The following is a 53,577-nucleotide window of genomic DNA, read 5'->3' on the forward strand; positions in this document are numbered from 1 at the left end:
AAGATCGCGCTCCAGGAAGCGGCCGAAAAGATCGGCCTTTCTGAAGACGAGAAGATGGTCGAGGAGCTTCACGCGGCCTTCCCGCCGCAGATGATCGAGAAGCATCGCGAAGCGGTCGACGAACACCGCCTCGAGAACGAGATCCTCGCCACCAAGGTCGCCAACCGCCTCGTCAACCGCCTCGGGCCGTCGACTGCGCTCGACATGACCGAGGAAGAGGGCGCGGCGCTGGGCCAGGTGGCCGCCGCATTCCTCGTCGCCGAACGCATGCTCGACCTGCGCTCGCTGTGGGAAGCGCTCGACACTGCCAAGATCGACGAGCAAGCGAGGATCGCTTTGTTCGCGATCACCGCGCGGACGGTGCGTGTGCACCTGTCGGACATCCTTCGCTCGGCGGGATCGGAAACGCGGGTCGCCAAGCTGGTCGATATGTTCTGCCCCGGCTTCGACAAGATTAGCGAGGAAGCGCCCAAGCTCATCCGCGCCGAAGTGCGTGCCGAGGCCGATGCGCGCCGCGAGGAACTGGCAGCGCTGGGTGCCGACAAGGCGCTGATCGACCGGCTTGTCCAGCTCTACCAGCTCGACGGTATTTTCGGTCTGTCGGCGCTTGCCGCGCGCAAGAGCGCCGACCCGCTCGCGCTCACCGACGCCTATACCAAGATGGGCGAAGTGCTCGGGCTCGACTGGGCGCAGCAGCAGCTGGCGCGCTTCGTGCCGGGCGACCAGTGGGAGCGTTTGCTGGTAGCAGGCCTCGCGCGCGACTTCGAACAGCTTCGCATCGACTTCCTGTCGCGGCTTCGCGGCGATAATCCGGTGGCGAGCGTCGATCGCTGGGTAGACCGTAACGAGGCCCGCATCGAGCAGTTCGGCAAGCTTATCGATCGCGCGCGGATCAGCGGCAGCACCAGCTCCGCCATGCTCGCGCAGATCGCGCAGCAGGCCCGCATCCTGCTCGGCCGGTAAGTCGGATGAAGGTCGCGATCCTGGTTCCTGCCGCGTGGGACGACGACTATTATGTGAAGGAGCTCGAGAAGCAGGTCGCGATGCTCGCCGAGGCGGGGATCGAAGCGGTCGCGGTCGAATGGGACAAGGCGAGCGACGATGTGCTGCGCGGGGTCGATGGCGTCGCGCCGTTGATCGCCTGGGGCTATCATCTCGAACCCGGTCGCTGGTTCGACCTGCTCGACCGCATCGATTTTCGGAAGGTGCCGTGCGCCAACCCGGTCCCGGTGCTGCGATGGAATAGCGACAAGGCCTATCTCGAAGAGCTGGGCGACAAGGGCGTGCCGACCGTCCCCTCGCTGACCGGGCATAGCGACGACGACGACGACCTGATGGACCGCGCGCGCCGCCATTTCGCCGATGCGCAAGAATTCGTGGTCAAGCCGCTTGTCTCGGCCAGCGCGGCGGGCACGCACCGTATCGCGCGCGACGCGGCGCTTCCCGACGATGCCGCGGGCAAGCGCATGCTGGTCCAGCCCTTCCAGCCCGAAATCCTCAAGTCGGGCGAAATGAGCCTGATCTATTTCGGCGGTGACTATAGCCACGCCGCGATCAAAACCCCCAAGGATGGCGATTATCGCGTGCAGCCCGAATTCGGTGGCGGCGAGGTGCAGGTCGATGCGCCGGACAGCGCACGCAAGGTCGCAGAGGCCGCGCTGGCGGCAGCACCGGGCGACACCGCCTATGCGCGCGTCGATCTCGTGAGCGATGGCAACGATGGCTGGTTGTTGATGGAGCTCGAGCTGGTCGAGCCCGACCTGTTCCTGCGCTACGCGCCCGATGGCGGCGCGTTCGCGTCGGCGCTCAAGGACATGCTTTCGGCATAAAGCCATTGCCTGATGGCGCTGGCGAGATTGGTGAGCGGCGTATCGCCGCCGCCGAAACGCCACAGGTCGATTTCCGCGATCAGCGCATTGAGCGGCAGCCCGCGCCTGCTGGCCGCGTATTCGAGCGCAGTCCAGAAAACGGGTTCGAGCGTGATCGAACTTTCATGCCCGGCAATCGTGACCGAGCGTTTGGTCGGGGAAGCGGGGGCTTCCATCAGTACATGTGTTGACCGCCGTTGATCGACAGGGTCGAGCCGGTGATAAACCCCGCATTCTCGCTCGTCAGGAAGTCGACGCCGCGCGCGATTTCCTCGGCCTTGCCGAGGCGCCCGACCGGAATCTTGGCGACGATCTTTTCGAGCACGTTCTCGGGCACGGCGGCGACCATGTCGGTGTCGATATAGCCCGGCGCGATCGCGTTGACGGTGACGCCGTTGCGTGCGCCTTCCTGTGCCAGCGCCTTGGTGAATCCGTGAATGCCCGACTTGGCGGCGGCATAGTTGACCTGGCCGTATTGGCCGGCCTGGCCATTGATCGAACCGATATTGACGATCCGACCGTAGCCGCGCTCGGCCATCCCTGGGAACACCGCCTTGGCCATGTTGAAGCAACCGCCGAGATTGGTGTCGATGACCTGCTGCCACTGGTCGTGGCTTTGCCGCTTCATGGTCGCGTCGCGGGTGATGCCGGCATTGTTGACCAGCACGTCGATCGGGCCGAGATCGTTCGAGATTTGCTCGCATGCCTCCTGGCAAGCGTCAAAGTCGGCGACGTCGAACTTGTAGGCGGGGATGCCCGTGCGTTCGGTGAACTGGGCGGCGGCCTCTTCATTGCCGGCATAGGTCGCCGCGACCTTCATGCCGCGATCCTTGAGCCGGAGCGAGATCGCCTCGCCGATGCCACGCGTGCCGCCTGTGACTACCGCTACCCGTTCTGCCATCATTCAGTCCCCTTGTTGGTCCAACCGTGCAATTCATTACGCACCAGGGCCTCCAGCATCTTCATGCCTTCGTCGCCGTCGTTCAGGCAATCGAGCCTGGCGAAATCGGTCCCGCCAGCCTCCTCGAAGTCTTCTCGCCCGCGAATGCCGAGTTCTTCGATCGTCTCGAGGCAATCGGCGGAAAAGCCCGGCGCGGCGATCGCGACCTTGGTGACGCCCTTGGTAGGATAATGTTTCAGCACCGTGTCGGTTGCGGGTTCGAGCCATTTGGCGCGGCCGAAGCGAGACTGGAAGGCAATGTCGGTCTCGACATCGAGCCGCTCGCCGACCAGCCGCGCGGTCTTCACGCAGTGGCAATGATAGGGGTCGCCGAGATGCAACGTGCGCTCCGGCATGCCGTGGAAGGAGAGGAGCAGCCGCTGCGGTTCGAAGTCGAGCGCGGAAAGCTGGCGCTTCAGGTCTGCGACGAGCGCTTCGATATAGAGCGGATTGTCGTGATAGGGGGGCAGCGTGCGGATGGCGGGCTGCCACCGACGCTCACCGAGCCAGTCGGACAGCGCGTCCATGCTGCTCGCGGTCGTGGCGGCGCAATATTGCGGATAGAGCGGCGCGAAAACGATGCGGCGCGCGCCACGTTTCCACAGTCGGTCGAGCGTACTCGGGATGGAGGGATTGCCGTAGCGCATCGCCCAGTCGACGAGCACGCCATCGCCCAGACGCTGCTGGAGCTTCTCGGCCTGGTGCTTGGTGATGGCGGCGAGGGGAGAGCCCTCGTCGGTCCACACCTCGCGATAGGCGGCCGCGCTTTTCTTCGGGCGGGTGTTGAGGATGATCCCGCGCAGGATCGGCTGCCAGGCGATGGGCGGGATCTCGACCACGCGCCGGTCGGACAGAAATTGCTTGAGGTAGCGCTTTACCGCCCCCGGTTCGGGCGCGTCGGGCGTACCCAGATTGGTCAACAATACCCCGACCTTTTGGGCCGGAAACTCCGGATGGTCCGCGGGTTTTGCGAACGGATCAGCCGCCATGCTTCGCCTTGAGACTGACCCGGTCGATCTTGCCGGTGCCCAGCTTGGGCAGCGGGTCGTCCGAGAAGATGAAGCGGTCGGGCACCTTGAACGCGGCGAGCTTCTTGCACAGCGTATCGCGCAGCGAGGCTTCGTCGAGATTGTCGCCATGGACGATGGCGAGCGGGACCTCGCCCAGCCGCTCGTCCTTGGCCGCGATCACCGCGCATTCCTCGACCCCGTCGATGGCATAAAGCGCGCCCTCGACCTCTGCCGCCGCGATATTCTCGCCGCCGCGGATGATGATGTCCTTCTTCCGGTCGACGATGAAGAGATAGCCCTCCTCGTCAAGATATCCGATGTCGCCCGACAGAAAATAACCATCGTCGGTATAGGCGGCAGCCGTCGCCTCGGGGTTGCGATAATATTCCTTGATCGTCGCGATCGAGCGCAGCCCGACCTCGCCCTTTTCGCCCTGGTCCAATGACTTGCCGTCATCGTCGAAGATGCCGACTTCCACGAACGGCACTTGCGCGCGTCCGGTCGAGGTCGGCTTTTCGAGATAATTCTCGAAGAAGATGCCGCAGCCGACCGCGTTGGTCTCGGTCAGGCCATAGCCCTGGATCGACTGCATCTTGGGCATTTCCTCGGCCTGCTTCTGCACATGCGCGGCCGGGCGCGGCGCGCCGCCCGAATTGATGTAGCCGAGCGAGGACAGATCATACTCGTCGCGCTTGGGGTGGGTGAGCATCTCGGCCGCCATGGTCGGCACGCCGGTGAAGTGGGTGATCCCTTCTTCCTGCGTCAGCCGCAGCGCTTCCTCCGCATCCCATTTGTGCATCAGCACCAGCGCCCGCCCGATGACGTAGCTGGTGAGCATGGTCGGCACTTCGCCGGTGACGTGGAACAGCGGCACCGCGACCAGCTGACGCAGCTCGCGCTCCTCGTAGCGGTTCTGCGCGGTCAGCACGCCTTTCAAAACCATCAGCGAGACGGTGTAGATATAGGCCGCCTGCGCGACCTGCATGTGCGTCGACAGCGCGCCCTTGGCATCTCCGGTCGAGCCCGAGGTGAACAGGATCGTCGCATCGTCGTCGGGCGTCACGGTCGGTAGCGCGATCGCGTCATGCCCCCCGATCATCAGCGACCCGAACGCCTTCTCGCCATATTCGGCGATGTCGACGTCGACCACATCGAGGTCGAGCCCTAGGCTCTGCACCATCTGCGTGTGCGGCGCAGCGGCGATGACCATCGCGGGCTCGGTCAGCTTCAAGGCATGCGTCAGCTCTCCCTCGCGCCACCAGCCGTTGATCAGCGTCGCGACCCCGCCCGCCTTGAGGATCGCCTGGTAGGCGACGATCCACGCGGTGCAGTTGCGCATGGCGATCGCGATCCGGTCGCCTTTCTTCGTCCCCCGCGCGACCAGCGCCTTGGCCAGCCGGGTCGAAAGCGCGTTCAATTCGGCAAAAGTCAGCCGCTCGTCGCCAGAGATAACCGCCAGCTTGTCGGCGTTCATCATCGCGAAGGCGTCGAACATGCCGGGCAGCGTCGGCGGGAAGTTGGAGACATATTTGCGCCCGTCCTCGGTCTCGGCGATCTGCAGCATGCCGCCTTCGCCCGTAAGCATGCCGAGCACGGCTTCATATTGCTGGTCCAACGCTGAGGGCATGTACTTCACTCCTTTTGTCCCGCTTTTCCGCGAGGCTTTGCCTTTTTCGATGCGCACCCTATGAGGCGAAGTTCAAAGAGGGAAGCCATGACGACAAGTAGCAGTTCCGACGCCATCGACTTTACCAGCCTGGGTCTCAGCCCCGTCGCCCTCGATTTCGGCGTCTACGAGCTGCGCTGGTACAGCCTCGCCTACCTGGCAGGCATCTTCATCGGCTACTGGTGGGTGCTCCGCCTGCTGAAAGAGCCGGGCGCGCCGATGGCCAGGCGCCATGCAGACGACTTCGTCCTCTGGTCCGCGCTCGGCGTGATCCTCGGCGGTCGGCTCGGCTACGTCCTCTTCTACAATCTCGACTATTATTTGACGCAGGGCACGACGATGTTCGGCGTCGACCTGCCCGCGCCCTTCGGCATCCTCAATCTTCGCGACGGGGGCATGAGCTTCCATGGCGGCGCTTTTGGCATGCTGTTCGCGGTCTGGCTCTATGCCCGAAAGGCGGGGATCCAGTGGCTGCGCATGCTCGACTATGTCGCCTGCGCCATCCCCATCGGCCTGTTCTTCGGCCGCCTGTCCAACTTCGTGAATGCCGAGCTGTGGGGCTCGGTCACCGACGTGCCGTGGGCGGTGCGCTTTCCCGAACTGGTCGGCGGCGCATGGATCCTCGGCCCCCCGCGGCACCCGACACAGATTTACGAGGCACTGACCGAGGGCCTCGTGCTGTTCATCGTCCTCGCTTGGCTCTTCTACAAGACCAAGGCGCGCTATTGGCCCGGCTTTCTCGCGGGGACTTTCACCTTCGGTTACGGCCTGTTCCGCTTCCTGATCGAGTTCGTGCGCCTGCCCGACCGCCACCTCACCGAATTCGCCGAGGCGAGCGGCCTGTCGATGGGTCAGTGGCTGTCGCTGCCGATGATCATCGGCGGGCTTGCCGTCATGCTTACCGCGAAAAAGCGCCGCCAACGGATCGAACCGACGCTCGGGAGTGACAGCGTCGCGTGAGTCTCACCAATGAACTGAGAGCGCGGATCGAGGCCGAGGGCGGGATCGGTGTCGACGACTATATGGCGACCTGCAACGCGCATTATTACGCGACGCGCGACCCGCTGGGCGAATGCGGCGATTTCACCACCGCGCCCGAAATCTCGCAGATGTTCGGGGAGATGGTGGGCGCCGCGCTCGCCGATGTGTGGATGCGCGCGGGCAAGCCCGAACGCGCCGTCTATGCCGAGCTGGGGCCGGGAAGGGGAACGTTGGCGGCCGATGCGCTGCGCGTGCTGGGCGCGGTCGGCTTCGAAGGGACGACTCATCTCGTCGAAAACAGCCCTACGCTGCGCGCCGCGCAAAGCGTCAACCTGCCCGACGCCAAGCATCACGATCGGCTCGAAGAGCTTCCGCCGCGTCCGCTGCTGCTGGCCGCCAACGAATTCTTCGACGCGCTCCCGACCCGCCAGTTCGGGCTCGATGGCGAGCGGCAGATCAAATGGGACGGCGAAGGCTTCTTCTTCACCACCGAAGAGGTGCAGCGCGAGGAAAGCCCCAGCCGCCTGCAGGCGATGCGGCGGCTGGCGGGGCACCTCAAGCGCCGCGGAGGCTGCGCCTTCGTCATCGACTATGGCTATTGGGAAGGCAGCGGCGACACGCTGCAGGCGTTGCGCGCGCACGAAAAGGTCCACCCGCTGACCGAACCGGGCGAATGCGACCTCACGACCCATGTCGACTTCGGCGCGCTGGCCGAAGCGGCACGCGAAGAAGGCGCGGCAGTCACCAGCATGATCTCGCAGGGCAGCTGGCTCGAGACGCTCGGCATCGGCGCGCGGGCGAGCGCGCTGGCGGCTGCCAATCCCGAACGTACCGAATCGATCGCCCATGACCGCCGCCGCCTGTGCGACGAGGCGGAGATGGGGACGCTGTTCAAGGTCATGGCGGTGCATTCGCCCGACTGGCCCGCGCCCGCCGGCTTCCCGGAATGACGCTCGACATTACTCACGCCCCGACATTGTCGGTCCCGCACGGTTTCTTCGGCCGGGCAGGGGGGCAATCCGAAGGCGCGGTGGCGGGGCTCAATTGCGGGTTCGGGGCAGAAGACGACCCCAACGCCGTCCGCGCCAATCGCCGGATGGCCGCCGATGCGCTGATCGAGGGCGCGCCGCTCGCCTCGGTCCACCAAATCCACAGCGCCGAAGCCGTAATCGCGACCGAGCCTTGGCCGATCGAGGAGCGGCCCCACGCCGACGCGGTCGCCACCGCGACGCCGGGACTGCTGCTCGGCATCGTCACCGCCGATTGCGCACCGATCCTGTTCGCCGACGAAGAGGCCGGCGTGGTCGCTGCGACGCATGCCGGCTGGCGCGGTGCACTGGCGGGGGTGACCGATGCCGCCATCGGCGCGATGCTGTCTTTGGGCGCCAAGGTCGAGCGCATTCACGCGGCGGTCGGGCCGTGCCTCGCGCAGCGCAATTTCGAGGTCGGCTTCGATTTTCCCGAACCGCTGCTCGCAGAAGACCCCGACAATGAGCGTTTCTTCGTCGAAGGGCCCTCGGGACAGCCCCATTTCGACCTCGAGGCCTATGTCGCAGCACGACTAGCCGCGGCAGGGATCGGGCGCGTGTGGACCGCCGGCCTCGACACTTACGCGCATCCCGATCGTTTCTATTCCTATCGCCGCGCTACGCACGAGGGCGCGTCTACGTACGGGCGGCAGATCAGCATGATTGGCTTGGCCCGCGCGAACGGCTAGACCGCGCGCAACATTTCAGGAGAGTTATGGTGAGCAACGATACCAAGATCGGCAATCACACGATCGACCCCGCCACGCTGATGATGGGCTACGGCTTCGACCCGCATCTCTCGGAAGGCTCGTTGAAGCCGCCCATCTTCCACACCTCGACCTTCGTGTTCGAAAAGGCGGCTGACGGGAAACATTTCTTCGAAGGGATCACGGGCAAGCGTCCGGGCGGCGCGGGCGGTCTCGTCTATTCGCGCTTCAACAATCCCAACCAGGAAATCCTCGAAGATCGCCTCGCGCTGTGGGAAAACGCGGAAGACGCGTTGGTTTTCTCCAGCGGCATGACCGCCATCTCGGTGCTGTTGCTGTCGATGGCGCGCCCGGGCGACGTGATCCTGATGAGCGGCCCGCTCTACGCGGCGACCGAGAGCATCATCATGAAGATCCTGCCCCAGTTCGGCATCCACTATGTCGATTTCCCCGCGTCCGCGACGCGCGAGGAGATCGAGGCTAAGATGGACGACGCCAAGGCGCTTGCCGACGACAAGGGGGGCAAGGTCGCGCTCATCTATCTCGAAAGCCCGGGCAACCCGACCAATGCGCTGGTCGATGTCGAGGCGGTCGATGCCGCGCGCAAGGCGAAGCTGCCCGACGCGCCGATCGCGATCGACAACACCTTCCTCGGTCCTGTCTTCGCCAAGCCGCAGGACCAGGGCGCGGACCTCTCCATCTACAGCCTCACCAAATATGCCGGCGGGCATAGCGACCTCATCGCGGGCGGAATCACGGGCAAGAAGGCGCTGATCGACAAGATCATCCCGATGCGCAACACGCTGGGGGGCATCTGCGACGCCAACACCGCCTGGATGCTCCTGCGGAGCCTCGAGACGCTCGAACTGCGCATGACCCGCGCCGCCGACAATGCGCGCGCCGTGTGCGACTTCCTCAAGGATCATCCCAAAGTCGAACGACTCGGCTATCTCGGCCACCTGCCCGAGGGCAGCCGCCAGAAGGACATTTACGACCGCCACTGCAGCGGCGCGGGCTCAACCTTCTCGCTCTACGTGAAGGGCGGCGAAGCCGAAGCCTTCCGCTTCCTCGACGCGCTCAAGCTGGCGAAGCTGGCGGTGAGTCTTGGCGGCACCGAAACGCTGGCGTCTGCGCCGGCGGCAATGACGCACCTCTCGGTCCCCGAAGAGCGCCGCCAGCAGCTCGACATCCAAGACAATCTGGTGCGCGTATCGATCGGGATCGAGAAGCCGGACGACCTCATCGCCGACTTCGCGAATGCGTTAGATGCGGTCTAAGTCCCCGAGCGTAGCGAGGCCGGCGCGTTAGCGCCGCCCGAGCAGCGCGAAGAGAGGACGTGACCCCGGACGGCGGGTCGGCAAGGCCGAGCCCGTCCGACGGCGGCAGGCCGCCCTGCCGCCCTTGCTCAGCCCCAGTCCTCGATTCTCCAACCCTGCTCCTTCGCCAATTCTTCTAGTTTCCCGTGCGGGTTCACCGCGATCGGTTCGTCGGACCATTCGAAGACGGGTCGGTCGGTGACGTGGTCGGAGTAGAAGCGAACGTGGCCGCGGACGATCTCGGCCTTGGTCTCCCAGTCGAGGATCATTTCCATTTTCGCAGGGCCGTAGCAATTCTTGCCGTCGATCTTGGCGTGCACTTCCTCGTCGATGCCGAGGATCGTGTTGGTGCCGATGACATGGTCGAAGCCCATGCGCTTGCCGATTTCCTGCGCGTAGAAGCGGTAGCTTGCGGTCGCCATGACGACCATTCGTCCCTCCGCCTTGTCGCGCGCGATCGCGGCCTTGGCACCGGGTCGAATATTGTTGGCGATGGTCTTCTCGGCAAAGCTTTCGACCAGCGGTTTCAGCTCGGCCTGGCTGCGGCGGTGGCCGAGTAGTAGGCGGTGGTTGATTTCCTTGAGCGTCCCGCGGTCGATCAGCTTGAGGACGTAGGACAGCATCGAGAGGATCACGAGCGGCAGGAAGACCAGCCGCAGCGGATTGCGGCGCATCGCGCAGTGGATCAGGAACGGCGTGTAGGTAGGACGCCGCGTGACCGTCTTGTCCATGTCGTAAATCGCAAGATCGGTCATTGTTCTCCCTTCAGGATGGCGGTGACGAGGATGTGGTCGTCCTCTTTGTCCACGTCGACTGCGGCGAGCGGATTGTCCATCGCCACCGCGCGAATGTTGAGGCCCAGCTTCTTGCCGACCTTGTCGAGTGTCCCTTGCAACGAGCGCAGCCGGAGGATCGATCCCACGAGAAGCGTCGGCCCCAGCGCCGCGATCATCTTGATGCCCTTCTTGCGATCCTGTTCGACCGAGCGCCACAACTCGACCGCCTTGGCCGCTTCGGGGCTCCCCAGTGCAAACAGGTTGGCGCCCGACCAGGCGCCCCCGCGAAACTTGAGCCAGGTGCGTTTGGATTGCGGCAGGCGCTCGAGCAAATTCTTGCGCTCGACCAATCCGACCGCGACATCCGCACCCTCGGCCTTGGCCAGGAAATCGGCGACCATCGCGGGGTCGAGCAGCGCATGGTCTGCGGTCGTGACTAGCAGCGGGAATTGCGTCTCCGGGTCGGCGAGGATGCGCTGCATGGTCTCGGCGATGGTGCCGTCGGAGGCGCCCAGCTTGATGCGCGGGTCCTCGGGCAGCACTTCGGCGATGCGCGCGGGAAACTGGGTCAGCACGCGCACTTCGCCTATCCCGCTGCTCGCGAGCAGGCTGGTCGCGACCCGCGCCACCATTGGGATGCCAAGCACCGGGATGAGCGGCTTTAGATCCGTGCCGTGTTGCTGCGCGAACGGGTCGACGCCGGGGCGTGCGCCCGCCAGCAGGATCGCGGTCCATTCTTCGCTCAAATCCAGGGCTCCAATTTCTGTCCGCGCAGCGAGGCCCCCTCGGCCTGCGCTAGCCGCACGACAACGACGATGAGCGAGACAAGGGTCCACAACGCCACCGCGTCGAGCCCCGTGACAGGTATCCGGAAGAGTGTCCCCAGACCCAGCAACAGCAAACCGACGTTGCGTCCGGCCGCGATCAGCCGGAACTTCGTATCGAACGGCCGCCACATCCGCATCGCAAAGCCGTGACTGCGGCGGAAACTGACCCGCGCCACCCCGTCGGCGACATGCCCTGCCGCTGCGACGGTCGCGAGAATGCCGATATAGACCGGGTCGGCACCGTTCAGGACGAGCCCGTGTCCGAAGCCGACATACCAGAGCGGGGGGACGAAGGTGCCGGCGATGGTGCCGTGGATCGGTCGCCACGGCGCATCGGTCCCGATCGCGCGCACCAACCCACGGCCTGCAGTCGCCGCAATGAGCGACACGGCGCCGGCGATCAGGCCGGGCCACATGAGGCCGTACCAGAAGAAGGCGAACGCCAGCATCGACAGCGCGACGCCGAGCAGTGTCATCGCCGCAGCGCCAATGCCGATCCGCGCTGCCCAGCGCGCCAGATGGAAGGCGGGCACGGCGCGGATGGCGACGGTGATGGCGTCGGTCACCGGTTCGCAGCCGGCAATGAAGGCGGCGCGCGCGGCGATCGGCTGGGTCTCGGGCGTCAGCGGGAGGATGAAGCGGTGCGGCCGCTCGCTCGACGCGAATTCCTTCATGTCGGGAAGCGCATGGGTGGCGTCGTTCGCCATCGCCGTCATGACCGCCTCGCGCTGGGCAGGGCCGACGCAATGCGCGATGATCGCGTGTCCGTCATGCGTGAGAACGGTGCCCGGACGCTGCACCATCGCGGGAAGCCAGGCGGGGTCCCAGACATAGTCGAGATCGGCGATCAGCACCGAGCGCCCACCTTCCTCGCCGAGGCGGTCGGCGCTGCCCGGTTCGAGCCCGGCCGAGCCCGCCAGTCGATAAGCGCGGGTTGCGGCGGCCTGACCGAACAGGCGCGTGAAATTCTCGCCCACCGGCACGAACAGCGCCGGCCGCGGGTCCGCTTCCTTGGGTTCACGCGCCGTCGGGGGCTCGGGAGGGGTTGGCGTCGCCATGCGCCAACACCCTTGTCGCGCCTTGTCATTTCGCGCAAGGGTTGGCGCATATGGGGGACGAACCCAACAGTCAGGCCACGAGTGACGCGTCAGGCCATCGGATCGAGCTCTCGGGCCCGCTGACGATCGCGCGCGTCGGCACGACGGAACGCAGTTTCGAAGAGACCCCCGACCCCCTCATCATCGATGCCAGCGGGATCGAGCGTATCGACACGGTCGGCGCATGGCTGCTCTATCGCACGCGCAAGGAACGCGGCGCCGAGATCGTGGGTGCGAACGAGACGGTTCGCGAGCTGATCGCTGAGGTCGAAAGCCAGGATCAGGGCGTCCATGTCCGGCCCGAAAAGAAGCCCGGCCCCTATCAGACGCTGGAAGAGCTCGGCCATTGGACGACCGAGACGGGCAAGACGTTCGTCGGGCTGATCGGCTTTTTCGGATCGGTGCTGATCGCGATCGCCTCGATCCTGCGCCATCCCAAGCGTTTCCGTTTCAACGCGGTCGTCCAGCGGTTCGATCTCGTCGGGGTGCGCGCGCTGGGCATTATTGGCCTGATGAGCTTCCTGATCGGGATCGTTGTCGGGCAGCAGGGCGCGGTGCAGCTGCAGCAGTTCGGCGCAGAGGTCTTCACCATCAATCTTATCGGGCGGATCAACGTGCGCGAACTAGGCACGCTGATGACCGCGATCATGGTCGCTGGCCGCTCGGGCAGCGCGTTCGCCGCCCAGCTCGGCACGATGAAGATCACCGAGGAAATCGATGCGATGCGCACGATCGGCGTGTCGCCCGTCGAGGCGCTCGTGCTCCCGCGCCTTCTGGCGGCTGTCGTCATGATGCCGCTACTCGCTTTCTGGGCCATGCTGATGAGCCTGGTCGGTGGCGGGCTGTTCGTCTGGGTCGGGCTGGATATCCCGCCGCTGACTTACATCCAGCGATTGCAGGAAGTGACGCCGCTTACCGACGTGTGGGTCGGCCTCATCAAGGCGCCAATCTTCGGCTTCTTCATCGCACTGACCGGCTGCTACCAAGGCATGCAGGTCAAGGGGAATAGCGAGGAGGTCGGGCTGCGCACGACCACCGCCGTGGTGCAGTCGATCTTCATCGTGATTGTTCTGGATGCCGTGTTCGCGGTCTTTTTCAGCCAGATCGGGTGGAATTGATGGCGACGCTCCACGATCAGAAGGACGAGCCGATCATCGAAATCCGCGGGCTGCGCAACAGCTTCGGCGAGCAGGTCGTGCACGAGAATCTCGACCTGACCGTCTGCCGCGGGGAAATCCTTGGCGTGGTGGGCGGCTCGGGGGCGGGAAAGTCGGTGCTGCTGCGCTCGATCATCGGCTTGCAGCATCCGGACAGGGGCGAAGTCGAGGTCCTTGGCGAAAACATGATCGATCGCGAGGAAGACGAGGCGCATAACGTGCGTCGTCGCTGGGGCGTCCTATTCCAGAACGGCGCGCTGTTTTCGACCCTGACCGTGGCGGAAAACGTGCAAGTCCCGATCCGCGAATATTTCCCGCATATCAAGCCGCCGCTGCTCGACGAGATTGCGTCCTACAAGATCGCGATGTCGGGGCTCGATCCCGAAGTCGGCGCCAAATATCCGAGCGAATTGTCCGGCGGGATGCGTAAGCGCGCGAGCCTCGCCAGGGCCCTCGCGCTCGACCCCGAGCTGCTCTTCCTCGACGAGCCGACGGCGGGGCTCGACCCGATCGGCGCCGCCGCGTTCGACGAGCAGATCAAGGAGCTGCGCGACAAGCTCGGCTTTACCGTGTTTCTCATCACCCACGATCTCGATACGCTGCATGCGATTTGCGATCGGGTCGCGGTGATCGCGGACAAAAAGGTCATCGCGGTCGGAACGATTGAGGAATTGCTCGAATTGGACCATCCTTGGATCCAGGAATATTTCAACGGACCGCGCGGGCGTTCCGTCAAGAAGGGACATGATATGGCAGTCACAACGGGCGGGGGGCGCTAGATGGAGACGCGTTCAAATCATGTCCTGGTCGGCGCGGTGACGCTGGCGCTGCTCATCGGCGCGCTTTTGTTCACCGTGTGGATCGCCGGGCTCTCGGGCTCGGTGAAGGCCTGTTACGACATCTATTTCCGCGGCGGCGTCGCGGGGCTCAACCGTGGCTCCAACGTCAGCTTCGCAGGCGTTCCGGTCGGCGAGGTCGAGCGGATTTCGCTGCTGCCCGAGCGACCCGAATTCGTCTGGGTACGCATTGCCGTGGAAGAAGGGACACCCGTGCTGCAGGGCACGCAGGCGACCATCAACGGCGTCGGCTTTACCGGCGTGTCGGAAATCGTGCTCGATGGCGCGGTCAAGGGTGCAGGCCCGCTAACCGACGTCGGCCCGCAGGGCTGTCCGGTCATTCCGGCCGGCACCGGCGGCCTCAGCGCGGTGCTCGACAGCGCGCCTGAACTGATCGACCGCATCCAGCGGTTGACCGAACGGCTGACCGAATTGCTGTCGGACGAAAACCAGAACAGCATTTCGGACATCCTCGAGAATATCGAGACGACAACCGATGTGCTCGCTGCGCGAGCGCCAGACCTTGCCGATGCGATCAGCGATGCGCGGATCGCGGCGCGACAGGCGGGCGTCGCGGCAGAGAGGGTCGGCATGCTCGCCGACAGCACGCGCGGCGTGATGGACAATGACGTGGCGCCCGCAATGCAGGACCTGCGCAAGGCCGTGGCCTCGGTCGAGAGTGCGGCGACCAATCTCGATGCGGCTGTCACGGCGGCGCGTCCGGGGCTGGAAAATTTCTCGCAATCGACGCTGCCCGAAGCGGACCGCCTCGTCCGCGACCTGCGCCAGCTCTCGGACAGCATGAACGACTTCACCACCCGTCTCGACCAGGAAGGCATTGGCGGCGCCATGAAGGCGCGCGATCTTCCCGACTACAAGCCCGGAGGCAATTGATGCGGATACCGATTTCCCTTCTCGCCGCACTGTCGCTGTCGGCCTGCCTTGGCGGCGGTCGCGACCTGCCGCCGACGCTGGCCACGCTCAGTTCGACGGCGCCCGAACCGACGAGCGACGCGCGCATGGCCGTTCGCGAATCCACGGTGACGATCGCGCTTCCTACCCTGCCGCAGGCCTATGACTATGACCGCATCGCGGTGCGCGTGAGCGACACGTCGATCGCCTATGTCGAGGACCTGGTGATGGTCGACAAGCCCGACGCGCTGTTCCAGCAGCTGTTGAGCGAGACCACGCACCGGCTCACCGGGCGCGTGGTGGTCGATCCGGGCCAGGCGCTGCTGGTGCCCGGCACGCGGGTGACGGGCACGCTGTCGCGCTTCGATTACGACGCGCAGAGCGGCGAGGTCGTGGTCCGCTATGACGCGGCGATCGCGCGGGGCGACGGGAGCTCGGTCGAAAGCCGGCGTTTCGAGGCACGCACGCCCGCCAACGGCACGGCCGGGTCGGTCAGCCAGTCATTGAATGTGGCCGCTAACCAGGTCGCTAACGACGTCGCGACCTGGATAGGCAACTAGGCTTAGCCCAGCGACTTCGAGACCTGCTCGAACACGTCCTTCGATAGGCCGTCGGCGGCGGCGATACGCTCGAGGGCGCCCTTCATCAGCTCGCGGCGCTTGGGCTCGAACCGGCGCCAGCGACCTAGCGGCGGCACCATGCGCGCGGCGACTTGCGGATTGAGCTTGTCGGCGGCGATGATCATGTCGGCGAGCAGCTTGTATCCGCGCCCCGAGGCGTGGTGGAACACAAACTGGTTGCTCGCAAAACCCAGCATCAGCGCGCGCAGGCGATTGGGGTTCTTGAGATTGAAATCGGGGTGGCAGGACAGTGCCTCGACCGCTTCCAATGCGCCCTCGCGCTGCGACATAGCCTGGAGCGAAAACCACTTGTCGAGCACCAGCGTGTCGTTGCGATAGCGATCGTAGAAATGGTCGAACGCTGCTTCGCGCTCTGGCGCGTCGAGATGCGACAGCACGCCGAGCGCCGCGACGCGATCGGTCATGTTGTCGGCCTTGTCGTAATGCGACTTCGCCTTGGCTGCGCCCGTTTTCGGATCATGGGTTGCGGTCATCGCCAACGCGACGTTGCGCAGCTTGCGGCGCCCCTTCGCATCGGGGGAGAGGTCGTCTCCGGATGCCTCCAGATCGAGCAGGTCGGTGAAGAGTTCGGGCATGGCGTCGGCAATGGATTTCCGCATCGCTATGCGCGCTTCATGGACCTTGTCCGGGTCGATCTCTTCTAGCTGTTCGCCGATCATCGATTCCGACGGGACGACGATCGCCTCGGCCTTGAACGCGGGGTCGAGCGCCTCGTTTTCGAGTGTTTTGCGCACCGCTTCGACGACCGCCTCGGTGCGTAGCGGGTCACCGCCCACCGCCGCGGTAAGCGCGCGCATCATCAATTCCTGCGAGGCCTCGTAGCGTGCGAAGGGATCGTCATCGCTCGCGGCCAACAGTTGCAGCTCGCGATCTTCGCGATCGGTCTGCAGGCGGACGGGAGCGGAAAATCCGCGATTGATCGACAGCAACACGGGCTCGTCGACGCCATCGAAGGTTTCGGTCTGTTCGGCCTCGGTCAGCATGACCAGCCGCTCTTCGCCGATCCGATTGCCCGATTGTTCGGAGAGTAGAGCGACCTTCAAAGGAATCGCCATCGGCTGCTTGTCACTCTGGCCAGGCGTGTCGGGGATCGACTGGCTCAACTTGAGCGTCGCGATGCCATCGGCCTGCGCCAGGTTGGCCTTCACGATCGGGGTGCCCGCCTGCTCGTACCAGCGACGGAACTGGGAGAGATCGGTGCCGCTCGCATCTTCCATCGCTTTGACGAAGTCTTCGCAAGTCGCGGCTTCGCCGTCATGGCGCTCGAAATAGAGATCGGAGCCGGCGCGGAATTTCTCCTCTCTGAGAATGGTGCGCATCATGCGGATGAGTTCGGCGCCCTTATTGTAGACTGTTGCAGTGTAAAAGTTGGAGATCTCGATGTAGGATTCGGGCCGCACGGGATGGGCGAGGGGGCCGTTGTCCTCGGGGAACTGAACCGCGCGCAGCAGGCGGACATCCTCGATCCGCTTGACGCTTTCGCTGCCCATATCCTGGCTGAAGCACTGATCGCGGAAGACGGTGAAGCCTTCCTTCAGCGAGAGCTGGAACCAGTCTCGGCAAGTGACGCGGTTGCCCGACCAGTTGTGAAAATATTCGTGCGCGACGACGCCCGCGATATTGTCGAAATCGTTGTCGGTTGCGGTCTCCTGGTCGGCCAGGATGTAGCGCGAATTGAAGATGTTGAGACCTTTGTTCTCCATCGCGCCGAAGTTGAAATCGTCTACCGCGACGATGTTGAACAGGTCGAGATCATATTCGCGGCCGTAGACCTCCTCGTCCCACTTCATGCTATCCTTCAGAGCCTTCATGGCGTGAGCGGTGCGCGGAAGGTCTTTTTCGCGGACCCAGATGGCGAGATCGACCTTGCGCCCGCTCATGGTGGTGAAGTGATCGCGATTGGGCTTCAGGTCACCCGCTACCAAAGCGAACAGGTAGCTCGGCTTGGGGAAGGGGTCTTCCCATACGGCGTAGTGACGCCCGTCGTCTTCATCGCCGGTCTCGACCTCGTTGCCGTTGGCGAGCAGCACCGGATAGCGCGCCTTGTCGGCGTGCATCGTCACCTTGTAACGCGACAGGACGTCCGGGCGGTCGGGGTGGAAGGTGATGCGGCGAAAGCCTTCGCTCTCGCACTGGGTGCAGAGCAGGCCGCCCGACGCGTAGAGGCCCATCAACTGGCTGTTGGCGTCGGGAGCGATTTCGACTTCAGTCTCGACAATGGCGCGGTCGCCCTCGATCGGAATGACCAGGTCGTCCCCATCGAGCGTCCAACGCGCATCCTCGCCATCCACCTTCACGCTGAGCGGGCGCAGCTCGTCGCCTGCCAGCCGAAGCGGTTCGTCGTGATCGCCATTGCGAGTCACGGTCAGCGCCGATTTGACGCGTGTCTTGGCGGCGCGCAGGTCGAAATCGAGTTCGACTTCGGGGATCAGGAAGCGCGGCGGCTCGTAATCCTTGCGAAAGACCGGCGCGTGCTCGGGCGTCGGCGGCGCTTCGGGGTTCATTCGGGTGTCGGCCATACGATTACAGTCCTTTTCAGGCGGCGTCGGGGTTGGGGACCTTTGCGCGTCCTGCGCGTGCCTGCATTGCAAGCAACGTCCCGAGGAGCGCGAACAGCGCACCCCCGATCGACAATGGTGTCCATACGAAACCCTCGAACAGGGTCGAGAGTGCCATCGCGATGATCGGCACGATGGCGGAAGAATAGGCGGCCTTGCCCGGGCCGATGCGCCGGACGACCGGATAATAGAGCGAGAAGCACAGCACCGAGGCGAACAGCGCGAGATACACCATGCCGATCCAGTAGCCCGGCCGGGTCTCGATCACGGGAGCTCCAGTCATCGCGTAAGCAATGATCGCGTCGACCAGCGCGCCGAAGCCCATTGCCCAGGTCAGGATCGCGAAAAGTGAGTGCTTCTTCGCCTCCTCGCGCGCCTGGAACACGTTGCTGATCGCCGCGCCCAGCAGGCCCACCACGGTCCAGCCGATGCCGAGCCAGAGGATCGACATGTCGACCGTGGGGTTCTGGCGAAGCTCGTGGAGAAATAGGAGGGCAATACCGCCAATGGCGACGAGGCTGGCGGCGAGGAAGCGGCCGGTGGGCTTATGCCCCAACCAGGCCCAGGCAAGGAGCGCGTTGGGCACCATCAGGAGCGCAAAGACGGTCGCGACCAGTCCCGACGTGATGTAGCGCTCCGCAAGGTAGACGCCGTTGAAGTTGATGACGAACTGGCTGATCCCCACCACCGCCGCGACGGGAAGGAAGCCCGGGCCGGGTCTGAGGCTGTGGCCGTGCCATCTGGTGACCAGCGCCATGCCGACCGTCGCGATCATGAAGCGGTAGGCGACCGACCATTGGGCGGGAACTTCGTGCAACTGGTCGCGGATGACGATCCAGGTCGAACCCCAGATGGCGGTGAAGATGATGAAGGGAATGACGACCTTGGTCAGCGTCTCGCGGTCGAGCGTCATAGGCTGCGGATCGCCTCGGCAAGCTTGTCGACCGCGTCCATGTCTTGATCCCAGCTGGTCACGAGCCGGACCTCGCCGGGCGCCCAGTCGTAAAAGTCGAAGCCCGTGGCGCGGATCGCGGCTGCTTCGTCGGCCGTCATTTTGACGAACAGCTCGTTGGCCTCGACGGGATAGACGAGACGCTCTTTCCCGCAGGCCTCGGCCAGTGTCGTCGCGGCAGCGTTCGCCGCCCGTGCGTTGTCGAGCCAGACGTCATTTTCGAGCATGGCGAGGATCTGCGCGGCGGCGAAGCGACCCTTGGATGAGAGGTGCCCCGCCCGCTTCTTCATCCGCCGGATATTGTCGGCATGGATCTTGTCGAACAGGATCAGCGCTTCGGCATTCATCCCGCCATTCTTGATGAAGCCGAAGCTAAGTGCGTCGACGCCGGCTTTCCAGGTCAGTTCGGCGGGGCTGGCACCGGTCGAGACGACCGCATTGGCAAATCGCGCGCCGTCGACGTGGAAGCCGAGATCGTGCGCTTTCGCGCGCTCACCCAGCGCGGCCATTTCGGCGGGTGTATAGGCCAGTCCATATTCGGTAGCATTGGTGACCGAAAGCGCGGCGGGCTGGACCTGGTGCACGTCCTTGCGGACCAGGCCGACCGCTGCATCGATGGCGTCGGGGGCGATCTTGGCGCCGTCGCCGTCGAGCAGCATGATCTTGGCGCCGTGCGTGTAGAAGCCCGGCGCGCCTGCCTCGTCCATCTCGATATGCGAATAGCGGTGCGCGAGTATGCCGCCGGTCGGCGGGCAGAGCGCCGCGAGTGCGAGGCAATTGGCAGCCGTCCCCGTCCCGACCCAGATCGCGGTGACCTGCGTTTCGAACAGGTCCGAAAAGGCTGCGTCCATGCGCTGCGACCAGGCATCGCCGTCATAAGCCGTATCGAGCCGGTTGGCCGCGACCAGCGCGTCCATCACGGCAGGGCAGGCGGGCGCCGCATTATCGGAGAAAAATCGCATCGCGGGAGGGCATGCCGCGTCGCACGCACCCCGTCAACGCCCACAAAAAAACGGGCCGGGCTTGTGAAAAAGCACCGGCCCGAGGAATGATCGGGAACATCATGAAGAAAGCATCATGCTTTCAACCCGCTTATTATCGGAAGATGGTAAACGAACGATGAAACGCAGCCTTCGAAATCTCGTTCTGGTGGCCATTCTCCTCGCCCTCGCCTGGGTGTCGTTGCCCTCGCTGGTCCCAATCGATGTCGAGCGCGAGCGGGTGGACGAACGGTTCGGGCGATGCGGACAGGGGCGAAGCCATGCCTGCGTCGTGGACGGGGACTCGATCAGGATTGGGCAGCGACGCATTCGCATTCTCGGCATCGATGCGCCGGAACTACGCGACGCCAAGTGTCCGTCCGAGCTGGCATTGGCGGAGCAGGCGACAGCCGAGCTGCAACGAACGCTTAACGAGGGGCCGTTCGACCTGGTCCGCGACGTCCGGGAAAATAAGGATGATTATGGCCGGGACTTGCGACGGCTTGTGCGCACGTTGCCCAGCGGAGAAGAAGTGTCGATCGGCGACGAACTCGTGCGGCAGGGACTCGCTGCGCCCTACCTCGGCCGCAAGGGCGACTGGTGCTAGGCGACCTGTCGTGCCGCATGGACGATGGCGGGGTCTTCGCTTCGCATTTCTTCGCAACGCGCGGCCCAGCTGCCCATGCCGCGGCTAAGGGTCCGCAGCACGGGACAGCTGGAAAGGCGCCAGAGGAGGGCAGCGCCGCCGCTTGCGAAGACCAGGCTCGCGATCAGGAGGGTCATGTCGTCGGTCTCCTTCATCTTGGCTTCGCTTTAGCAATGCCGCATGACTGACCGACGGAACGGGGATGACAGGGCGGTGACAGATGAAGCGTAGCCAATATGAGGAATTGCTGGAGCCGATGCAGCTCGAGCTTGTGTCGATGGCGCGGTGGGCCAAGACCACGGGCGCGCGCATCTGCGTGTTGTTCGAGGGGCGCGATACGGCGGGCAAGGGCGGCACGATCAAGGCGATCCGCGACAAGCTGAACCCGCGCCAGTGCCGGGTGGTGGCGCTGGGCAAGCCGAGCGAGGCCGAACAGAGCCAATGGTATTTCCAGCGCTACGTCCCGCATTTGCCGAGCGCGGGCGAAATCGTGCTGTTCGATCGCAGCTGGTATAATCGGGCAGGCGTCGAAAGGGTCATGGGCTTCGCGGACGAAGAACAGGTGCAGCGCTTCCTCGAGCAGGCGCCGCAGTTCGAGAAGATGCTGACCGATGCGGGCATCCACCTGATCAAATATTGGCTGACCTGCGACCAGGCACATCAAGAGGAGCGGTTCGCCGAACGGCTGGCCGATCCCTTGAAGCGCTGGAAATTGTCGCCGATCGACATGGCAGCGCGGTCGAAGTTCGATGAATATACCAAGGCGCGCGAGGCTATGTTTGCCGCGACGCATGCCGAATGGGCGCCGTGGACGGTGGTCGACTATAACGACCAGAAGCGCGGTCGGCTGACGCTGATCCGCGACCTGCTCGACCGGTTGCCCGATACGCATGTCGAACCCGAACCGGTCGACTGGCCCGCGCTGGGCCACGCGCCCTATGACGAGGATTTTAAACTGTTGAAGCCGATTCCCGATTTTCCTGTGGAGACTGACTGATGCTGAGCACGCTTATCACCCTCGCGATCGGTTTCGCGGCGGGCTATTTCTACGCCAGCGCGCGCGGCAATGCGGCCTCGGTCGAGCCTCTCGACGAAGCGCGCGTCTCGGCGGATGCGATGAGCCGGATCGACGCGGCGATCGAGCGGGGCGAGAAAATCGAAGCCATCAAGATCGCGCGCAAGGATACGGGCGCGGGGTTGGCCGAGGCAAAGAAGTTCGTCGATGCCCGCAGCGCGAAGCTGCGCCCCGGCGATCCGATCGAGCGCTAGTCGGCAGCGGGCGGGTAGGGCGCGGCCGCACCATGGTCGACGCTGATGCTCTCGCTCAATACGAATTCCTCGCCGGTCCATTGCCACACGTGGATGTAGCGCGCGCCGCCGGTGAGCTCCCACGTCCCGTCGGCGCGGCGTTCGTGGAACGTGTGGTGGCCTTCCTCCAGCGCGCCCCAGTCGCCCAGCCTCTGCACGCGGCGCGAGCCCGGAACGAACAGGCGGCGATTGGCATAACCCTCCTGCGCCCCGCCCGGCAGGCGCGCGGCGCAACGTTCGCGCGTCCCTTCGATCATCGCGGCCTTGTCGGGTACGGCAAGTCCCGCGAGGTCGTGCACCATGCGAAAGTCGTCGGCGATGTAGCCCGAAAGCGCGTCGGCGTCGCAGCCTTCGAAAGCGGCGTAGAACAGGGCCGCATCGCGCCGCGCGATGGCGGCGTCCAGTGCGGCGCCGTCAGGCATGGGCGCGGCGGCGAGGGTGAGAATGGCGACGAGGGACATGGATAACTCCTAACTGTATGATCTATGCAATACAGCTAGGCAGCAAAATTTCAAGGGTTCGGAAAGGGATGCCCCCGACCGGGGGAGCCGGCCGGGGGCGGGAGAAGATCGATCGTTCAGCGCGGGTCGAAACGCGAGAAGATCCGGTCGATGAGCGGCGAGATGCGGTCTCGCCACGTCATCGCCACCAGCAGTAGCGGGACGGCGATGCACAGCAGGTAGATATACGTGTCCAACATATTGCCCTCCTTTCCTGTCCGGTGGGTGAGATCACATTAATCCGAATCAGTTTAACAATGAGTAAACAGGGTTCGGAACGGCGCGGCTTTGCCGATCATTGGTAGCTCTCTCACCAAGGAAGGACGAACCATGAGGATCATCACTGTCGTTGCCGCCGCTGCTGGCGCGCTGTCGCTGGCCGCGTGCGCCGAGGATAGCGCCGAAGAGGTGCTCGAAGACGAAATCGAAGCGACCGAGGACCATGCCGACCTGGCCGAGGAGCGCGCCGAAGCCGCGACCGACCCGGCAGAGGAAGCACGGCTGGAAGATCATGCCGACGAACTCGAGGACCGCGCCGACGCGCTCGAAGCCGAAGCGGATCGGGTCGAGGGTCAGTAGCGGCTAGGCGCGCTTCGCGTCTGCGTCCTCGCCGATGGCTTCGAATGGTGGCCCGAGCAATCGCGCATGCCATTCGGTGACTTTGGCGGGATCGGCCTCGTTCGTGGGGCGGTCGTAGTGGATCTGGGCGAGGTTGCCATTGGTCAGGCACACGATCGCACGGCCGCGCGAGGGGGCGTGGAGCGAGAGCGCCTCGACGCTGGCGAAGCGGCGGGTGCGGTCATCGGAAAAGATCGCCATGTGCGCGGGGAAGACGGGCGAGCCGCCGTCGAGGACATGAAGAATGACCTCATGCCCCTCGTCCTGCCGATCGACCGCGTCGATGGCGTTGAGGCGCAGCCGCAGCTTGGCGGCCATGTCGGGCGGCAGGATTTCCGCCAGCGCAGCGACGACGGCACGGTCATAGTCGGTGGGTGAACTGACCCCCTGAGAACGCAACCAGGAAAATAGTCCCATGGTGTCCTCCGGGCGCGGAGTTTAACAAAAGTTAAATGAGTCGCCAAGGTCCCCAAGCCGCCGAGCGCAGCGCCGCCGACGCGAAGCGTCGCCGATGCAGCGCAAAGAGACGGCGCCCCGACGGCCGGCGGGGCGCCTACTGGCGATCCCGTCCGACGGCGCGAGGCCGCCCTCGCGCCTTTACTTATCACCCAAATTGATGAAGCTTAGTAACGCTCGGTAACTTTGGGGGTCGGTATGAAGAGACCGAAGTGTGTCAAACGCGGCGAGAAAGCGCGGCTCTTTCCAATTCTGTCTGAAACTTCAAAAGAGGGGCGTACCTGCTCGATCTTTCTTGCGACCATGATGGCAGTCCGAGAGCTGAGCGCTAGGTTACTTGGCTCGGTAGGCCAAAGAATTGGAACGACTGCGAAAGTTCACGCTTACACAGAAATCGAGTTTGAGTGTGCGCCTAGAGAGAAGGATTTGGGTCGACCCGATGGCCTAATAGTTGTCGACGTGGGTAAGCGTCGATGGACTGCTCTGATTGAAGCAAAGGTTGGCCGCTCGGAAATTCAGGCAGAGCAATTGAATCGGTATTTGCAACAAGCCAAGCAAAATAAGATCGATGCTGTCATCACAATTTCAAATCAATTCTCGTCCTTTCCTCAGCATCATCCCCTGGCAAAGGACATTCGCGGCACCAAAGGTGTAGAGCTCTATCATTGGTCCTGGATGAAAATCCTAACTGAGGCTGAGCTGCTCTATCGGAACGACGAGATTATTGACAACGATCAAGCGCTCATTCTCAACGAATTCCGGCGCTTCATTTCTCACGAAAGTTCGGGCGTACAAGGCTTCGATCGAATGCCAGCAAGCTGGACCGAACTAGTGAAATCTGTGCAGTCCGGAGCGTCACTTTCCCGGAAGGGGCCTGTTGAAGAAGTGGCTGAAGCTTGGCAGCAGGAATGCCGTGATCTGTGCCTGATACTTTCCCGGCAACTTCAGTGTGAAGTTTCTCAAAGATTGAGCCGGGCCGCCTCTTCCGATCCGGCAAAGAGGTTTGAGGAAGATATCGCCAACCTTATAAATCACCAGCGATTAGCCGTTTCTCTTGTGATCCCAGGCGCTGCTTCCGATCTAGACGTCGTTGCGGACCTAAAAACGAGGAATATCTTCATCTCAATGGGACTTACTGCCCCGGGAGATAAGAAGGGTAATCAAGCCCGCCTCAGATGGCTTCTGCGTCAACTTCCCTCAGATGTCGATGACGATGTGCACATTCGATGCCGCTGGCCCGCTACATCGCCTGACACACAAGAATCTGCGCCAACTTGGCGCAATGACGTTGCGTTGATCGATGTAGGGAAAGGCAAGATGAAGTGCCATTCCTTTGAGGTTGTAAAGATCGTTGATTTGGGAGCTCGTTTTGGCACGCAAAAGCCGTTTATCGATCTTCTAGAGTCTGAGGTGCCGGAGTTTTACGAGGAAATCGGGCAAAACCTTCGAACTTGGACTCCGCCAGCTCCGCGAATCACAGAGGGTCGGGACAGGGCCGAAAACGTCTCGCCCTCAGCTATCTCGGAAGATGCTGAGGGCGATGAGTTGATCTTAAGAAACGAAGTTTAGAGCTACTTCGCCCCCTCAAACATATCCGCTTCGTCCTCGCCCGCGTCGGCGTCCACCAGTTCCTTCTTCGCGGTCATGCGGTTGTCGAAATTGTCCCACACGGTGTTCCAGTCGCCGCGGGTCGCGGCCTTCGAATATTCGGTCGCGCGGGTTTCGAAGAAGTTGGCATGTTCGACGCCATTCAGCAAAGGCGTCAGCCACGGCAGCGGGTGCTCGTCGACCATATAGATCGGCTTGAAGCCCAGCTGTCCCAGGCGCCAGTCGGCGATGTAGCGGATATATTTCTTGATCGACTTGGGCGTCATGCCCTCGACCGGGCCCATTTCGAAGGCGAGGTCGATGAAGTTGTCCTCGAGCCGCACGACCTTCTGGCAGCAGTCGATAATGTCGTCCTTCACGCTCTGCGTCAGGCAGTCGCGCTCTTTCACGAAGGCGTGGAAGAGGCGGGTGATGCCCTCGCAGTGGAGGCTTTCGTCGCGCACCGACCAGGAGACGATCTGCCCCATGCCCTTCATCTTGTTGAAGCGCGGGAAGTTCATCAGCATGGCGAAGGAGGCAAACAGCTGCAGCCCCTCGGTGAAGCCGCCAAACATGGCGAGCGTCTTGGCGATGTCCTCGTCATTGTCGACACCGAACTCGTTCATGTAATCGTGCTTGTCGGCCATTTCCTTATATTGGAGGAAGGCCGAATATTCGCTCTCGGGCATGCCGATCGTGTCGAGCAGGTGCGAGTAGGCGGCGATGTGGATCGTCTCCATGTTGGAGAAGGCGGCCAGCATCATCTTGACCTCGGTCGGCTTGAACACGCGGCCATATTTGTCGTGGTAGCAATCCTGCACCTCGACGTCGGCCTGGGTGAAGAAGCGGAAGATCTGCGTGAGCAGGTTGCGCTCATGCTCGGTGAGCTTCTGCGCCCAGTCGCGGCAATCCTCGCCCAGCGGCACTTCCTCGGGCATCCAGTGAACCTGCTGCTGGCGTTTCCAGAAGTCGTAGGCCCAGGGATATTCGAACGGCTTATAGGCTTTGCGGGCTTCGGTCAGGGACATGTCGGACTTCTCTTCTTCAGGTCAGGCAGATTGGACAAAGGGCCGCGCGTTACATCAACGCGGCGACGAGGATGACGATTCCGGCGAGCGCCTGGAGCGCGGCCAGCGCCTTGCGCGGAACATCGCCGAGGCTATCGCGATTGAACAGGCCCCACGAGGCGACGAGCATGATGATACCGGCGACGATCATCAGGATTTGCGGCAGTTCCATAAGACTAACTCCTGGCTTCGTGGGTGTCGCTTACTGCGACTGGTTTCCCGCTGGCGTCGGCGGTGGTGAGAAGCCGCGGCGCCAGCGGGAATAGCGGAAACTGGGTGGCGGGGCGCGTCATGCTACGCCTCCGCCGTGAGGATGAGCCACTGCAGCAGCGCGACGAGCACGCCGAGCACGAACAGCAGCCAACCGTAGAATCTGACGACCCGAATGAAGCGCGGACGGCGCATCATGCGCAGTTGCCAGACGATCATTCGCCGCTGCAGGTTCATGAGTCCGCGCGGCGCGAGGATCAGGGCGAGGCCCAACACAACCGCGACCGCGGCGAGCGCGAAGGCAGCAGAAGGTGCTATGGTCGGCACGGCTCATCCTTCCATCCCCAGCGCGATCCAGACGAGCAAGCCCGACACGAGCGGGGCGGACAGGAGGAGGGCATTGCCCATCTTCACCTTGTCGCCGCCCTGGCCGCGCGCCCACAGCCCGATCGCGACGTCGGTCACGAAGAGAAAGGCGGCGAGCGCGAGGAGGATCGTGCTTGTGTCCATCGGTCTACTGGCAGGCGAGGCACTCGTCATAGTCGGTCGAGGGCAGCTCGTACTTGGCGGCTTCGGACGTGTTGTCCTTCTCAACCCCGCCAGCGAAGCCGGCGCGCTGCACCGACTTGGAGCGGAGGTAATAGAGCGATTTGATGCCCAGCTCCCACGCGCGGTAGTGGAGCATCAGGAGGTCCCACTTGTCGACGTCGGCCGGGATGAAGAGGTTGAGGCTCTGCGCCTGGTCGATCATCGGGGCGCGGTCGCCGGCAAGCTCGAGCAGCCAGCGCTGGTCGATCTCGAAGCTGGTCTTGTAGGTCGCCTTCTCTTCTTCCGAGAGGAAGTCGAGGTGGGCGACGCTGCCGTCATTCTCGAGGATCGAGTTCCACACCTGGTCGCTATCCTTCGACTTCTCCTGGAGCAGCGCCTGGAGGTGCGGGTTCTTCACGATGAAGCTGCCCGATAGCGTCTTGTGGGTGTAGATGTTCGCAGGAATGGGCTCGATGCAGGCGGAGGTGCCGCCGCAGATGATCGAGATGGACGCGGTCGGCGCGATCGCCATCTTGCAGCTGAAGCGCTCCATCGCGCCCATGTCGGCGGCGTCGGGGCAGGGCCCGCGCTCCTTGGCGAGCATCATCGAGGCTTCGTCGGCCTGCGCGCGGATATGTTTGAAGATCTTGAGGTTCCACGACTTGGCCATCGCGCCCTCGAAGGGGAGGCCGCGGGCCTGAAGGAAGCTGTGGAAGCCCATGACGCCGAGTCCGACCGAACGCTCGCGCTCGGCGCTGTATTTGGCGCGGGCCATCTCGTCGGGTGCGCGGGCGATATAGTCGCTGAGCACGTTGTCGAGGAAGCGCATAACGTCCTCGATGAACAGCTTGTTGCCGCTCCACTCGTCCCACGTTTCGAGGTTGAGCGAGGAGAGGCAGCAGACCGCGGTGCGATCGGCGCCGAGATGATCGGTGCCGGTCGGCAGCGTGATCTCCGAGCACAGGTTCGACGTCGAGACCTTGAGGCCCAGATCGCGGTGATGCTTGGGCATCGAATTGTTCACCGTGTCGGCGAAAACGATATAGGGCTCGCCGGTGGCGAGGCGGGTCTCGACCAGCTTCTGGAACAGCGCGCGGGCGTTGACCGAGCCGCGCACTTCGCCGGTCTTGGGCGACTTGAGTTCGAACTCGCTGCCGTCGCGGACCGCTTCCATGAACTCGTCGGTGATCAGCACGCCGTGGTGCAGGTTCAGCGCCTTGCGGTTGAAGTCGCCCGATGGCTTCCGGATTTCGAGGAATTCCTCAATCTCCGGATGGTGGATGTCGATATAGCAGGCGGCCGAACCGCGGCGCAGCGAGCCCTGAGAAATGGCGAGCGTGAGGCTGTCCATCACGCGCACGAAGGGGATGATGCCGCTGGTCTTGCCGTTGAGGCCGACGGGTTCGCCGATGCCGCGCACGCTGCCCCAATAGGTGCCGATGCCGCCGCCCTTGGAAGCGAGCCAGACATTCTCGTTCCAGGTGCCGACGATGCCGTCGAGGCTGTCGGATACCGAGTTCAAGTAGCAACTGATCGGGAGGCCGCGTCCGGTGCCGCCGTTCGAAAGAACGGGGGTGGCAGGCATGAACCACAGGTTCGAAATATAGTCGTAGATGCGCTGCGCATGCTTCTGGTCGTCCGAATAGGCCGACGCGACGCGCGCGAAGAGATCCTGGTAGCTCTCGTCGGGGAGCAGGTAGCGGTCCTTCAAGGTTTCCTTGCCGAACTCGGTCAGCTTCGCGTCACGCTTGGAATCGGTGACGATCTTGAACCGGCGTTCGTGGACTTTCTTGGAATCCGATACGGCTTCGGTGACGTCATCGGCCGTGACGTTTTCACCCGTCGAAAGGTCCATTTGGTTACTCCCCATGATTCGGCTGACCTGGCAGCCAATGTTCTACACTTGTTCCCCCGTGATAGCGAGTCATTCGACGCTCTATCCACAAGCTCCAGGGGACACTGCTTGAGGGACCATCCCCATGATCCCCGTTACACACAGCTTCCCCCTTCCCGGAAATGGTGATCCCGGGCCCTCAACACAAGTGGTTGGGCTGTGTCCCCTGTCGCTACACAACCTATAGTGTCGAAACGGGGATTCGAGCGCAAGAGTCATTTTTGCAACTCAACGCAATTTTAACGGTTGCCAACCGCTAAATCCGCAGCCTTCCACGCTTTTTTCCGGTGAAAATTTTTCACCGGTTTCGGGCGCGGGAATCATGTTGCGGTGCAACCCCCTTAGGAGTTCCGGGATGTGCTCTTTTGGCGTGGCTCAAACGACACGCGTCGCGCTTGCGATGCGGAGCTCGCGGGTCGACCGTAACGCGACTCCAACGAACTTGACCGCCGACAACAAAAAAGGCGGCCACCCCTCGGCAGCCGCCCCAATTGTGATGGCTAAGATCAGCCTTCGATCTCGGTGCCTTCCATTTCGGCTTCGACCTCGGCGGCAGTGCAGTCGCCAAGGCGCTTGCCCGTCATCGATCGGGTCATGTTGTAGTCGCCCGGACCTGCGAAGAAGGTACCGGTCTGCACTTCGCCTTCAAGGCCTTCGGCGGTAAATTCGCCATCGACCTGGAGGTTGACCTGTCCGGTCTTCCCGTCGCGCGAACAGGTCAGCTGCTGACGGACCTTGCCGCGGCGGAAATAGGCACCGGCATCGATCGTGCAATTGTCATTCTCTTCGCCGAAGGCTTCGGGCGGCAGGAGGCCGTCTTCGCCGACGCACACCTTGCTCGTGCGGACGTCATCCGCCTTGAGCGCGGTCCCAGCAGTGCTGCCTTCGGTGACTTCGAGCGCAGTGACGGTCGAGGTGATTTCATATTCGCCCGGCAGCAGCGTATCGACCACCTCCGCAGTCATGTCTCCACCGTCGGCGGACGGTGCATCGGTCGCTTCCCCGCCGCATGCGACAAGCGCAAAGGCCAGCGCCGTCGTCCCGGCAATCCTAGTCGTCAGTTTCATTGTCATTCTCCCCTGAAGGTTCATCGGGTCGTGCCGACCCCAATTTCGTGCAATCGCCGACCCGCCTGGCGGAAATGTCCATGACCATCGTCGCGCCCTCCGGCCCGACGCCCTTGCTGGTCAGCGTAAAGTCGTATCGGTCGGATGCATAGGTACCGGTCAATTCATTGTCCTGGACGATGTCGCCGGTGACGCAGCGCATCGATGCCTCGATCTCGCCGTCCGCCATCCGGAAGCCGGCATAGGCGCAGTCGCTTTGCGCGCCCGAGAAGAAGTCTGCGTCGGGTTCGGTCACTTCTTCCTGGGTCAGGCAAGTCGAAAATTTCTGTGCCCCGATCCGCGCTTTCAACTCGGCGGCTTCGCTCTCGCTGATGTTGGAGATGTTGAGAATTCGGCTGGTCGACTCCCACTGGCCGGCGCGAAAGAACTCGCCCTCGTTGGCGAGCCGACGCATCGTTTCGGCGACCTCGTCATGGCTGACGATGGCAGGCTCCTCCGGCTCGGCCGAACAAGCGGCAAGCGCGGACAGTGCCAGAAATGCAAACCCCGTGCGGATCAAATCCTCTCCCCCGGCGCGCAGCTTAGGCAAAGTCGCGTCGATGACAAGCGTGTTAGCGTTTCGATTTGCCGTGGGTGGGCGCATGGAAGCCGGGCGGCTTGTTGGCGATCCACGCCAGAAAACGTGCAATCGCCGGCTCGCGGCGGAGATCGCCGACGTCGTGGCCGATCGCCTCGAGCGCCTTGTTGTCGAGCGTCTTGTGCAGCGTCCGGTGACAGATGGGGTGGACCGGCACGGTCTCGCGGCCGCCGCGCGCCTTGGGAATGGGATGGTGCCGCTCGACTTTACGGCCGAGCGGCCGTTGGCAGAGCCAGCAAGGCTCCCCGCTTGCGATCAACCCATCTCGCTGCCGTCGCACTCGCCGACATGGCGACCCTCGACATGCATCTTGATCAGCCCGTCACCCTGGGGCGTCTGCATCTGCATTTCGTTGTCGCTCGAATAGCTGGTCGGCGTGTGCGTGCCCGACATGGTCATCCGCATCGTTTCGCCGCCCTGGCCCTTGCAGACCGCTTTGGCATTGACGCTGTCGCCGTCCATTTCGAACGTCTCCCAGCTGCAATCGCCGTTGGTTTCCTTCCAGAGGGCTTCGGGATCCTGCTCCGCTTCCTCGGCGGTCAGGCAATAGTTGATGCCCGCGCCGGCAAACATGGTCTTGGCCAAATCCTTCATTTCGGGCGGCATGCCGGGGATGTTCATTTCGATGACCTCGGTGGTCACCTCCCAGCGACCGGGGACGGGTTTGGCCATATCGGCCGTCGCGGCCATCACCTCGTCGTTGGTGATCGTGCCGTCGCCATCGGCATCGACGCTGCCGCTTTCGCCGCAGGCGACCAGTGCGAGGCAGCCGGTCATCAGGATCATGGTGCGCATCACTCGTCTCCCCTGTTTCGTCCAGACTCGCAACTTTGCACGTCCATCCCCATTAAGGGAAGGATGGCCATCCAGATTCGTACTTCGCTGCAGGAGCCCGAGACGGGCGAGAGCTTCGTCCCGCATCGTCCCCCGCGCCCCGAAAAGGCGGAGGGCGGCAAGCCGTTCGTGCTGCATTCCGATTATGAGCCGGCGGGCGACCAGCCGACCGCGATCAAGGAGATCGTCGAAGGCATCAGGGATGACGGCGAGGTCAGCCAGGTCCTTCTCGGCGTCACCGGTTCGGGCAAGACGTTCACGATGGCCAAGGTGATCGAGACGCTGCAGCGCCCGACGCTGGTGCTCGCGCCCAACAAGATACTCGCGGCCCAGCTCTACGGAGAGTTCAAGCGGCTCTTCCCCGAGAACGCGGTGGAATATTTCGTCAGCTATTACGACTATTACCAGCCCGAGGCCTACGTCCCGCGCTCCGACACCTACATCGAGAAGGAAAGCTCGGTGAACGAGGCGATCGACCGGATGCGCCACTCGGCGACGCGCGCGCTGCTCGAGCGGGACGACGTGATCATCGTCGCATCGGTCAGCTGCCTCTACGGCATCGGCTCGGTCGAAACCTATTCGGCGATGACCTTCAGCCTCAAGAAGGAGCAGGTGGTCGACCAGCGCGAGATTATCCGCAAGCTGGTCGCTCTACAATACAAGCGCAACGACACGAACTTCGCTCGCGGGAGCTTCCGGGTGCGGGGGGACAATCTCGAAATCTACCCGTCGCACTATGAGGACATGGCGTGGCGGATCAGTTTCTTCGGGGATGACATCGAGGAAATTCTCGAGTTCGATCCGCTGACCGGCAAGCCGGGCGCGAAGCTCGACAGCGTCAAGATTTACGCCAACTCGCACTATGTGACGCCGGGGCCGACGCTCAAGCAGGCGAGCGAGGCGATCAAGCACGAGCTCGCCGAACGGCTCAAGGAGCTGGAGGCGGAGGGCAAGCTGCTCGAGGCGCAGCGGCTCGAGCAGCGGACCAATTTCGACCTCGAGATGATCGCCGCGACGGGGAGCTGTGCCGGGATCGAGAACTATTCTCGCTTCTTGACCGGACGCCTGCCGGGCGAGCCGCCGCCGACGCTGTTCGAATATCTTCCCGACAACGCGCTGCTGTTCGTCGACGAGAGCCACCAGACCGTCCCGCAGATCGGCGCGATGGCGCGCGGTGACCACCGGCGCAAGATCACGCTCGCCGAATATGGCTTCCGCTTGCCGAGCTGTATCGACAACCGCCCGCTGCGTTTCAACGAGTGGGACGCGATGCGCCCGCAATCGCTGTTCGTCTCGGCGACGCCGGGGCCGTGGGAGCTGGAGCAGACGGGCGGCGTCTTCTCCGAACAGGTCATTCGCCCGACCGGCCTTATCGATCCGCCGGTCGATATCCGCCCGGTCGAGGACCAGGTCGACGACCTCGTCAACGAAGCGCGGCTGACCGCGAAGGCGGGCTATCGCACGCTGGTCACGACGCTCACCAAGCGGATGGCCGAGGACCTCACCGAATATATGCACGAGCAGGGGCTGAAGGTCCGCTATATGCATTCGGACGTCGAAACGCTCGAGCGTATCGAGCTGATCCGCGACTTGCGTGTGGGCGTCTACGACGTGCTGGTGGGCATCAACCTGCTGCGCGAAGGGCTCGACATTCCCGAATGCGGGCTGGTCGCGATCCTAGATGCGGACAAGGAAGGCTTCCTGCGGTCCGAAACGTCGCTGGTGCAGACGATCGGCCGTGCGGCGCGTAACGTCGACGGGCGGGTGATCCTTTATGCCGACAGCGTGACCGGTTCGATGGAGCGGGCGCTGGCCGAGACGCAGCGCCGCCGCGAGAAGCAAATCGCCTATAACGAAGAGCATGGCATCACGCCCGAGAGCACCAAACGCGAGATTGCGGATTTGCTCAAGGACGTGAAGGACAAGGATGGCGAGGCCTATGCCTCGACGCCCGACACGCCGCCGATGCAAGGCCACAACCTGCGCGCCTATATCGGCGAGCTCGAAGAGAAGATGCGCAAGGCCGCTGCCGATCTCGAATTCGAGGAAGCCGCGCGGTTGCGTGACGAAATCCGCAAGCTCGAGGATGACGAACTCGGCATTCCCGACGGCGAGAAAGCCGCGCCACGCGTCGGCTTTTCCAACGCCGGTAAGCCGGGCACGCGCAAGACGCGCTACGGCAAGACGCGGTACAAGAAGATGGGGGGACGGCCTTAATCCCGTAGGCACTGGCGAGGCGACTGGCGCGTTGGGACGACATGATCAACCTGACGATAGCCACGATGAGCCTTGCAGCCCTGACCGCCGGAGAATGCCGGACGATTGCCGACTTTGGCGCTCCCAACGAGATCGACCGCTGGCAGGTGGTCAACGATGGCGTGATGGGCGGCCTGTCGCGCGGGCAGATTGCACCGGCTGGCGACGCCATGCGATTTTGGGGCGAGATCAACACGGACGGGGGCGGATTTTCCTCGATCCGGCATCGCTTGGACCGCGGTGAATTGGCCGGCGCGACGCATCTTCGCGTGACGATGGACGGCGATAGGCGCGACTATCAGTTATCGCTTCGATCCAACGCCAGGCTCTACGGCCGGTCGATCGCCTATCGCGGGTCGTTGCAGCCGTCGAACGGCGTGGCGACTGTCGCGCTGGACGGTCTCGAGCCGTCCATCTTCGGGCGGCGCGTGCCCGCCCCCGCATTCGACCCTGCTGCCGCGCGCAGCGTTGGCTTCATCCTGGCCGACGGTCGCGACGGACCGTTCGAGATGAAGGTGCGCAAGATCGAGGCTTGCAGCGCCTAGTCGCAACCCGCCTCGACCGCAGCCCAGCCCGCGCAATCGATCGGGGTCAAGTCGAGCACGGGCTGTTCTTCCCATCCGTCTTCGCGAAGCACCGCGCTTTCGTTCCGAAACGTGCCGTCGCTAAGCCGGACCGTCCGCCCGCGCACGACTTGGAATGTGCCGTCGGGGTAGACGTACCGCGCATCGGGAAAAAGTAACGAGCCGTCATCCTGCAGCTCGGTCAGGCCTTCGGTCACGCCGCCAGAAGAGGCGTAATAGGTGAAGGCGATCGCTTCCTTCGTGCCATCGTAGTGGTAGATCGTCTCCCCGCGGTAATCGGTGTCGACCCCGCGCACGACGTGCCGAGTGCGTATGTGGCCGCCCGGCATTTCCTCGGCGCACATCACGTCATAGGCCGGTCCGTCACCGAATTGGCCCCGCCAGCATTTGCCAACGAGAAACCGGAGGGGTGCCAGCCCGTCGGAAGCGACCGGAGGCTTGGGGATTATCACTCCCTCAACCTCGTCGCGACTGGCAATCGCTTTTTCCAGCTCACCGAACGTCCAGCGATTGGCCTGTTTGAAGAAGGCGAGCATCGGCTGCCATTCCGCGTTGTCACGATAGCCGATGCCCCAGCTTGTCACGCGCGTGCGCGCCACACCCAGCGGCTCGAATTCGATGACATTGTAGAGCTGGTCGGCTTCGGCGCGAATGGCGTCGGTGAGCCAGTCGGCTTGCACAGGGGCCAGATCGGCCTGGAGCGTTAGCAGGCGTTCCGGGACATAATTCACGATCCTTGTCTCGATTGTTCCGGGATCGCCGATCGCGGCGTTTTCATCATAATGGGATCGGATCGATCCTCCCGGCCTTAAATCCACCCGCACGAGTGGTGCCATCCACGATGCCGCGCCAGCATCGGTCGTGAAGAGGGCCCAGACACTCGAAAGCGGCGCATCGAGAACGACATCCTGCTTCAGAAAAAGCTGCCCGTCTTCAGCGGTGATGATCGTGTCGTCCTGCTGCTGGCCGGCAAAAGCGGTGGCCGGCTGGAGCGAAACGAGCGCGAGTGCGAGTAGGCGCTTCATCCTAGTTCAGTGCCCCGATGATCGCACCGAACAAGGTGAATGCGACCGTCGCGTAGCCTGCGTTGATGGCCCACAGTCCGAAGGGACGGTCTTCGAACAAGTCGTTGATGCCCATGAACGCGCCGACCCAGAACAGCCCGGCGGCAAAGCCGTACATCGCGCCGTGCTGGAGCGAGACTTCGGGGCCCAGGAACATCGCGAAGACGGCGGCGGCGAACAGGCTGAGGATGAAAGCGAGGCCAAAGACCTTGGCCTTGTTCATCGCAGCAGCTTTCTCCTCGGTCATGCCGGTATGTGCCATCCACGCTTTGCCGAACAGCGGACCGTACCAGAGCCCGCCAAGGACGAATGCGGAGACGGCGGCGAGGCCGACTGCGAGCCAGTTGAGTTCCATTTTTACCCTCCCTGTTGCGGGGCGTCAGGCAGCCTGCCTTTGCCCCATGAGCATGTCGAAATGGGTACGCAGTACGGCGACGCTTCGGTCGAACAGGCCGATGTCGCGATGGGTGCGGGCCTGCATGATCCCGCCCTCCATGATGGTGAGCACGAATTCGGCGAGCGCCTGCTTGTCGGTGTCTTCAGGCAGCCTTTCGGAGGCGCCATCGAGACAGGCTTTCACCGCGCCGACCCAATTCGAGAAATTCCTGGCGATCAGTTCGCGCACGCGGGGGTCGGGCTCGCTGATCTCGAGCGCGAGATTGCCGATCGGGCAGCCGTGCGCATAGTCGCTGGTAAGCAGCATGACGCGATAGCCGTTGAGCAAGGCGAAGATCCGTTCGATCGGATCGTCCACCTCTGCCCAGGCATAGGCGAGCAGATTTTCTTCGATCCCGTCGCGATACCATTCGAGCACGGCGACCAGCAGGTCCTGCTTGCCCGGGAAAAAATGGTAAAGACTGCCGGAGTGGACCTGCGTGCGGCTCAGGATGTCCGCGATGCTGGTCGAGTTAAAGCCCTTTTCCCAGAACAGGTCGCGGGCGGCCTCGACGATCTTGGTGCGTGTGTCGCGGTTGCGGGGCTCGGTCATGAGCCCCGCTTAGCGCAGCTTGAATGATCATTCAACTCAGGTGAGGACGCCGTTAGCGCGCTGCTTTCGCGCGTAGACGAACAGGGCAATGGTGATGCCGACCACGACCAGCGGCATGACGGTAAAAATTCCGCCAGTCAGTTCCTCAGGTTTGTCGGCAAAGATCAGGTCGTATCCGATCCCCACGATCGCCCCTAACGCGGAGATGCCGAACGCCGTGACGGCATGGCGTTGGCGGAGCAAAAGCAGGATGGACCCCAATATCCCACCCCAGACGCCAAGCGCCCAGCCGATGTCGGCAAGAAGCGGCGCGCTTTCCATGTATGCGATCGTTTCTTCGACCGGTAGCGGGAGAGCCGAAAGATAGGCCTCGTTGTGCGTCCGGGTCATGACATAGTCGAAGCCACCATAGCTGTTCCAGAGCAACGAAATGATCCCGACGGCCCAGAGATGGCCCGGTGTCTGCTGGTTAGTAGTCATTGATATGGCTTCCTCTTACTGCAGTACGCCGTTGGCTTTCTGCTTTCGCGCATAGGCGAAGAGCGCGATGGCGATGAATACCACACCGACCATGATCGGGTCGATGCCCGACCCGCCAAGCTCTTCGGGTCGATCGGCCGAGCCGAGCATGCCCATGACCAACCCGCCGACGGCGCCGATCAGTGACAGCGCGAGCGTGGCGACCGCATTGGCGTTGCGCATCAGCAGCAGGATCGCGCCGACGACCCCACCCCAGACGCCGATGGCCCAGAAGAAGTGCGTGATCAGCGGTGCCCGTTCGACCCAGTCGAACACGATCTGCGGGTCGACACCCGGCATCATCGTTTCGATCCATCCGGCAACGCGGAACTGGGTCATCGTGTAATCGAGCGCGCCAAAGCTGTTCCACAAGAGCGCGAGGATGCCGACGATCCACAGATGGGTCGGCGTTTTCTGCATGGTCATCCGACAGCCCTCCTAGCTCAAGACGCCCATGGCGGTCATGCGGCGCGCATAATACCAGAGCAGCGCGAGCTGCACGCCGATGAAGATCGAGAAGATCATGGATCCGGGCGTGGCGAGTTCGGCAGGTGGGGGATTGGTCCCGAAGCTGTGCACAGCTGCGACAAGGTAGGCGATGGTGCTGACCGCGAAGGCCGTGACGGCCGAGGATTTGCGCATCAGGAGGAGGACGCAGCCGATGACCGCAGCCCAGACCGAGACCGGCCAGGCGATCTCCATCCAGATGGGAAAACTGTCGTACCAAGCGAGCATGTCTTCGGTCAGCTGCGCCATGTAGATGTCGACCTTGAAGCGCATCATGAGATAGTCGAGCGCCCCCATCGCGTTGAACAACAATGCGAGAATGCCGATAATCCAGAGATGCGTGGGTGCCTTTGTGGCAGGTGCGGTGGCCATGAACATTTCCCCCTAGCAATGTTTCGGTGCCGACATGAGGCGCGCGTCCGTAGCGACTGTCAAGGTCACTTCGTCGAACGATCCTTTCCGACTTGCCCCGCGCTGCTAGGGTGGCGACTCGAAGGGAGGCGTCCATGAACCACGATCTCGACCCGGAGGGCCGGCGGCTGCCGGTAAGACTGGGCGGCGTTTCCAACGGCGAATTCAACCCGCTCCCCAAGAGGCCCAAGCAACGCGCCATCGACCATGTGGCGCACGAGACCGCGAGCCTGCACGCGCGCAAGCTTGGAATCGGGCGGCGCGCCTTCATGACCTCGACGATGGGCGTGGCGGCGGTTCTGTCGGCGTGCAATGCCGCCAATCCGAAGGCGGGCGGACGCTATGCGCTCGAGAAAGACGCGAGCCTAGATGATGCCGCGGCGAACGCCACGCTGGCCGGGGACGAGTTCATCTTCGACGTGCAGCTTCACTGCGTCGATCCGTCGATGGCGTGGGCCGACGGACCTGATGGCGCGGTGTGGCTCGGCGCCCTTCGCAACGTGTTTTCGCAGCGCGAGAAATGCGCCGAAGACAGTTTCGACTGCTATTCCGCGCAGACGCTGGCGAAAGAAGTCTTCCTCGACAGCGACACCGATGCGGGGGTGATTTCGGCGCTGTGGGGCACGGACGAGACCAGTCCGACCCCGACCGCCTATGCCGCCGAAGCGGCGGAAGTGATCGAGGCGATGGACGGCGACCGTCATCGCTGCCTTATCCACGGCGGCGTATTGGCCAACGAGCCCGGCGAGATCGAGGCAATGGAGGAGAAGGCGAAGACGCACGGCGTCGCGGCGTGGAAACTCTATCCGCAATATAGCGTGACAAAACCGGGCTATTTCCTCGACGAACCCGGCCCCGCCGAGGCGTTCTTCGACAAGGCGCGGTCGCTGGGCGTGAAGACGGTCGCGGTGCACAAGGGAATTAGCCTGTTTCAGCAGGATCCGGCGCTTTCATCGCCAAAGGACATGGGTCCGGCAGCGCGCGCGAACCCTGACTTCACCTTCCTGACCTATCACTCGGGTTATCAGCCCGGGCTGGCCGAGGGACCTTACGACCCCGACAATCCGCGCGGGGTCGATCGGCTGATCAAGTCGTTCCTCGACGCGGGGTTTGAACGCAACCAGGGCAATCTTTATGCCGAGATGGGCGCGGTATGGAAGCTCGTGATGGGCAGCCCCGAGCAGGCCGCACATTATCTTGGAAAGCTGCTCAAATATATGGGTGAGGAGCGGATCATCTGGGGCACCGACAGCCTCTGGTTCGGCAGCCCGCAAGACCAGATCCAGGCGCTGCGCAGCTTCGAGATCAGCGAAGAATATCAGGAGCGATACGGCTATCCCGCGATCACTGCCGATATGAAGCGTCGTATCTTCGGCCTCAACGCGGCAGCGGTGTACGGGCTCGATGTCGAAGCGATGAAGACCGGGCGGTTCGACACGACGCGTGATGCCTATACCGAGGCTCGCAATCCGAGTTTCCGGAGCTATGGGCCGACCGATCGGCGTGGCTTCCTGGCGCTTCATGCCGACAGGCCGGGCGCTCCGGGCTAGGCAACGCGGTCGCTTTCTGCGAGTTGGAGGATCATGACGAACAAGCTTTTCATTTCCGCCGCTGCGCTCGCGCTGGTCGCCTGCGCCCGTACCGAACCCATTCCCGACGATGCGCTCGACAATGTCGAGCCGCCTGCGCCCGTTGCGCTTGATGAGGACGATGCCGCCACGGCGCCGCAGCTCACGCCCGGCATGCGCTGGGAGATCGACGAGGCGGCCAATGCCGCGCTCTACGGCGCCGACCGCGCGTCGCCCGCGCTCTCGATCCGCTGTGACGAGGACGAACGTGCGCTGGTCCTGACGCGCTATTTCCCGACCGTGCCCTCAGGAGCGGGGACGATGACGCTGACCGGTGGGGGGGCTATTGCCAGCGTGCCGGTATCGGCCGAGCAGAATGAGGGGCGCCCCGGTGGCCGCCTGACCGCGACGCTTGACATGGGCGACCTGGCTAACAGCGTAGGTACGGTGTTCCGTTCAGGCGAAGTCATCAACGTCAGCGTGACCGGCGCGGAGCCCGTCGTGCTGATGGGCGGGAGCGAAGTGTCGATGATCCTCGACGCCTGCCTCGGCACGGCTGACAACAGTGTCACCGAAGAGGTTTATGACGCAGAGACCGCTGCCGACGAGGCCTAATTCTCTGTCGCGTCGGGTGCCGCCCAGGCAAGCTCGACCGTGTCGCCAGTTCCTTCACGCCTGACGATTCCGGTCGCTCCGGCATCGCGCAGGGCGTTCGCGACGATCGCGACCGCGTCCGTGTCTCCGGTTAGCGTGATCGGGGCTTCCACCCTTTGCTGGGCCCAGGCGGCGAGTGCGACCGACGAGGCGTCTGGCGTGCCATCTTCATTGACGGCGATGGTCGGCAGCGGACGAGCCGGCGGCACGAGCGCGAGGCTCCAGCCCGGGGTCCGCTGGGCGACACGGCGCTCGAGATCGCGATAGGCCGACAGGGTCGCGCCTTCGATCGGGCGCGCGCGTACTCGCGCCGTGCGGGCCACGCGGTCGATCGTGATCGCTTCCTTGTCGACGCCCGCGATCAACGCCAGCCGGTCGGTCAGGTCATCGATGGCGCGTTGGGTCGCCTCGGCCTGCGCGCGGGAGCGGGCAGCCGCCAGTTCGGCCTCCTCCGCAGCTCCGGCATCGACGGGCACGCGGAATTGGTCCAGCGTCACGACGACTGGCTTGTTCAACTGCGCCGACAATTGCTCCTCGATCCGCGCTTCGGCCTCTTCGCGGAATTCGGGCGTGAAGATGGTGGCGCTGACCTGCACCGGCTCGCTGTCGAAGTCGATGACCGGCGTCTCGACACGCGCGCGGTCGCCGAATTCCTTGTTGAGCGACTGCGTGGCGAGCCGTTGGGTGAAGGCCTCGTCGCGGATCTGGCTGAGGGTCAGGTAGAGCGGGATCGAAAGCAGGAAGAGCGCGAACAGGATGACCACCGACTGGAGCAGCGTGTGCTGCTTCGACAGCTGGGTGCTGAACCCGTAAAGCCTCGCCATCGCGGCCGATGTCGCGGCGATGGTGATCAGGTTGGTGATGAACAGCATCAGCGCTCCGCCGAAGACCGCCCAATTGAGCGTCGCAAGACCGAAGCCGACCACGGCCAGTGGGGGCATCAAGGCGACGGCGATCGCCACGCCGACGATCGTGCCCTGCCGCCCGCGGATCATCGCGAAAGCACCTGCAAGGCCGGAGAAGAAGGCGACGCCGAGATCGAGCAGGTTGGGCCGCGTCCGCGCCGCAATCTCGCTCGTGATGGTCTGGATCGGGCTCATCCACGTGATGACTGCGGCGATGAAAATCGCGGTGACGACGCCGACGAACAGGCATTTCGAACTGTCGCGTAGCCAGCGCACGTCCCAGCTCGCGAGCGCGAATCCTGCGCCGATGATCGGGCCCATGAGCGGTGACAAGAGCATGGCCCCGATGACGACGGCAGGCGACGAGAGGATCAGGCCGAGGCAGGCGATGCCCGCTGACATGGAGATCATGAAGAGATAGCGGCCGTCGAGCCCGCCTTCGTCCTTGACGCGGCGGATCGCTTCGTACTGGTCGACCGTCTTGACGAAATTGCGCCGCCACCATTGGCGGAGGCTGGCGAGGATACGCAGTCGCTCGCGCTGGCGAATGCGTTGTTCTTCGGCCTTGCGGGCCGACTCGGCGTCTTCGTCGAGCGTCACGGTGTCGTTCATGCGCGCATCTTGTCGTTTCGCCGACAAAAGGAAAGGGGCGATGCGTCGCCGCACCGCCCCTCCTGCCCCCGCATGTGGGGTGACGGATTAGAAGCCGACGTTGAGCGAAACGCTCGCGCCGGTTTCGTTGCCGTCATCCTTTTCGAAGGTCATCGACACGGCAGTGTCGAGACGCACGCTCGAGAAGAGCTGTGCCGAGAAGCCACCGGAAAGGCGACCGTAGAGGCCATCATCTTCTTCGCCGAGGTTCCAGCTATTGACGATGCCCGGGCTCGTGGTCTGCGAGAAGCGGTACATGCGCATGCTGTCGCCCATGTTCTTCTCGAACGCGAAGCGCGCGTGCGGACGGACCTGGATGCCCCAATTGTCAAAGTCGCCGCGCATGTCGATGCCAAGCGAGCCGCGGCCCGAGGAGAAATCGATCGGGTCGACGTTAAGGTTGAGTGCCGCATCGCCGCTTTCGGTGTAGCCGTCGAGATCGACCTTGGCATAGTCGTAGGCGATGCTCGGCCCGACCCGGAAGATGCCTGCATTGAGCAGGTAGCCGATCTTGCCGCCGTAGACGAAGTGGTCGCCGTCAAACTCTGCCGAACGCGAGAGTGCGTCGATGTTGCGCACGCCTGCGCGCTCGATCTCGTGATCGTCCCAGCCTGCGCCGACATAACCCTGAAGGTAGATCGGGCCGAGCGCGTAGGCCGCGTAGCCGCCGACTTCGATGCTGGTCGCTTCGCCCTCGGCAGTGCGGTTACCATAGTCGAACTTGGGCATTGCGTAGCGGGCCATCCCGCCGACGACGAAGTTGCCGACGCCGACCTCGACACCGCCATGGATGCCGAAGGCCGAAGTGTCGAACGTATTCTGCCACATGGTGCCCGTGACACCGCGGCTCGAATAGTCGCCACCGGCGTAGATCTTGAAGCCCTCGGCCATGTCACCGTCGCGCGGGGCGGTGCCATCGATGCGGGCGGTCAGCGTGCGACCGAAGTGGCGCGCATTGTCCATCGCCATCATCGCATTGCCGTCGATCGTCAGCGGAGCATTGAGCTGCGCAGCGATATATTCGGCGATGACGCGGTTGGTGGCCGTCGTCGGGTGCAGCGCGTCGCCATAGATGACGTAATTGCTGCTATCGACCACGCAGGCCGTGTCGACCACGAACAAGGGGCAGGCGAACTCGCCGATCCCGAATTCGGGGTTGGCGAGGATGTTTTCCACCACCTGGTTACCGTCGAGATAGTGAACCATCACGCCATTCGCTGCGAAGCCCGCGAGCGTGGTCTGGATGCCTGCGTTATAGGAAGACGCGAAGGCCGAGCGGACCGCAGCAGCGTTGGCCGGATCGGGCTGGAACGCGACTTCGGGCGCGGTCGACGTGTCGATCGCGATGTAGGAGATGTTCTGCGCTCCGGCCTGGATCAGCGTGTTGAGGCCGAACGAAGCCTGCGCAGCCGACGTGGCACCGGCCACGGCCGCACCCGCGACGTCGCCGCCGGTCTGCTGGTAGATGCGCCCGTCATTGCCGCCCAGCGAGAGCAGGACCAGATCGTCGGATTCAAACGTGCCGCTGACGCTCGGGAAGATCCCCGGGATCGGGAAGCCGGCGCCGCCATTGAGGAACAGGCTGTATTGGGTCGCGAAGCCCGGCAGACCCGCATTGGTGTTGCTGTTGTCGGTCAGCGCACCGCCGATCGCAAAATCGTCGAGCGAGGCGTTGAGCTCTTCGGCGAGCGTATCGGCGATCGACAGGCCGCCCGAGAAACGGCCGGTGGGATAGACGGCGGCAGCGCTCGGCGGCAGGCCGACTGTCGCATCGACGATGGCCAGCGCGTTGCCGGTATCGACCGTGCTGTCGCCGAAGGAGACGACGCGGGTGATTTCCTGCGCGCTGGCGGCCTGAGGCGCGATGAGGGCGGCGCCCGCAAGGAGGCTCGCCGAAAGAAGGCGGGTCTTGGTCATGAAATTTCCTCTCCATGCACGAGGGGTACGGCCCCCCAGTGAAACTGTGCACGAACTTCATGGCGCGGGCGACAAAGCAACACAAGTGTCAGTAAGGCAACAGGGGGTCGATTTTCCCGTCAGCGTGGCGTTGCTGCAAGCCTGCTCATCAGGATGGCGGCGCGCTTGGCCTGCCGCCAGACCGACGGGATGTCGACGCGCTCGTCGGGGCTGTGGCTGCCATAAACGACCGGGCCGAGCCCGTTGATGCCGTCGATCAGGTGCGCGACGTAGCTGATGTCGGCGGCGCCGCGGCGCGAGGGGTCAAGCGCTTCCATTTCCGGGAGCCCCATGTCGCGATTGACCACGTTGAGCGCGGAGAGCAGCGCGGCGTTGCCCTCGGTAGGGGGCATTGGCGGATAGGCTTCGTCGAACTCGATGGTCGCGCTGGTGCCCGGCAAATTCTCGGCGACAATGGCGCGCATGGCCGCCTGGGTGCGCGCGATCTGCTGGCGGGTCATGGCACGCAATTCGCCGCGCAGGATCGCCGCGGGGGCGACGATATTGGTCTTGCCGCGCGCGGTCGTGCGGATGAGGTCGTCATCGATGGTCGTCTCTTCGCCGCCCGCAATCAGCCCGATATTGTAGGTCAACCGCTCCTCGCCGTAGCGTAGCTTCTCGCGGAAATCGTCGACGATGCGCGCGGCCTCGTAGATCGCGCCATAACCTAGCCCGTCGGAGAAGACGCCCGAACTGTGCCCGCTCCTGGCCTCGACGCGGATGGTGTAGCTGCCGAAGGAGCGGCGCGCGATCGACCCCATGTCGCGCCCGTCGAGCGTGACGAGACCCTCATAGTCAAGGGCAATGTCGCTCTCTTCGGCAGCGTCGATCAAGTGCGCGCGGGACAGTTCGAGTGGCGAGCCGCTATCTTCTTCGTCGCCGGTGATCACGGCAATAATATCAGCCCCGTCGAGCGTTCCCGCGTCGCGCATGGCTCGCAGCGCCGTGAGCATGACGACGACCCCGCCCTTATTGTCGCCGACCCCGGGGCCGTATGCGTTTTGACCTTCCTGGGTGTAGGTCTGGAAGTCGCTGTCGGGTTCGAACACCGTGTCGACATGGCCGATCAGGAGGATGCGCTTGCCGGTACCGTCGCCGCGATGGCGGGCGATCAGGTGGCCGGCGCGGTCCGTGCCCGGCACCTCGACCCATTCGGTATCGAAGCCCAGCGCATCGAATTTCTTCCCGACCAACGCTCCGACCTCGCGCACCCCGTCATGGTTCATCGTCCCGCTGTTCCGGTTGACGAGATTGGCGAGCAGCGAAAGCGCGTCGGACTGCTGCGCATCGACCGCCTCGACCATCGATCGTTCGGTAGGCGACAATTGCGCGACGGCAGAAGCCGGAAGCGCAAAGGCAATGGCGAGCGTGAGCAGGGGACGGATCATGGCGAGAGCCTAGTCAGGGCAGCAGGCAAGAGCAATTGGATAAACACCCTGTCCTACAATGTGCCAAATAGGTTGGTAAACGTGCGACTCGGGAAGGAGGATGCATGGCAAGACCACAAATTTACGCATCGGGAGAGAGCGCGGACACGCTCGCGACCGGTTTGCTCGAAGCGCTGCTTGAACGCGAAGGGGGATATGTGAACCATCCCGCCGATCGCGGCGGCCCGACCAATTTCGGAATCACGCAGGAGGTGGCGCGGGCGCAGGGCTACCATGGCGACATGCGCGACCTGCCACGCGCCGAGGCGCTCGACATCTACCGCCGACTATACTGGCTGCGTCCCGGATATGACCGGGTGGCGCGGCGCATGCCGATGATTGCTGCCGAGCTGTTCGATACCGGCGTCAACATGGGTCCTGCGGTGGCGACCACCTTCCTGCAGCGCGCGCTCAACGCGCTCAATCGCAACGAGGACGATTATGCCGATTTGGTCCCTGACGGGCGGGTCGGTCCCAAGACGCTCAACGCGCTCGACGAGTATCGCGCGGTGCGGGGCGATCGCGGCGGTGAGCGCGTGCTGCTGCGCGCGCTCGAGGCGCTGCAGGGCGAACGCTACTTGCGGCTCGCCGAACGGCGGCCGGCGAACGAGGCCTTTCTATACGGCTGGCTCGCGAACCGGTTGGGACAGGCGGACTAGGGGAGAATGACGATGGGGTTGATTGAAAGCATTATCGGACCGGTGTCGAAACTGCTCGACAAGATTATTCCGGACAAGCGCGCGCGCGAACAGGCGCAGCGGGAGCTGCTCAGGTTGCAGCGAACGCAGGACCTGCAGACGATCGAAGTGCAGATGAAGGCTATCATCGCCGAGGCGCAGTCGGTCGATCCGTGGACCAGTCGCGCACGGCCGAGCTTCATGTACGTTATGTACACGCTAATCCTCTTCTCGATCCCGATGGGGATGATTAGCGTCGCCGACCCGGCCACGGCTCGCGCGATCGGTGAAGGCATGACGCACTATCTTCGCGCCTTGCCCGAGGAGCTCTACGCGCTCTTCGGTACCGGCTATCTAGGCTACACGGCAGCCCGGACCTGGGGTAAGGTCAAGGGCGTGGAGCGGTAATTGCTCGCATCTGCAGCACGTCGATGTTGCATTGCGAAACGAAACTGGGTTGAATGGCGGCAGGAAAGGACGCGACCATCTCCAGGCTTGCCGCCATCGACCACAAGCTCAAGCGCCGACTCCGGCGTTACAAGAGGCGCGCCATGCTGGCGGGCGAGATGAGCCTATGGGCACTCGGCCGGGTCGGCCTTTCGCCCGTGGCCATGCTCGATGCGGCATCGCGGGTGAAGGGCGACAAGGACGTGCGCTGCCTCGCACGCGGCATTCCCTACGGCGATGATCCGCGCCAGCGGCTCGACCTTTGGGCGCCCAAGAAGCCTGGCCACGACCCGCTCAAGGTCGTCATCTTCTTCTACGGCGGGGGCTGGGTCGTCGGCGAGCGCGGCGAGTTCGGCTATGTCGGACGAGCGCTAGCGCAGCGCGGTTTCCTTTCGGTGATGCCCGACTACCGGCTCGCTCCGCACGCACGTTTTCCAGACTTCATCCATGACGGCGCGCAAGCGCTCAAATGGGTGAGCGAGAATATCACGACCTTTGGCGGCGATCCCGACAAGATCGCGATCGCTGGTCACAGCGCGGGCGGTCACCTCGCCGCGCTGCTCGCGCTCGATCCGCGCTATCTCGAAGGGGAGGGGCTCGACCCGGCGATCATCAAGGCCGCAGCGCTGCTTTCGACCCCGACCAATTTCTATCCCTTCATCGACCCGCGTGCGATCAAGGCATTCGGCGATCACGAGCCGCATACCGACACGCAGCCGATCAATTTCGCCCGCGCCGACGCGCCTCCGATCCTGCTGCAGACCGGCACGGCCGACATCACCGTGCGCGCGCGCAATTCGCAGCAATTGGCGCAAGCGCTCGAGGATGCAGGGGCCGAAGTCGACCTCAAGCTTTATCGCGGCGCGACCCATAGCGACCCGGTCAAGGCGTTCAGCCCGCTCTTCACCCGCTATCCGATCGTCGAAAACCTGGTGGACTGGTTGAACGCCAAGCTGGCATGATCGCCCCATGACGAGGGTGCTATTCTGCTTGATCGCCTGCCTGTTGGCTGTGCCCGCGATGGCGCAGCCGATGGTCACGCTCGAGGCGCATGGCGGGCGTTTCGTCATGCTCGACAAGGATGCGATCGGCTATCTGCCCGATCCCGATCCGAGCGGCGCCCCTGCTCCGGTGATGATCGTGCTTCACGGGCGGGGCGGCAATGCTGCCACCGCACTTGCCGGCGTGGTCGGGGAAGCTTCTCGCCGGGGGATCGCGCTGGTCGCGCCCAAGTCGCGCGGCCAGACCTGGGACGCGCTGCGCGCCTTCTCAAGCCAGTCGACGCGCTCGCCCGGACGATTGCCGGGCGGTGATGCAAAACAGATCGCGAACGCAGTCGAAGCGCTCTCCGCTCACGGTGCGATCGACCGCTCACGGATCGCTCTATTCGGCTTCTCGGACGGTGCGACCATGGCCCTCTCGCTCGGTGCCGCGCGTCCGGCAGACTATCCGCTGGTCATCGCGTTCGCGCCCGGCGGCATCCTGCGCACACGCGGCGATGCCGAGCAGCGCTTCATGATCGCGCACGGGACCGAGGACGCGATCATTCCCTTTTCGCACGGCGCCGGACGGGTATGTCCCGCCGTCGAGCGGCTTGGGCGCGACGTTCGTTTCCTGCCTTATGGTGCAGGGCACGTCGTCGATCCCGCTGCGCTCGGCGAGGCGCTCGACAGTTTTCTCGATCCCGCGCGCCCGTTCGGAAGTCCGGGCTGCCCCTAGGCTTGCATGGGGCGACCCCGCTCCCCACATCTCCCGCAACGAAGAGCGGAGAGCATGTTGGAACAATATCACGGCACCACGATCCTCGGCGTCAAGAAAGACGGCAAGACCGTCATCGCGGGTGATGGGCAGGTGAGCCTTGGCAATACCGTCATCAAGCCCAACGCGACAAAGGTCCGGCGCATCGGCAGCGAAGGCAAGGTCATCGGCGGGTTCGCCGGCGCGACCGCGGACGCCTTCACGCTGTTCGAGCGGCTGGAGAAGAAGCTCGAGGCTTCGAACAACAAGCTGATGCGCGCGGCGGTCGAGCTCGCTAAGGACTGGCGGACCGACAAGTATCTGCGCAACCTCGAGGCGATGATGATCGTCGCCGATGAAGACACGATGCTCGTCATCACCGGCAATGGCGACGTGCTCGAGCCCGAAGGCGGGATCACCGCGATCGGTTCGGGCGGCAACTATGCGCTCGCTGCGGCGCGCGCGCTCGCCGACTATGAAAACGACCCCGAAGTGCTCGCGAAGCGCGCGATGAAGATCGCCGCCGACGTGTGCGTATTCACCAACGGCAATTTGACCATCGAGACTGTTTAAGTGGACCAGAATTTCACCATGAAACCGGCGGGCAGCGATCCGCTGACCCCCAAGGCTATCGTCGCCGCGCTCGACGAGCATATTATCGGCCAACACGACGCGAAGAAGGCTGTGGCCGTGGCGCTGCGCAATCGCTGGCGGCGCCAGCAGCTTTCGGATGAGCTCAAGGCCGAGGTCACGCCCAAAAACATCCTGATGATCGGGCCGACCGGCTGCGGCAAGACCGAGATCTCGCGTCGGCTGGCGAAGCTCGCCGATGCGCCCTTCGTCAAGGTCGAAGCGACCAAGTTTACCGAGGTCGGCTATGTCGGGCGCGACGTTGAACAGATCGTGCGCGATCTTGTCGAGGAAGCGGTACGGCTCGAACGCGACCGCCGCCGCGAACAGGTCAAGGAAGCCGCGCAGGATGCGGCGATCGAGCGTCTCTTGGATGCGCTGGTGGGCAAGGGGTCGAGCGAGGCCACGCGCCAGAGCTTCTTGAAACGCCTCGACGAAGGCAGCCTCGACGAGACCGAGGTCGAGATCGAGGTCGCCGACCAGCCGTCCATGCCGTTCGAAATGCCGGGCGGCGGCGGGCAGGTCGGAATGATCAACCTGTCCGACATGATGGGCAAGGCGTTCGGCCAGGGCGCGCCCAAAAAACGGCGCAAGCTCAAGGTGAAGGCAGCCTACGAGAAGCTGGTGGAGGAAGAAGCCGACAAGCGGCTCGACCTCGACGACGTCAACCGCACCGCGCTCGAGGATGCGGAGGCCAACGGCATCGTCTTCCTCGATGAAATCGACAAGATCGCGGTCAGCGACGTGCGCGGTGGTTCGGTCAGCCGCGAAGGCGTGCAGCGCGACCTTCTCCCGCTAATCGAGGGCACGACCGTGTCGACCAAATACGGGCCGCTCAAGACCGACCATATCCTGTTCATCGCCTCGGGCGCGTTCCATGTGGCCAAGCCCAGCGACATGCTTCCCGAGCTACAGGGGCGTCTTCCGATCCGTGTCGAGTTGAAAGCGCTGACGCAGGAGGACTTCGAAGCCATCCTGAAGGCAACGCGCGCCTCGTTGACCGAGCAATATCAGGAGCTCTTGAAGACCGAGGGCGTCACGGTGAATTTCACTGACGACGGAATTCAGGCGCTCGCGCGGATTGCGGCGGATGTGAACGAGGCGGTCGAGAATATCGGTGCCCGCCGCCTGCAGACGGTGATGGAGAAGTTGCTCGAAGACATCAGCTTCGATGCCGAGGAGCGCTCGGGCCAGACGGTGACCATCGACGCCAAGTTCGTCGAGGAGCAGTTGTCGGGCATCGCCAAGAATGCCGACCTCAGCCGCTACGTGCTCTGATCGTCGGGCAAGGGGTGGCGCCAGGTGAGGCCTGTCGCAAAGGGCGTCCACAGGCTCGCCTTCACCCCGGCAATCCGAAGCTTGGCGTTGACCCACTGGTTGCATGTCCGCACCGCGTTGAAGTTGCCTAGCCCTTCGTAGAAGGCGTCGCTGTCCCAATATCCGGGATGGTCGATGCGCTGCGGCCTGCGTCCCTCGCCGAGATCGAAATCGGCGCGTATGGCGGCGTAGAGGCGTCGATATTCCTCGGGGCGCAGGGTCAGCTTAGCCGTTGCATAATATACGGGGTCCGCGACCCACTGGACATGCATGATGCGCTCGCCAGCAATCATCGAGGTCACCGCCGTGTCGAGTTCGAGATCCGACCAGGTCGGCGTGTCGAGATAGATGCCACGGTCGCCCGCGCCGATCATGACCCACGCAGCGTTAGGCCAGTTGGGGTCGCCGAAATGGCTACCCGGAAAGTCTTCGCGCCAGCTCAGCCCGGCCGCATCGGCGGGCATGACGAAGTCGAGATGGACGCCGTTCGAGCTGATATAGACCGGAATGCCGACTTCTGGCTCTTCCCAATCGCTATTGACCGGAACGAGTGCGCCGAGCAGCGCCGCGGTCAGATAGAGCGCGGGCAGCGCGAAAATGAGCAGCAAGGCTCGTCTGAGCCAGGGCCGCTTGGTTTTGCGTTTGCGTCGACGCTTCGCCATCCGCCGACCTTGTCAGCTAGGTCGCCCGTAGGCGACAATTTTTTCGCGAAGCTGCATCGTGCAGCCCCACACGACATCCGTCGGCGACCATTTTTCCAATCAGCCGCAATCGTGCCCCGCACGATTGCATTTCAGGCTGCTTGGAAAAATGGTCGGGGAGACAGGATTCGAACCTGCGACCCCCACACCCCCAGTGTGATGCGCTACCAGGCTGCGCTACTCCCCGACCCATCGGGACCTTATGGGTGGCCCTGATGCGAGTGCGCCTCTAGCCATTGAACACGTCCCATGCAAGCACCAGATGCTTGTAAGCGTAGGGGGCGGCGTGATAGGCGCTCCCATCTTTTTCTAACGACGGCTGCGCCCCCGGCGCGCGCCGACCCTGAAGACGGGATTTTCATGACCAACCTCATCCTTGCCGCCGCACAGCCGAGCGCAGGCGGATCGTTCCTGATCCAGATCATGCCGCTGCTGCTGATCTTCATCATCTTCTGGTTCCTGCTGATCCGTCCGCAGCAGAAGAGGATGAAGGAGCACCAGGCCGAAATCGCCGCGATCAAGAAAGGCGACAAGGTCGTCACTGGCGGCGGGCTGATCGGCAAGGTGACCAAGGTTTCCGACGACGAGGTCGAGCTCGAGCTGGCGCAGGGCATGCGCGTCAAGGCGGTTAAGGGCATGATCTCGACCGTGATCAAGCCGGGCACCAAGCCCGCGAACGACTAGGAAGCCTAGCGATGCTCGACTTTCCCCGCTGGAAGGTGCTGTCGATCTGGGGGATCATCCTGTTCGGGATCCTGCTGTCGATTCCCAGCCTGATGTCCGAAGAGCGCCAGGCCGAGATCTGGCCCTCCGTCCTGCCGCAGGAGCGGATCTCGCTCGGCCTCGACCTTGCGGGTGGTTCTTACCTGCTGCTCGAAGCCGACGCGGACGATGCCGAAAAGCAGCGTCTCCAGGCGATGGAAGACACGATCCAGACCGAAATGCGCCGCGCCAATCCGCGCATCCGCATCGGGGAAATCTCGACCACTGGCGGCCGCGTGTCATTCATGGTCCGCGACCCCTCGCAGGTCGATGCCGCGGTCGAGACGATGCGCACCGTGACCCAGCCGGTCGGGCTGACCGGTCGCCGCGACTGGGACGTCAGCGTGGTCGATTCGACCCGCGTCGTCGTTTCGCCGACTGCCGAGGGCGCCCAAGGCGCGCTTGCCGACGCGGTGACGGTGGCGCGCGACGTCGTGCGTCGCCGTATCGACCCGTCGGGCACCAAGGAAATCACCGTCCGCACCTCGGGCCAGGACCGGATCGAGGTCATGGTGCCGGGCGTCGAAGACCCGGAAGCTCTGAAGGATTTGATCGGTCAGACCGCGCGTTTGGAGTTCAAGCTGGTCGACACCGCCGCCGACCCCTCGCTGATCGCGCAGGGCATCGCGCCCGCGGGTAGCGAATTGGTGCCCTATCCCGACGGCATCGGCTTTCCCTACACGGGCGTGACCGCGGACGGCACCAACATGATCGCGCTCAAACGCCGCGTCATCGTGTCGGGCGAGCAGCTCAATGATGCACAGCAGAGCTTCAACGAAGACGGGCTCCCCGTCGTCTCGATCAGCTTTAATAGCCAGGGTAGCCGTGCCTTCGGACGCGTGACGCAGGAAAATACCGGTCGCCCCTTCGCGATGGTGCTCGACGGCACCGTGCTCTCGGCGCCCAATATCAACGAACCGATCCTGGGCGGGCAGGCGCAAATCTACGGTAACTTCACGGTCGAAAGCGCCAACAGCCTCGCCATCGCCTTGTCCTCGGGCAAGCTGCCGGTGAAGCTCGACGTGATCCAGGAATATACGATTTCGTCCGACCTCGGCCGCGATTCAATCGAGAAGGGCGTGCTCGCCTCGATTGTCGCGACGCTCGCAGTGCTCATCTACATGATGATGACTTATGGTCGCTTCGGCCTCTATGCCAACGCGGCGCTGGTCACCAACGGCTTCCTGATCCTCGGCATCATGGCCGTCTTCAACGCCACCCTCACGCTGCCCGGCATCGCCGGCTTCGTACTCACCATCGGTGCGGCGGTCGACGCCAACGTGCTGATCAACGAGCGCATCCGCGAGGAACAGCGGCGCGGGCGCAAGACGCTCGACGCGATCGAGACCGGCTATCGCGAGGCTTCGACCGCCATTTTCGACGCCAACATCACCAACACCATCGCTGCGGTGATCATGCTCTACTTCGGCTCGGGCCCCATTCGGGGGTTCGCCGTCGTGCTGCTGATCGGCATCATCACCTCGGTCTACACCGCGGTGAACTTCACCCGCATGCTGGTGGCGCTGTGGGCGCGCAAGAAGCGCCCCAAGCAGCTGACGATTTAAGGAACGACTACCGATGAAACTCCTCAAACTCGTTCCCGACAATACGAACATCGACTTCATGCGTTTTCGCAAGATCGCGATCGCGATCACGATGGCGCTTGCGATCGCCGGCTATGCGCTGACCGCGATCAAGGGGCTCAACTTGGGCATCGACTTCGTCGGCGGGCAAACCATCGTCGCCGAATTCGAAGAGCCGGTCGAAATCGATGTCCTGCGCGCGCAAGTCGGCAGCCTTGGTGCGGGCGATGCGTCGATCCAGGAATTCGGCTCGCCCACCACCTTCCAGATTCGCCTGCCGGTCCCCAACGGCGAAGAGGCCGCGGCCAACCGCGTTGTCACCGAAGTCCGAACCATGCTGGAAAGCGAATATCCCGGCGTCGACGTCGGCAACGCGCAATCGGTCTCGGGCAATGTCAGCCAGGAGCTGGCGCAGGACGGCGCGATGAGCCTGATCTTCGCGATGATCGGCATCGCGACCTACATCTGGTTCCGCTTCGAATGGCAGTTCGGCGTCGGCGCGCTGGCGACGCTTTTCCACGACATCGGGCTCTTGCTGGCCTTCTTCTCGATCACCCAGTTGCAGGTCGACCTCAACATCGTCGCGGCCTTCCTGACGGTGGTCGGCTACACGCTCAACGACACGGTCG

General features: G+C 63.7%; 61 protein-coding genes and 1 tRNA gene (2 of these 62 cut by a window edge). 28 read left to right on the plus strand and 34 right to left on the minus strand.

What is annotated here, in order from left to right; genetic code table 11:
* Both KTQ36_RS02715 and KTQ36_RS02720 read left to right on the plus strand, forming a co-directional pair.
* A protein-coding gene (locus KTQ36_RS02715) for an NAD-glutamate dehydrogenase (RefSeq protein WP_218632222.1) crosses the window boundary here: on the plus strand, positions 1-963 show its 3' portion. The gene continues 3,666 nt to the left of window position 1, outside the view; 963 of the gene's 4,629 nt are visible here — the last part of the coding sequence; its start codon lies beyond the left edge, outside the window; its stop codon occupies positions 961-963.
* 5 nt (positions 964-968) lie between these two features.
* Positions 969-1,829, plus strand: coding sequence for an ATP-grasp domain-containing protein (locus KTQ36_RS02720; protein WP_218632223.1), 861 nt, complete (start codon positions 969-971; stop codon positions 1,827-1,829).
* Here the strand turns inward: KTQ36_RS02720 and KTQ36_RS02725 are convergent.
* The 4 genes from KTQ36_RS02725 to KTQ36_RS02740 are packed head-to-tail and all read right to left on the minus strand — an operon-like array spanning position 1,772 to position 5,445.
* On the minus strand, positions 1,772-2,044 hold the full coding sequence (locus KTQ36_RS02725; protein WP_218632224.1) for a ribbon-helix-helix domain-containing protein: 273 nt from the start codon (positions 2,042-2,044) through the stop codon (positions 1,772-1,774). The genes KTQ36_RS02720 and KTQ36_RS02725 overlap by 58 nt on opposite strands.
* On the minus strand, positions 2,044-2,769 hold the full coding sequence (gene phbB / locus KTQ36_RS02730) for an acetoacetyl-CoA reductase (protein WP_218633791.1): 726 nt from the start codon (positions 2,767-2,769) through the stop codon (positions 2,044-2,046). The genes KTQ36_RS02725 and phbB overlap by 1 nt, the downstream gene beginning before the upstream one ends.
* Positions 2,769-3,797 (minus strand): ferrochelatase, encoded by a 1,029-nt coding sequence (hemH, locus tag KTQ36_RS02735; protein WP_218632225.1) that lies wholly within the window; start codon positions 3,795-3,797, stop codon positions 2,769-2,771. The genes phbB and hemH overlap by 1 nt, the downstream gene beginning before the upstream one ends.
* Positions 3,787-5,445: a class I adenylate-forming enzyme family protein gene (locus KTQ36_RS02740; RefSeq protein WP_218632226.1), complete on the minus strand. Its 1,659-nt coding sequence runs from the start codon at positions 5,443-5,445 to the stop codon at positions 3,787-3,789. The genes hemH and KTQ36_RS02740 overlap by 11 nt, the downstream gene beginning before the upstream one ends.
* A gap of 87 nt (positions 5,446-5,532) precedes the next feature.
* Between KTQ36_RS02740 and lgt the strand changes: the two genes are divergently transcribed.
* From lgt to KTQ36_RS02760, 4 genes are read left to right on the plus strand one after another with little or no spacing between them, the layout of a single operon-like run.
* Positions 5,533-6,444, plus strand: coding sequence for a prolipoprotein diacylglyceryl transferase (lgt, locus tag KTQ36_RS02745; RefSeq protein ID WP_218632227.1), 912 nt, complete (start codon positions 5,533-5,535; stop codon positions 6,442-6,444).
* On the plus strand, positions 6,441-7,415 hold the full coding sequence (locus KTQ36_RS02750; RefSeq protein WP_345777654.1) for a class I SAM-dependent methyltransferase: 975 nt from the start codon (positions 6,441-6,443) through the stop codon (positions 7,413-7,415). The genes lgt and KTQ36_RS02750 overlap by 4 nt, the downstream gene beginning before the upstream one ends.
* A complete protein-coding gene (gene pgeF / locus KTQ36_RS02755) occupies positions 7,412-8,182 on the plus strand; it encodes a peptidoglycan editing factor PgeF (protein ID WP_218632228.1) in 771 nt (256 codons plus the stop codon). Before KTQ36_RS02750 ends, pgeF begins: the two co-directional genes overlap by 4 nt.
* 29 nt (positions 8,183-8,211) lie before the next feature.
* The gene (locus KTQ36_RS02760) at positions 8,212-9,477 is read left to right on the plus strand and encodes a cystathionine gamma-synthase family protein (RefSeq protein ID WP_345777655.1); all 1,266 of its coding nucleotides are present in this window, start codon (positions 8,212-8,214) and stop codon (positions 9,475-9,477) included.
* A gap of 128 nt (positions 9,478-9,605) precedes the next feature.
* Here the strand turns inward: KTQ36_RS02760 and KTQ36_RS02765 are convergent, their stop codons facing one another.
* Genes KTQ36_RS02765 through KTQ36_RS02775 form a run of 3 tightly spaced genes read right to left on the minus strand, consistent with a single transcriptional unit; the run spans position 9,606 to position 12,177 of the window.
* Complete coding sequence (locus tag KTQ36_RS02765) at positions 9,606-10,271, minus strand: HAD family hydrolase (RefSeq protein ID WP_218632230.1); 666 nt, start codon at positions 10,269-10,271, stop codon at positions 9,606-9,608.
* Positions 10,268-11,038, minus strand: a complete 771-nt coding sequence (locus tag KTQ36_RS02770; RefSeq protein WP_218632231.1) for an NTP transferase domain-containing protein — start codon at positions 11,036-11,038, stop codon at positions 10,268-10,270. The genes KTQ36_RS02765 and KTQ36_RS02770 overlap by 4 nt, the downstream gene beginning before the upstream one ends.
* A complete protein-coding gene (locus tag KTQ36_RS02775) occupies positions 11,035-12,177 on the minus strand; it encodes a hypothetical protein (protein ID WP_218632232.1) in 1,143 nt (380 codons plus the stop codon). Before KTQ36_RS02775 ends, KTQ36_RS02770 begins: the two co-directional genes overlap by 4 nt.
* A gap of 50 nt (positions 12,178-12,227) precedes the next feature.
* On the opposite strand from KTQ36_RS02775, the gene KTQ36_RS02780 reads away from it, so the two are divergent.
* Genes KTQ36_RS02780 through KTQ36_RS02795 form a run of 4 tightly spaced genes read left to right on the plus strand, consistent with a single transcriptional unit; the run spans position 12,228 to position 15,681 of the window.
* A complete protein-coding gene (locus KTQ36_RS02780) occupies positions 12,228-13,334 on the plus strand; it encodes an ABC transporter permease (protein ID WP_218632233.1) in 1,107 nt (368 codons plus the stop codon).
* Positions 13,334-14,152 (plus strand): ABC transporter ATP-binding protein, encoded by an 819-nt coding sequence (locus KTQ36_RS02785; RefSeq protein ID WP_218632234.1) that lies wholly within the window; start codon positions 13,334-13,336, stop codon positions 14,150-14,152. Before KTQ36_RS02780 ends, KTQ36_RS02785 begins: the two co-directional genes overlap by 1 nt.
* Positions 14,153-15,103: an MlaD family protein gene (locus KTQ36_RS02790; protein ID WP_218632235.1), complete on the plus strand. Its 951-nt coding sequence runs from the start codon at positions 14,153-14,155 to the stop codon at positions 15,101-15,103.
* A complete protein-coding gene (locus KTQ36_RS02795; protein ID WP_218632236.1) occupies positions 15,103-15,681 on the plus strand; it encodes an ABC-type transport auxiliary lipoprotein family protein in 579 nt (192 codons plus the stop codon). Before KTQ36_RS02790 ends, KTQ36_RS02795 begins: the two co-directional genes overlap by 1 nt.
* A gap of 2 nt (positions 15,682-15,683) precedes the next feature.
* Here KTQ36_RS02795 and pepN read toward each other — a convergent pair whose 3' ends face one another.
* From pepN to KTQ36_RS02810, 3 genes are read right to left on the minus strand one after another with little or no spacing between them, the layout of a single operon-like run.
* On the minus strand, positions 15,684-18,281 hold the full coding sequence (pepN, locus tag KTQ36_RS02800) for an aminopeptidase N (RefSeq protein WP_218632237.1): 2,598 nt from the start codon (positions 18,279-18,281) through the stop codon (positions 15,684-15,686).
* A gap of 16 nt (positions 18,282-18,297) precedes the next feature.
* Positions 18,298-19,233, minus strand: a complete 936-nt coding sequence (locus tag KTQ36_RS02805; protein WP_218632238.1) for a DMT family transporter — start codon at positions 19,231-19,233, stop codon at positions 18,298-18,300.
* Positions 19,230-20,234: a threonine aldolase family protein gene (locus KTQ36_RS02810; RefSeq protein WP_218632239.1), complete on the minus strand. Its 1,005-nt coding sequence runs from the start codon at positions 20,232-20,234 to the stop codon at positions 19,230-19,232. The genes KTQ36_RS02805 and KTQ36_RS02810 overlap by 4 nt, the downstream gene beginning before the upstream one ends.
* A 157-nt stretch (positions 20,235-20,391) precedes the next feature.
* On the opposite strand from KTQ36_RS02810, the gene KTQ36_RS02815 reads away from it, so the two are divergent.
* Entirely contained in the window at positions 20,392-20,859 is a 468-nt protein-coding gene (locus tag KTQ36_RS02815; RefSeq protein WP_218632240.1) for a thermonuclease family protein, read from the plus strand.
* Here the strand turns inward: KTQ36_RS02815 and KTQ36_RS02820 are convergent.
* On the minus strand, positions 20,856-21,053 hold the full coding sequence (locus KTQ36_RS02820) for a hypothetical protein (protein WP_218632241.1): 198 nt from the start codon (positions 21,051-21,053) through the stop codon (positions 20,856-20,858). The genes KTQ36_RS02815 and KTQ36_RS02820 overlap by 4 nt on opposite strands.
* Positions 21,054-21,118: 65 nt before the next feature.
* On the opposite strand from KTQ36_RS02820, the gene ppk2 reads away from it, so the two are divergent.
* Positions 21,119-21,895 (plus strand): polyphosphate kinase 2, encoded by a 777-nt coding sequence (gene ppk2 / locus KTQ36_RS02825; protein ID WP_218632242.1) that lies wholly within the window; start codon positions 21,119-21,121, stop codon positions 21,893-21,895.
* Complete coding sequence (locus KTQ36_RS02830; RefSeq protein ID WP_218632243.1) at positions 21,895-22,167, plus strand: ribosomal protein L7/L12; 273 nt, start codon at positions 21,895-21,897, stop codon at positions 22,165-22,167. The genes ppk2 and KTQ36_RS02830 overlap by 1 nt, the downstream gene beginning before the upstream one ends.
* Here the strand turns inward: KTQ36_RS02830 and KTQ36_RS02835 are convergent.
* Positions 22,164-22,667: a DUF4440 domain-containing protein gene (locus KTQ36_RS02835; protein ID WP_218632244.1), complete on the minus strand. Its 504-nt coding sequence runs from the start codon at positions 22,665-22,667 to the stop codon at positions 22,164-22,166. The genes KTQ36_RS02830 and KTQ36_RS02835 overlap by 4 nt on opposite strands.
* Before the next feature lie 116 nt (positions 22,668-22,783).
* A complete protein-coding gene (locus KTQ36_RS11275; protein WP_255554125.1) occupies positions 22,784-22,906 on the minus strand; it encodes a hypothetical protein in 123 nt (40 codons plus the stop codon).
* A 130-nt stretch (positions 22,907-23,036) separates the two neighbouring features.
* Between KTQ36_RS11275 and KTQ36_RS02840 the strand changes: the two genes are divergently transcribed.
* Positions 23,037-23,285 carry a hypothetical protein gene (locus tag KTQ36_RS02840; RefSeq protein ID WP_218632245.1) on the plus strand — a complete coding sequence of 83 codons (249 nt, stop codon included), beginning with the start codon at positions 23,037-23,039 and terminating at the stop codon, positions 23,283-23,285.
* A 3-nt stretch (positions 23,286-23,288) separates the two neighbouring features.
* Here KTQ36_RS02840 and KTQ36_RS02845 read toward each other — a convergent pair whose 3' ends face one another.
* Positions 23,289-23,741 (minus strand): hypothetical protein, encoded by a 453-nt coding sequence (locus KTQ36_RS02845; RefSeq protein ID WP_218632246.1) that lies wholly within the window; start codon positions 23,739-23,741, stop codon positions 23,289-23,291.
* Between the two features lie 237 nt (positions 23,742-23,978).
* Here KTQ36_RS02845 and KTQ36_RS02850 point away from each other — a divergent pair, with 237 nt between their 5' ends.
* A complete protein-coding gene (locus tag KTQ36_RS02850) occupies positions 23,979-25,349 on the plus strand; it encodes a hypothetical protein (RefSeq protein WP_218632247.1) in 1,371 nt (456 codons plus the stop codon).
* Positions 25,350-25,351: 2 nt separating this feature from the next.
* On the opposite strand, the gene KTQ36_RS02855 is transcribed toward KTQ36_RS02850, so the two are convergent.
* From KTQ36_RS02855 to KTQ36_RS02895, 9 genes are all read right to left on the minus strand, one after another.
* Positions 25,352-26,395 (minus strand): ribonucleotide-diphosphate reductase subunit beta, encoded by a 1,044-nt coding sequence (locus KTQ36_RS02855; protein WP_218632248.1) that lies wholly within the window; start codon positions 26,393-26,395, stop codon positions 25,352-25,354.
* A 49-nt stretch (positions 26,396-26,444) separates the two neighbouring features.
* Positions 26,445-26,606 carry a hypothetical protein gene (locus tag KTQ36_RS02860; protein ID WP_218632249.1) on the minus strand — a complete coding sequence of 54 codons (162 nt, stop codon included), beginning with the start codon at positions 26,604-26,606 and terminating at the stop codon, positions 26,445-26,447.
* 122 nt (positions 26,607-26,728) lie between these two features.
* Positions 26,729-26,971, minus strand: coding sequence for a hypothetical protein (locus tag KTQ36_RS02865; protein WP_218632250.1), 243 nt, complete (start codon positions 26,969-26,971; stop codon positions 26,729-26,731).
* 3 nt (positions 26,972-26,974) lie between these two features.
* Positions 26,975-27,154 carry a hypothetical protein gene (locus KTQ36_RS02870; RefSeq protein ID WP_218632251.1) on the minus strand — a complete coding sequence of 60 codons (180 nt, stop codon included), beginning with the start codon at positions 27,152-27,154 and terminating at the stop codon, positions 26,975-26,977.
* 4 nt (positions 27,155-27,158) lie between these two features.
* Positions 27,159-29,027, minus strand: coding sequence for a ribonucleoside-diphosphate reductase subunit alpha (locus KTQ36_RS02875; protein WP_255554136.1), 1,869 nt, complete (start codon positions 29,025-29,027; stop codon positions 27,159-27,161).
* A gap of 545 nt (positions 29,028-29,572) precedes the next feature.
* Entirely contained in the window at positions 29,573-30,133 is a 561-nt protein-coding gene (locus tag KTQ36_RS02880; protein ID WP_218632253.1) for a DUF3617 domain-containing protein, read from the minus strand.
* Positions 30,117-30,692, minus strand: coding sequence for a DUF3617 domain-containing protein (locus tag KTQ36_RS02885; RefSeq protein ID WP_218632254.1), 576 nt, complete (start codon positions 30,690-30,692; stop codon positions 30,117-30,119). Before KTQ36_RS02885 ends, KTQ36_RS02880 begins: the two co-directional genes overlap by 17 nt.
* Positions 30,693-30,744: 52 nt before the next feature.
* Complete coding sequence (locus KTQ36_RS02890) at positions 30,745-31,026, minus strand: HNH endonuclease (protein ID WP_218633793.1); 282 nt, start codon at positions 31,024-31,026, stop codon at positions 30,745-30,747.
* Entirely contained in the window at positions 31,026-31,565 is a 540-nt protein-coding gene (locus KTQ36_RS02895) for a DUF3617 domain-containing protein (RefSeq protein ID WP_218632255.1), read from the minus strand. The genes KTQ36_RS02890 and KTQ36_RS02895 overlap by 1 nt, the downstream gene beginning before the upstream one ends.
* Positions 31,566-31,628: 63 nt before the next feature.
* On the opposite strand from KTQ36_RS02895, the gene uvrB reads away from it, so the two are divergent.
* Together uvrB and KTQ36_RS02905 are read left to right on the plus strand one after the other, a co-directional pair.
* Complete coding sequence (gene uvrB / locus KTQ36_RS02900) at positions 31,629-33,821, plus strand: excinuclease ABC subunit UvrB (RefSeq protein WP_218632256.1); 2,193 nt, start codon at positions 31,629-31,631, stop codon at positions 33,819-33,821.
* A gap of 65 nt (positions 33,822-33,886) precedes the next feature.
* Entirely contained in the window at positions 33,887-34,405 is a 519-nt protein-coding gene (locus KTQ36_RS02905; protein WP_218632257.1) for a CIA30 family protein, read from the plus strand.
* On the opposite strand, the gene KTQ36_RS02910 is transcribed toward KTQ36_RS02905, so the two are convergent.
* The 6 genes from KTQ36_RS02910 to KTQ36_RS02935 are packed head-to-tail and all read right to left on the minus strand — an operon-like array spanning position 34,402 to position 37,894.
* Positions 34,402-35,469 carry an SRPBCC family protein gene (locus tag KTQ36_RS02910; RefSeq protein ID WP_218632258.1) on the minus strand — a complete coding sequence of 356 codons (1,068 nt, stop codon included), beginning with the start codon at positions 35,467-35,469 and terminating at the stop codon, positions 34,402-34,404. The genes KTQ36_RS02905 and KTQ36_RS02910 overlap by 4 nt on opposite strands.
* 1 nt (position 35,470) lies before the next feature.
* Positions 35,471-35,863: a DUF1761 domain-containing protein gene (locus KTQ36_RS02915; RefSeq protein WP_218632259.1), complete on the minus strand. Its 393-nt coding sequence runs from the start codon at positions 35,861-35,863 to the stop codon at positions 35,471-35,473.
* 24 nt (positions 35,864-35,887) lie between these two features.
* The gene (locus KTQ36_RS02920) at positions 35,888-36,496 is read right to left on the minus strand and encodes a TetR/AcrR family transcriptional regulator (protein ID WP_218632260.1); all 609 of its coding nucleotides are present in this window, start codon (positions 36,494-36,496) and stop codon (positions 35,888-35,890) included.
* Between the two features lie 36 nt (positions 36,497-36,532).
* Positions 36,533-36,976, minus strand: coding sequence for a hypothetical protein (locus KTQ36_RS02925; protein ID WP_218632261.1), 444 nt, complete (start codon positions 36,974-36,976; stop codon positions 36,533-36,535).
* A gap of 15 nt (positions 36,977-36,991) precedes the next feature.
* The gene (locus KTQ36_RS02930) at positions 36,992-37,441 is read right to left on the minus strand and encodes a hypothetical protein (protein WP_218632262.1); all 450 of its coding nucleotides are present in this window, start codon (positions 37,439-37,441) and stop codon (positions 36,992-36,994) included.
* Positions 37,442-37,453: 12 nt separating this feature from the next.
* Positions 37,454-37,894: a hypothetical protein gene (locus tag KTQ36_RS02935; RefSeq protein WP_218632263.1), complete on the minus strand. Its 441-nt coding sequence runs from the start codon at positions 37,892-37,894 to the stop codon at positions 37,454-37,456.
* Between the two features lie 134 nt (positions 37,895-38,028).
* Between KTQ36_RS02935 and KTQ36_RS02940 the strand changes: the two genes are divergently transcribed.
* The gene (locus KTQ36_RS02940; RefSeq protein ID WP_218632264.1) at positions 38,029-39,483 is read left to right on the plus strand and encodes an amidohydrolase family protein; all 1,455 of its coding nucleotides are present in this window, start codon (positions 38,029-38,031) and stop codon (positions 39,481-39,483) included.
* A gap of 33 nt (positions 39,484-39,516) precedes the next feature.
* Positions 39,517-40,116, plus strand: coding sequence for a hypothetical protein (locus tag KTQ36_RS02945; protein WP_218632265.1), 600 nt, complete (start codon positions 39,517-39,519; stop codon positions 40,114-40,116).
* Here KTQ36_RS02945 and KTQ36_RS02950 read toward each other — a convergent pair.
* The 3 genes from KTQ36_RS02950 to KTQ36_RS02960 form a co-directional block, all read right to left on the minus strand.
* Positions 40,113-41,672 (minus strand): DUF389 domain-containing protein, encoded by a 1,560-nt coding sequence (locus KTQ36_RS02950; RefSeq protein ID WP_218632266.1) that lies wholly within the window; start codon positions 41,670-41,672, stop codon positions 40,113-40,115. The genes KTQ36_RS02945 and KTQ36_RS02950 overlap by 4 nt on opposite strands.
* An 87-nt stretch (positions 41,673-41,759) precedes the next feature.
* Complete coding sequence (locus KTQ36_RS02955; RefSeq protein ID WP_218632267.1) at positions 41,760-43,628, minus strand: autotransporter domain-containing protein; 1,869 nt, start codon at positions 43,626-43,628, stop codon at positions 41,760-41,762.
* 119 nt (positions 43,629-43,747) lie between these two features.
* The gene (locus KTQ36_RS02960; protein WP_218632268.1) at positions 43,748-45,055 is read right to left on the minus strand and encodes a M20/M25/M40 family metallo-hydrolase; all 1,308 of its coding nucleotides are present in this window, start codon (positions 45,053-45,055) and stop codon (positions 43,748-43,750) included.
* A 104-nt stretch (positions 45,056-45,159) separates the two neighbouring features.
* Here KTQ36_RS02960 and KTQ36_RS02965 point away from each other — a divergent pair, with 104 nt between their 5' ends.
* The 6 genes from KTQ36_RS02965 to hslU are packed head-to-tail and all read left to right on the plus strand — an operon-like array spanning position 45,160 to position 49,863.
* Complete coding sequence (locus KTQ36_RS02965) at positions 45,160-45,753, plus strand: glycoside hydrolase family 108 protein (RefSeq protein ID WP_218632269.1); 594 nt, start codon at positions 45,160-45,162, stop codon at positions 45,751-45,753.
* 12 nt (positions 45,754-45,765) lie between these two features.
* Positions 45,766-46,179, plus strand: a complete 414-nt coding sequence (locus KTQ36_RS02970) for a holin family protein (protein ID WP_218632270.1) — start codon at positions 45,766-45,768, stop codon at positions 46,177-46,179.
* A gap of 53 nt (positions 46,180-46,232) precedes the next feature.
* Positions 46,233-47,180, plus strand: a complete 948-nt coding sequence (locus KTQ36_RS02975) for an alpha/beta hydrolase (protein WP_218632271.1) — start codon at positions 46,233-46,235, stop codon at positions 47,178-47,180.
* A gap of 7 nt (positions 47,181-47,187) precedes the next feature.
* On the plus strand, positions 47,188-47,937 hold the full coding sequence (locus tag KTQ36_RS02980; RefSeq protein WP_218632272.1) for an alpha/beta hydrolase: 750 nt from the start codon (positions 47,188-47,190) through the stop codon (positions 47,935-47,937).
* Positions 47,938-47,991: 54 nt separating this feature from the next.
* Positions 47,992-48,528, plus strand: a complete 537-nt coding sequence (gene hslV / locus KTQ36_RS02985; RefSeq protein ID WP_304951361.1) for an ATP-dependent protease subunit HslV — start codon at positions 47,992-47,994, stop codon at positions 48,526-48,528.
* Between the two features lie 18 nt (positions 48,529-48,546).
* Positions 48,547-49,863 carry an ATP-dependent protease ATPase subunit HslU gene (gene hslU / locus KTQ36_RS02990; RefSeq protein WP_218633795.1) on the plus strand — a complete coding sequence of 439 codons (1,317 nt, stop codon included), beginning with the start codon at positions 48,547-48,549 and terminating at the stop codon, positions 49,861-49,863.
* Here hslU and KTQ36_RS02995 read toward each other — a convergent pair.
* Complete coding sequence (locus tag KTQ36_RS02995) at positions 49,851-50,510, minus strand: TIGR02117 family protein (RefSeq protein ID WP_218632273.1); 660 nt, start codon at positions 50,508-50,510, stop codon at positions 49,851-49,853. The genes hslU and KTQ36_RS02995 overlap by 13 nt on opposite strands.
* A 203-nt stretch (positions 50,511-50,713) precedes the next feature.
* Positions 50,714-50,790, minus strand: a tRNA-Pro gene (locus tag KTQ36_RS03000).
* 167 nt (positions 50,791-50,957) lie between these two features.
* Here KTQ36_RS03000 and yajC point away from each other — a divergent pair.
* The 3 genes in view from yajC to secF are tightly spaced (at most 13 nt apart) and all read left to right on the plus strand, a layout consistent with a single transcriptional unit that may run on beyond the window.
* Positions 50,958-51,287 carry a preprotein translocase subunit YajC gene (yajC, locus tag KTQ36_RS03005; protein WP_425600734.1) on the plus strand — a complete coding sequence of 110 codons (330 nt, stop codon included), beginning with the start codon at positions 50,958-50,960 and terminating at the stop codon, positions 51,285-51,287.
* Between the two features lie 11 nt (positions 51,288-51,298).
* Positions 51,299-52,930 (plus strand): protein translocase subunit SecD, encoded by a 1,632-nt coding sequence (secD, locus tag KTQ36_RS03010; RefSeq protein ID WP_218632275.1) that lies wholly within the window; start codon positions 51,299-51,301, stop codon positions 52,928-52,930.
* A 13-nt stretch (positions 52,931-52,943) separates the two neighbouring features.
* A protein-coding gene (gene secF, locus KTQ36_RS03015) for a protein translocase subunit SecF (protein ID WP_218632276.1) crosses the window boundary here: on the plus strand, positions 52,944-53,577 show its 5' portion. 323 nt of this gene lie beyond the right edge of the window; only the first 634 of its 957 coding nucleotides appear in the window; its start codon is at positions 52,944-52,946; its stop codon lies beyond the right edge, outside the window.

The organism is Sphingomicrobium clamense, from assembly GCF_019264355.1.
Lineage (GTDB): Bacteria > Pseudomonadota > Alphaproteobacteria > Sphingomonadales > Sphingomonadaceae > Sphingomicrobium > Sphingomicrobium clamense.

Bases quoted from the DNA above. Each gene is read 5' to 3' on its own strand.
- KTQ36_RS11275 (WP_255554125.1), bottom strand. From the start codon at position 22,906: ATGTTGGACACGTATATCTACCTGCTGTGCATCGCCGTCCCGCTACTG.
- hemH (WP_218632225.1), bottom strand. From the start codon at position 3,797: ATGGCGGCTGATCCGTTCGCAAAACCCGCGGACCATCCGGAGTTTCCG.
- KTQ36_RS02725 (WP_218632224.1), bottom strand. From the start codon at position 2,044: ATGGAAGCCCCCGCTTCCCCGACCAAACGCTCGGTCACGATTGCCGGG.
- KTQ36_RS02915 (WP_218632259.1), bottom strand. From the start codon at position 35,863: ATGGAACTCAACTGGCTCGCAGTCGGCCTCGCCGCCGTCTCCGCATTC.
- pgeF (WP_218632228.1), top strand. From the start codon at position 7,412: ATGACGCTCGACATTACTCACGCCCCGACATTGTCGGTCCCGCACGGT.
- phbB (WP_218633791.1), bottom strand. From the start codon at position 2,769: ATGGCAGAACGGGTAGCGGTAGTCACAGGCGGCACGCGTGGCATCGGC.
- KTQ36_RS02845 (WP_218632246.1), bottom strand. From the start codon at position 23,741: ATGGGACTATTTTCCTGGTTGCGTTCTCAGGGGGTCAGTTCACCCACC.
- KTQ36_RS02910 (WP_218632258.1), bottom strand. From the start codon at position 35,469: ATGAAGCGCCTACTCGCACTCGCGCTCGTTTCGCTCCAGCCGGCCACC.
- hslU (WP_218633795.1), top strand. From the start codon at position 48,547: ATGAAACCGGCGGGCAGCGATCCGCTGACCCCCAAGGCTATCGTCGCC.
- KTQ36_RS02795 (WP_218632236.1), top strand. From the start codon at position 15,103: ATGCGGATACCGATTTCCCTTCTCGCCGCACTGTCGCTGTCGGCCTGC.
- pepN (WP_218632237.1), bottom strand. From the start codon at position 18,281: ATGGCCGACACCCGAATGAACCCCGAAGCGCCGCCGACGCCCGAGCAC.
- ppk2 (WP_218632242.1), top strand. From the start codon at position 21,119: ATGAAGCGTAGCCAATATGAGGAATTGCTGGAGCCGATGCAGCTCGAG.
- KTQ36_RS02855 (WP_218632248.1), bottom strand. From the start codon at position 26,395: ATGTCCCTGACCGAAGCCCGCAAAGCCTATAAGCCGTTCGAATATCCC.
- KTQ36_RS02905 (WP_218632257.1), top strand. From the start codon at position 33,887: ATGAGCCTTGCAGCCCTGACCGCCGGAGAATGCCGGACGATTGCCGAC.
- KTQ36_RS02955 (WP_218632267.1), bottom strand. From the start codon at position 43,628: ATGACCAAGACCCGCCTTCTTTCGGCGAGCCTCCTTGCGGGCGCCGCC.
- KTQ36_RS02810 (WP_218632239.1), bottom strand. From the start codon at position 20,234: ATGCGATTTTTCTCCGATAATGCGGCGCCCGCCTGCCCTGCCGTGATG.
- KTQ36_RS02875 (WP_255554136.1), bottom strand. From the start codon at position 29,027: ATGGACCTTTCGACGGGTGAAAACGTCACGGCCGATGACGTCACCGAA.
- KTQ36_RS02950 (WP_218632266.1), bottom strand. From the start codon at position 41,672: ATGAACGACACCGTGACGCTCGACGAAGACGCCGAGTCGGCCCGCAAG.
- KTQ36_RS02965 (WP_218632269.1), top strand. From the start codon at position 45,160: ATGGCAAGACCACAAATTTACGCATCGGGAGAGAGCGCGGACACGCTC.
- KTQ36_RS02980 (WP_218632272.1), top strand. From the start codon at position 47,188: ATGACGAGGGTGCTATTCTGCTTGATCGCCTGCCTGTTGGCTGTGCCC.
- KTQ36_RS02790 (WP_218632235.1), top strand. From the start codon at position 14,153: ATGGAGACGCGTTCAAATCATGTCCTGGTCGGCGCGGTGACGCTGGCG.
- KTQ36_RS02920 (WP_218632260.1), bottom strand. From the start codon at position 36,496: ATGACCGAGCCCCGCAACCGCGACACACGCACCAAGATCGTCGAGGCC.
- KTQ36_RS02880 (WP_218632253.1), bottom strand. From the start codon at position 30,133: ATGAAACTGACGACTAGGATTGCCGGGACGACGGCGCTGGCCTTTGCG.
- KTQ36_RS02870 (WP_218632251.1), bottom strand. From the start codon at position 27,154: ATGGACACAAGCACGATCCTCCTCGCGCTCGCCGCCTTTCTCTTCGTG.
- KTQ36_RS02850 (WP_218632247.1), top strand. From the start codon at position 23,979: ATGAAGAGACCGAAGTGTGTCAAACGCGGCGAGAAAGCGCGGCTCTTT.
- lgt (WP_218632227.1), top strand. From the start codon at position 5,533: ATGACGACAAGTAGCAGTTCCGACGCCATCGACTTTACCAGCCTGGGT.
- hslV (WP_304951361.1), top strand. From the start codon at position 47,992: ATGTTGGAACAATATCACGGCACCACGATCCTCGGCGTCAAGAAAGAC.
- KTQ36_RS02840 (WP_218632245.1), top strand. From the start codon at position 23,037: ATGAGGATCATCACTGTCGTTGCCGCCGCTGCTGGCGCGCTGTCGCTG.
- KTQ36_RS02820 (WP_218632241.1), bottom strand. From the start codon at position 21,053: ATGAAGGAGACCGACGACATGACCCTCCTGATCGCGAGCCTGGTCTTC.
- KTQ36_RS02765 (WP_218632230.1), bottom strand. From the start codon at position 10,271: ATGACCGATCTTGCGATTTACGACATGGACAAGACGGTCACGCGGCGT.
- KTQ36_RS02740 (WP_218632226.1), bottom strand. From the start codon at position 5,445: ATGCCCTCAGCGTTGGACCAGCAATATGAAGCCGTGCTCGGCATGCTT.
- KTQ36_RS02940 (WP_218632264.1), top strand. From the start codon at position 38,029: ATGAACCACGATCTCGACCCGGAGGGCCGGCGGCTGCCGGTAAGACTG.
- KTQ36_RS02815 (WP_218632240.1), top strand. From the start codon at position 20,392: ATGAAACGCAGCCTTCGAAATCTCGTTCTGGTGGCCATTCTCCTCGCC.
- KTQ36_RS02780 (WP_218632233.1), top strand. From the start codon at position 12,228: ATGGGGGACGAACCCAACAGTCAGGCCACGAGTGACGCGTCAGGCCAT.
- KTQ36_RS02925 (WP_218632261.1), bottom strand. From the start codon at position 36,976: ATGACTACTAACCAGCAGACACCGGGCCATCTCTGGGCCGTCGGGATC.
- KTQ36_RS02945 (WP_218632265.1), top strand. From the start codon at position 39,517: ATGACGAACAAGCTTTTCATTTCCGCCGCTGCGCTCGCGCTGGTCGCC.
- KTQ36_RS02835 (WP_218632244.1), bottom strand. From the start codon at position 22,667: ATGTCCCTCGTCGCCATTCTCACCCTCGCCGCCGCGCCCATGCCTGAC.
- KTQ36_RS02960 (WP_218632268.1), bottom strand. From the start codon at position 45,055: ATGATCCGTCCCCTGCTCACGCTCGCCATTGCCTTTGCGCTTCCGGCT.
- KTQ36_RS02830 (WP_218632243.1), top strand. From the start codon at position 21,895: ATGCTGAGCACGCTTATCACCCTCGCGATCGGTTTCGCGGCGGGCTAT.
- KTQ36_RS02935 (WP_218632263.1), bottom strand. From the start codon at position 37,894: ATGGCCACCGCACCTGCCACAAAGGCACCCACGCATCTCTGGATTATC.
- uvrB (WP_218632256.1), top strand. From the start codon at position 31,629: ATGGCCATCCAGATTCGTACTTCGCTGCAGGAGCCCGAGACGGGCGAG.
- KTQ36_RS02895 (WP_218632255.1), bottom strand. From the start codon at position 31,565: ATGCGCACCATGATCCTGATGACCGGCTGCCTCGCACTGGTCGCCTGC.
- secD (WP_218632275.1), top strand. From the start codon at position 51,299: ATGCTCGACTTTCCCCGCTGGAAGGTGCTGTCGATCTGGGGGATCATC.
- KTQ36_RS02930 (WP_218632262.1), bottom strand. From the start codon at position 37,441: ATGACCATGCAGAAAACGCCGACCCATCTGTGGATCGTCGGCATCCTC.
- KTQ36_RS02775 (WP_218632232.1), bottom strand. From the start codon at position 12,177: ATGGCGACGCCAACCCCTCCCGAGCCCCCGACGGCGCGTGAACCCAAG.
- KTQ36_RS02970 (WP_218632270.1), top strand. From the start codon at position 45,766: ATGGGGTTGATTGAAAGCATTATCGGACCGGTGTCGAAACTGCTCGAC.
- KTQ36_RS02860 (WP_218632249.1), bottom strand. From the start codon at position 26,606: ATGGAACTGCCGCAAATCCTGATGATCGTCGCCGGTATCATCATGCTC.
- KTQ36_RS02720 (WP_218632223.1), top strand. From the start codon at position 969: ATGAAGGTCGCGATCCTGGTTCCTGCCGCGTGGGACGACGACTATTAT.
- KTQ36_RS02805 (WP_218632238.1), bottom strand. From the start codon at position 19,233: ATGACGCTCGACCGCGAGACGCTGACCAAGGTCGTCATTCCCTTCATC.
- KTQ36_RS02785 (WP_218632234.1), top strand. From the start codon at position 13,334: ATGGCGACGCTCCACGATCAGAAGGACGAGCCGATCATCGAAATCCGC.
- KTQ36_RS02975 (WP_218632271.1), top strand. From the start codon at position 46,233: ATGGCGGCAGGAAAGGACGCGACCATCTCCAGGCTTGCCGCCATCGAC.